Raw genomic sequence first — 57,671 nt, forward strand, 5'->3', positions numbered from 1 at the left:
TTGTCTCCGAGGCATTTCGTGGCAAAACCCGCGTGATCCAGCATCAAATGGTGTATTCGGCCCTGAAGGGTAAAATGGGCGACGAATTGCACGCTCTGGCGCTGCAAACCTCGGTTCCTGAATAAAATCCGTTTCGTTTTCGGAAATCCTGCCCGATGCGCCGCCTTTAACCGGGCGGACGCACCCGGTTTCCGGGGCCAGATTACGCCCCAATAACTGACCCTGGTTCACCTGATATGTCGAACGCGAACAAACCAGCCCTGATCGGGGCAGGTCCACTGGCCGGCCTGTTTGCCTTTATTACCTGGGGGGTCGCGGGTGCCTATTTTCATGCGGTCGGCTTTGCCGATGCGATGGAAATCCTCAGCCACCGTATCCTGTGGTCCGCCATTTTAACCCTGATCCTGATTTTTGCGCTGGGCCGCAAACCGGCATTGATGACCCTGTTGCGTTCGGCCCGCACGATGGGGTTGTTATTTATTACAAGCTTGCTGATTGCCGGTAACTGGCTGATTTATATCTGGTCGGTCAATCATGGACATGCGCTAGAAGCCAGCCTTGGCTATTACATCATGCCGTTGATCATGCTGGTATTAGGGCGGATTTTTCTCAATGAAAAACTTAACCGCATCCAGATTTTATCGGTCGTTATTGTTTCTGCCGGGGTTTTGAACCTGCTGATCTTTTTTGGCACCCTGCCCTGGATCGCCCTTAGCCTGGCGTTCCTGTTTGGCTTTTATGGCCTGCTGCGTAAAATGATTCCCGCCGACCCGATTGCCGGGCTGTTTGTTGAATGCCTGACGCTGCTACCCGCTGCCCTGATTTATCTGGGCTGGTTGCAAAGCAACGGCGAAATGGCGTTTCTTCATACCGGGCCAGGCCATGACGCCCTGCTGATCGGTTTGGGGGTTATGACAACCGTGCCGCTGGTGATGTTTGCCTTTGCCGCGCGCAACATGAAATTCGGGGCGCTGGGATTAATGCAATATATAAACCCGACCCTGCAGCTGGTTGTCGCCGTTTTGCTGTTTGGCGAAAACTTTACCCATGCACATCTGATTACATATATTTTTGTCTGGTGTGGTCTGGCGCTGTTTACATGGGACAATTTGCGAACTGCTCGCCGGTTGCGCGCCAACAGTTGACATAAACGCCACAGAGCGCCATATCTTCGACCAGAAACATTTATATCGGCGGTCGTGCGCAGTACCGCAATTATCACAGTCAAGGATACCCGCAATGTCCGAAAATCCGGTTTTTGACCGCATCCAGAAGGATATCGACGAAAACGACGTCGTTCTGTTCATGAAAGGGACATCCATGTTCCCGCAATGCGGCTTTTCTGCCGCCGTTGTGCAGGTTCTGGCCGAACTTGGCGTTCCGTTCAAGGACGTGAACGTTCTGGTCGATCCGGCCATCCGTCAGGGAATCAAGGATTTCTCGAACTGGCCGACCATTCCCCAGCTTTACGTCAAAGGCGAATTTGTTGGCGGCTGCGATATCATTCGCGAAATGTTTGCCAATGGTGAACTGGGCCAGCATATGCGTGAAAAAGGCGTTGCTGCAGCAGCCTGATTTTCGCGTTACGAATCTGATTTATAAAACACGCCCGGCGTTACATCGCGGGCGTGTTTTTTATTGGGTCCTTACGGGTTTTACCAGTTGGTACTATCTGCGTTGCCCGCCTGCTTTCCGTTCTTGCAAGGGGCTTGTGGCACCGGGAACAAAACATCGTAGGCCCAGTTAAAAACAAACGCATACACCAGATAAAACGCCGAAAATGATACATCCATCATAAAAGCCTGCAACAGGCTGACATGCAGATACCAGGCGATCAGCGGCATTAAAACAACCAGCAAGCCCGCCTCGAACAAAACCGCATGTGCCACGCGCAACGGTACTGTTTTGTGAACATTGCCCCATAGCGCAATCATGCTGCGGTCAAACAGCACATTGAAAACATAGTTCCACGCCGCTGCCAGAACGGCACTAAACAGGGCCACCACACCAATATCATGGATTGGCATGTCAAACGCCCACGTGCCCAGCGGGGCAACAATGGCAAGGCCGATAATTTCAAAGCTGAGAGTATGACGGATACGGTCAAGTGTCGTGCGCATGGCGACCTCTTATCTTATCGGGTCGTCCCGAACATATAAAACCCGAACCGGGCGAGGTCGTCCTCGTTTTGATATGTCATTTTGCCCGAACATATCTGATGGATCAAACACCATCAAATAACCGGCACAAAAAAACGCCCGCTGAAAACAGCGAGCGTTTCTTTTTGTATTCGGCGAAACCTGTAAAACAGATTAACGCGAATAGAATTCGACAACCAGACTCGGCTGCATCTGAACCGGGTACGGGACTTCGGCGAATTTCGGGACGCGAACGAAAGTACCTTTGAAGGCTTTCGGGTCAACTTCGAGATATTCGGGAATGTCACGTTCTGCCAGGGTTGCAGCTTCCATAACCATCGGGATTTCGCGTGAAGCCGATTTGACTTCAACAACGTCGCCTTCCTTGACCAGGTAAGAAGGAATGGTGACCTTCTTGCCATTGACCAGGACGTGGCCATGGTTCACGAACTGACGTGAAGCAAACACGGTCGGAACGAATTTCATACGATAGACAACAGCGTCCAGACGGGTTTCGAGAATCCCGATCAGGGTTTCCGAGGTATCACCCGGGCGACGCGATGCTTCTTTGAAATAACGCAGGAACTGTTTTTCCGAGATCGAACCATAGTAGCCTTTAAGCTGCTGTTTGGCGAACAGCTGGATACCATAATCGGTCGGTTTTTTACGGCGGGTTGCGCCGTGCATGCCCGGAGCATATTCGCGCTTGTTCAGCGGCGATTTGGAACGGCCCCAAAGGTTTACACCAAGGCGGCGGTCAATTTTATGCTTGGCAGCAATACGTTTCGACATTGTAAACTCGCTTTTTTAAAAGTGCTTTGTTGTCCCGATAGTTTCTGCAAACAGGCTGTTTGCAGAACGGGGACGCAGAACCTTGCCGCGACCCGCTTTCTCGGAAGTGAGGCGCAATATAGAGATGAATCCGCACGAGTCAAACGGAAACCGCAGAAAACCAGCCTGTCTGGTCGATTGAGTGCATCTTTTTTCCGGTCGTTTTCCGGCATCGCAGAAGCACCCTGCACTTTTTTGTCAAAAGTTCCAATCCAGTTCGCCCGTCGCCGCGTAACAATTTTTACCATGCGTGTTCAAACCGGATCAGCTCTTGGGACCCGTTTTGACAATAATGAAGTTACGCGGCGAAACACGCAGGATAAAAAAAGACAAGCCGCGAACGAACGAGCTTAGGACATCGAGACCATGAAATTTCGTTCCATGATGGTAATTGCATCCGCGACAATGGCACTTGCGCTGGGTGCGTGTTCATCTGACATGCACGCGAACAAAGACGACATGATGAAGTCCAACACCGCCATGACCCCCGAAAAACATGTGGTGATGGTGGGCGGTGCGCCGATGTATCCGTCAAAAAACATCATTGAAAACGCGGTCAATTCCAAAGACCACACAACCCTGGTTGCTGCTGTCAAAGCGGCGGGCCTGGTTGATACCCTGTCTGGCCCCGGCCCGTTCACGGTATTTGCCCCCACCAACGACGCCTTTGACAAACTTCCCGCTGGCACCGTCGACACCCTGTTAAAGCCGGAAAACAAACCGACCCTGACCAAAATCCTGACCTATCACGTGGTGCCGGGCACACTGACCGCCAAGGACCTGATGGAAAAAGCCATGATGATGGGTGGCATGTATAAAATGACCACCGTTGAAGGCGGCACCATTACCGCCGAAATGAAAGACGGTGCGCTTTATATCGTCGATGAAAAAGGCAACTGGTCAAAAGTTACCACGGCCAATGTCATGCAGTCGAACGGCGTGATCCATGTGGTCGATACCGTGTTAATGCCAAACTAGGCTGGCATTCCTCGCACAACACGGCCTTTTCAGGCACTATATGACAAGCCCCCGGAACATTTTCCGGGGGCTTGGTCTTTGGTTATGTCCTGTCCTCAGCCCACAAACAGCCGCAGGTCAAACGGCCAATCAGGATTTTGGTTTGGGTTTATGCTTTGCCCCGCGCATGGCCGATACCATCCCGCGAATGGTTTGCACTTCCTGGTGGGTCAAACCGATACGGGTAAAGATATTGCGAATATTGCGTTCCATTGCCGGTCGCTTTTCCTCGACACGGAAAAAACCGGATTCATCAAGTTCATGCTCCAGATGCACAAACATCCGTTCAACCTCGTCATGGGTGGCGGGGAACGAATCGTTCATCATCATCTGGTAATCGGGCACATCGACCCCGGCCTGCCACCACTCGTACCCAATCAAAAGCACGGCCTGGGCCAGGTTAAGCGAGGTAAAACCGGGATTAAGCGGCACGGTAACAACGGCATCCGCCATGGCAATATGTTCGTTGCGCACACCGGTGCGTTCCGGCCCGAACATCACACCAATTTTTTCGCCCTTGCCAATATTGGCACGCATTTCCGGGGCAAGCCCCCGCGGGGTAAAAACCGGTTTAACAGCATCACGGGTGCGTGCAGTTGTCACATAAATACGGTTCAAATCGGCCAGCGCGTCTTCTTCGCGTTCAAACACCCTGGTATTGTCGATCACGATATCCGCGCCGGACGCATTGGCCGTTGCCCGTTCATTGGGCCAGCCATCGCGCGGGCGCACCAGCCGCAAATCCACCAGCCCGCAATTCAACATTGCCCGCGCCGCCTTGCCAATATTATCGCCAAGCTGCGGTTCAATTAAAATGATAACGGGTGGGTTAACCACACCTGCCGTTTCGGGGCGGGCCGCAGTTGGGGTATCGCTCATCCCCTGAAGTCTCCTATAGTGTTCATCGGCACCGTTACACACCAGCCAATAACCGGCACCAATCCATAAAAGGCGGTAAACCCGCCCGTGATTGCGCGCTGCTTTAGCATTTCCTGCCGCGCAGCACCAGCATCAGCACACACATAACCCTATAGGGCCGACGCCGGGCACGCACGACACCACCCGATACAGCAAACAAACGCATTCATCACGAATGCTGGCTGCGAATCCCGGCTTTAAACAGCTTGTAACTTATGGAATCGCGCAGTGCGTTATAGGACGCCTCGATAATGTTGCTTGAAACACCGACGGTTGCCCAGCTGTTGCCTTCGGCATCGCGGCTTTCGATCATCACGCGGGTAACCGCACGGGTGCCATCGCCGCGGGTTATGATCCGCACCTTGTAATCGATCAGTTCGATCGGCGCGATGACCTCGCGGTATTCCGGCACAGTTAACAGCACCTTGCGCAGGGCAGCATCAAGGGCGTTGACCGGGCCGTTACCCTCGGCCACCGACATGAACTGTTCCTCGCCTACCACCACTTTTACCGTGGCTTCCGACATGGTGATAACCTGTTCGTCCTGTTCATCCACCCAGCGGCGTTCGTCGATCACGCGGAAAGATGTGACACGGAAATAGCGTTCAAGTTCGCCCATCGCCTTGCGGGCCAACAGTTCAAAGCTGGCTTCGGCCCCGTCATAGGCATAACCGTCAAATTCGCGCTGTTTGACCAGTTCCACCAGCCTGCCAACCGCCTCGGATTTCGGGTCAACCTCGACACCAATTTCGCGAAACCGTGCCAGAATATTGGAACGCCCCGCCTGGTCTGACACCAGAATCTGGCGCTGATTGCCAACTTTTTCGGGTTCGACATGTTCATAGCAGGCCGGGTTTTTCTCGACCGCCGACACATGCAAACCGCCCTTATGGGCAAAGGCCGATTCACCAACATAGGCCGCCTGGCGGGTTGGTTCGCGGTTGAGCCGGTCATCGAGAATATGCGAAATACGGCGCAACTGGGTTAGTTGCTGTGCGCTAATGCCCACGTCATAGCCCATTTTCAGCATCAGGGTCGGGATGATGGAAATCAGGTTGGCATTACCGCACCGTTCCCCAAGACCATTGAGCGTGCCCTGAATTTGCCGTGCCCCGGCCCGGACCGCCGCCAGCGAATTGGCAACCGCATTTTCGGTATCGTTATGGCAATGAATGCCAACATGGCTTCCGGGGATGCGGGTGCAGACATCGGTCACAATGTCAAAAATCTCGTCTGGCAGGGTGCCGCCATTAGTATCACACAGCACAACCCAGCGCGCACCGGCATCATAAGCCGCCTGAATGGCCGACAGGGCATAGTCGCGATTGGCTTTATACCCATCAAAGAAATGCTCGGAATCAAACAGCACTTCCTCGCTATGCTGTTTCACATGTGCGACCGATTCCGAAATCATCGCGATGTTTTCATCAAGTTCGATGCCTAACGCCTCGGTCACCTGAAAATCCCAGCTTTTGCCCACCATGCACACCACCGGCGCATTCTGGATCAGGGTGGCCAACCCCGGATCGTTAGAAGCGGAGCGACCGGCACGCCGTGTCATGCCAAAGGCGGTCAGACGAGAATTTTTCAGTTTGGGCGGGCTGGCAAAAAACGCATCATCGGTCGGGTTTGCGCCGGGCCAACCGCCTTCAATATAGTCAATCGACAGCTCGTCCAGTGCCTTGGCAATCGCGGTTTTATCCGCGGCTGAAAAATCGACGCCCTGGGTCTGTTGCCCATCGCGCAAGGTACTGTCATAGAGATAGACGCGCTTGTCAGACATATTGGTTCCAAATCTGCATTGATGCGGCGCCACACGGGCAACCATCGAAAAAAGAGGTGTGTCCCCGATATCCTGTACCGGGACGGTCTGGCAAATTGCCGCAAAACCTCGTCTGGCGCAACCTCGTTACCACACCAGAGAGAAAAACGGCAAAATCCGCCGTTTCACCGCCTTTAGAGTAGCAAACCTGTCCCCCTGCATGATTGTGCAGGCGATAGCGGTGGCACTATATTGATATATACACTTATAGATGCAGTGCCTCAGTCACCTCAACATAGCGTTGCTATACATGCGATTAAGGACTTATCTCTTGGTTCTAAGGAAATAGTCATATGGCTCGTATTGCCGCCATATCGGAATCGGACGATCTGATTTTTCTGGGCGGGCTGACATGGCATCGCGACGGAAAGCATTGCTGGCGCGCGGCTGACCGTTTTGCAGAATACACCATTTGCCGCGACACGGACGACAGATGGCATGGATACTGGATGCGTAACGGCATTAAAACCCGCGCCGAATGGTCCTGCCCGACGATAGAAACATTTGCCGAATACCTGATTGATCAGGTTCGTCATGCCAGGCTCGATATCAACTGATCAGACCTGCTTGGGTGACGGGCACCCTTCCTGTGAATTTCAAATAATCGGCAATGGCAAAAGCAACCGGTGGCAAGCCATTGCCCCGTGCCCCTTTGGTCACAATCCCTGATCCCCTGCATTAGCAGGAACTGTTTTATCAAACGAATGATCAACCGGCACTGCAAGAATGGTTGCGTTCCTGCGACAAGGGCTTATGTCTGGGGCAAGTTCATTCATAACAAAAGGTCCCGGCATGACCCAACCGACCAAAATGCAGATCGACATTGTTTCCGATGTTGTCTGCCCGTGGTGCATTATCGGCTATAAACATCTTGAGCAGGCCCTGCAAAATCTGGAGGGCCAGATCGATGCCAAATTGCGCTGGCACCCGTTCGAGTTAAACCCCGACATGGGGCCGGAAGGCCAGGAGCTGGGCGAACATATTCATGAAAAATATGCCCTGACCCCGGACCAGAGTGCCGAAAACCGCGACCGCATCCAGATGATGGGCGAAAATGCCGGTTTTGACATTCACTTCAGTTCAGACAGCCGCATCTACAACACCTTTGATTGTCACCGTATGCTGTATTGGGCAGGCAAAAAAGGCAAACAGACCGAACTGAAAATGGCGCTGTTCCGGTCCTATTTTCAGGAGGGCGAAAACCCCGGCGACCATGGCGTTTTAAAACGCTGCTGCGAGGAAGTTGGCCTGTCCCCCGAAGAAGCCGGTAACATTCTAGACAGCGACACCTATGCCAGCGAAGTTCGCGCCGAGGAAGAAGAATTTAAAAGTGCCGGTATTACGTCGGTTCCGACCTATGTGGTAAATGGCAAATACGCCATTAGCGGCGGCCACCCGCCCGAAGTTTTTGAACAGGCCCTTTCCGAAATTGCCCGCGGGGCAACTGGCGAATAGGCGGCACATTTCCCAAACACGTTTTGACAAAGCCCGGCAACCCCTGCCGGGCTTTGTTTGTATCGGGCTTTTATAACGGGCGCTGATTTTTATATGCCTGCCTCTCGTTGTCGGGCAAAACCAAACTGCTGCCATTTACCGCATGTTTCAGGTCAGTTCGCCCTTTGCCGGTGCAGTCCCCATTCTGCAAGCCTATCCTGACAATCCCGGCAGCATGGAACAAAACCGGTCCTTTCTCTCATCGACGCTGCCTTTGTTTGGGTTTAGATTTTAAAACACGCAAACAATGGGGATTCCGATGACAGAACTTCATTTATATCTGCCCGGTATTTTGCTGGCTTATGCCGCCTTGCTGGTCGGCCTGATCAGCCCTGGCCCTGCCTTTATGGCGTTAATGGGCGTATCGCTTGGCGAAGGCCGCCGGGCCGGGCGTTACTTTGCCTTGGGCATTGGCAGCGGATCATTTTGCATCGGTGCCATAACACTTTCGGGCCTTTCTGCCCTGCTGGTCGCCTATGCCGATGCCATGTTTGCCATTCGCATTGCCGGGGGGTGCTATTTATTATGGATGGCATTCAAGGCCTTAAGATCTGCCTTTCGCCCGGCACCTGCCGATGCCAGGGCCGAAAATAGCCCGTTACGTGCCCCAGGCCACTATTTCAGTCGTGGGCTGGCCCTTCATTTAACCAATCCCAAAGCCATCCTGACCTGGATCGCGATTATTTCCATTGGTTTGCAACCCGGTGCCCCGTTATGGGTGGGCCTGATCATTGTGGCAGGATGCGGGGCAATATCGACAGTGATCCACCTGTTTTATGCCACCGCTTTTTCAACCCGGCCTGTCATTGCCGTTTATCGCCGTATGGCCCGCTGGATCAACGGGTTTCTGGGCGTCTTTTTTGCAGCCATCGGGGTGAAACTGTTATTTAGCCGCTAACCCGAACATCCCTACCGCATCGCCAATCTGTGATGTTGCTATTCTACCAAACCGGCCGGGTCTGCGGCCCCGCGTTGTGCACGATTTAAATGCGCGGGCGAGGTTGCTTCCGGCTTGCGTGTCACGCCACTTTTGGCATCCATCCAGCCGCCCAAAATCGCCAGCCATGCCGCAACCAGCGGCAACCACGCGATATCCTGGTCCATCGCCCATAATGTCAGGCTGGTAAGAATGCACCACAAAACCGGAGCAGGCAGCAACAGCCAGCGCCAGGTACCACGCATTAACAACACAAAGCCCAGGGTGCCGATAATTGTCGGGTCCGGGGCGCTGCCAAAAAGTTCGGCGGCCAAAACATCACGACCGGCCAGCAGGCTAAAAAACGGATAAACCGGAATTGCCAAAATCAGCAAAGCCACCCCGGCCATACTGGAAAAGTCACCACGCCAGCAAAACACAAGCGGCGTTTTACGCAAGGAAAACAGCACCATTATCACAGCCTGGAAAGCAAATATCGGCAGTATATATGGCACGGCCCAATTGATTGGCCGGTAATAATGCCCCATGAAAACAGCACCGGCCCATGCCCACATCACGGCCAAAACAACCAGAATACCCCGTTGAAACAGCCGCCCCCCGCGCAAGCCCCTGTAAACCAGCACCGCGCCCGCAAGATACAACACCAGGTTAACCGGCCAAAAAGCCAGATTAAAGCTGACAAACAACCGGTAATAAACCCGGGTTGAAAACAGCAAAAAATCAATCAAATGATAATCCCACCAGTCTGTCACAGGGCATCTCCTATGGCAGCGACGATGGCATGTCGCATATCCGGGGTGGGCAAAACGGCATCTTTTTCACCCTTGCCCGGCATGGCCGCCGCAAGGTTTTCACGCACATGGTCCACCCGCGTTGTTGCGGGAATGGCGCAAGTAACAGCCGGATGGGAAACGATATATTTCAAAATCAGTTGCGCCCAGCTTTGCGCGCCAAGTTCGCTGGAAAATTCAGGAACAGGCACCCCACGCAGTGCCTTGGTCAAATGCCCGCCGCGAAAAGGGCGGTTAATGATAACGGCCATGCCGCGTTCCTGCGCGATTGGTAAAATGCGGTTTTCAACTTCACGATCCAGCGGGTTATAGGTCACTTGCACAAAATCAAGCGGTTCACGCTGCATAATCACCGACAACAATTCATGACGTCGTCCATGCGATGTGGTGACACCGACATACCCCAGTTCACCGGCAGCCTTTTTAGCCTGTAACACCGGCAACTGGTCCTCCCAGTCGCGCATATTGTGGACTTGCAACAAATCAAACTTTGAAATGCCCCAGCGCCGGGCGGTTTCCGCAATTTGATCAGCGCCCCCGTTTTCGTCACTGGTCCAAACCTTGTCGGTCGCAAAAACCTGATCGCGATGAATGCCCAGTGTTTTCAAACCATGGCCGATGGTCGCCTGCGATGATCCATACATCGGTGAAGAATCAATCATTTCGCCGCCTCCGGCAAAAAAGGCAGCCATTACATCAGTGCAGTTTTTCAACAAAACCGGATCAACACCGACATTAAAAGTAATCCAGCTGCCAAGGCCTATGGCGGGAATTGAGACATCGCTACCAGGTATTTTGCGGCGTAACACACCGGCCGCCACCTGCCCCTGTGCCGTTCCAGCATGGATAAGAGGCATACCGGCAAGGCTTGCGGCAACCGTGCTGCCTGCACCTGCCAAAAAACTGCGCCGACTGATATCAGCAAAGGCCATGTTACCATTTCCCTTGATTATCCGGGGTCCGATCACCCCTCAAGGGTGCCGCAAAATGCCCGTCCGCGCAAGGGAGGCCCATTTGCAACAGCATACGATCCGGCGCAGTGGCGCGACAGAACGCATAATAAGACAGTCATCCTCAGCCTGTCCAAAGCGGCGTGGTCTTTGTTAATGCAAAGAAAAAGGCGCCACCCGTTTCCCGGCAGCGCCCTTTTGCAAATCATCGAACCGAACAGATCAACCACGTTTCCAGGTTGTTCCGTCCTTGAAGTCTTCCAGAATAATGCCGCGGGCCAGCAAATCATTGCGGATCTGGTCTGCAACGGCAAAGTCGCGGTTTTTCTTGGCTTCAGCACGCTCTTTAATCAGGGCATCGATTTCTGCGGCTTCATCCGCATCGCCACCACCGGTAAACCAGCTGTCAACATCGATTTCCAGAATACCCAGCAATTCGGCTGCCGCCAGAACACGGCCTTTGGCTTCGGCCTTTTTACGGTCGTTCTTGGCCTTGTTCAGCTGGGTTATCAGCTCGTGGAACTCGGCAATGGCCAATGGCGTATTCAAATCATCACACAGCGCGTTCAACACCCCGTCAGGCACATCGGCATCTTCATGAATGATGTATGATGTCTGGCGCAGGGCCGTATAAAAACGGTCCAGTGCTTCCTTGGCCTGGCGCAGGTTTTCTTCTGTCCAGTTGATCGGCTGGTGATAATGGGTGCCCATCATGGCAAGACGAATGGCTTCGCCCGGCCAGCTTTCCAGCAATTCATGCACGGTGACAAAATTGCCCAATGACTTGGACATTTTTTCACCTTCAACCATTAGGTGGCCGTTATGCATCCAGTATTTGGCATAGCTGGACCCATGATTGGCGCAGCAGCTTTGGGCAATTTCATTTTCATGATGCGGAAACACCAGATCAATGCCGCCGCCATGAATGTCAAAATTTTCACCCAGATAGCGCGTTGACATGGCCGAGCATTCAATATGCCAGCCCGGGCGACCCCGGCCCCACGGGCTGTCCCAGCCCGGCGTGTCATCGTCAGACGGTTTCCACAACACAAAGTCCGCCGGGTCCTTTTTATAAGGCGCAACTTCAACCCGGGCACCGGCAATCATTTCATCGCGATTGCGCCGCGACAATTTGCCATATTGCTCGTATTTCGAAACCGCAAACAAAACATGCCCTTCGGCAGCATAGGCAAATCCCTGTTCGATCAGGTTTTCGCACATCGCGATCATATCGGGAATATGGTCGGTCGCACGCGGTTCAATATCGGGCTTGTCCGCATTCAGCGCATCCATATCGTCAAGATAGGCCTGGTGGGTACGTGCGGTAATAACCGAAATGCTTTCGCCGCTGTCACGGGCACGCTGATTGATTTTATCATCAATGTCGGTGACGTTGCGAACATAGGTGACGTTCGGATACAGGTAACGCAACAAACGTACCAGCGTATCAAACACCACCACCGGGCGGGCATTGCCAACATGGGCATAGTCATAAACCGTTGGTCCGCAGACATACAAACGCACGTCTTCGTCGTCAATCGGGACAAAAACCTGCTTTTCGCGGGTCATGCTGTCGTAAATACGCAGTTCTGGATATGTATCAGTCATTTTTCTGGTCCGTTCAAATGGCGTGAAAGCATCTGTCATTTTCGGGCGATCCGACCGAAATCAGACCGCCGTGCCACACAGCCGCGCACGGGCCTTTTCACTGCCAATCAACGGCAACATTGCCGACATTTCCGGGCCATGTTCGCGCCCGGTCAGGGCCTTGCGTAACGGCATGAACAATTGTTTTCCCTTGCGGCCGGTTGCTTCCTTAAGCGCACCGGTCCAGCTTTTCCAGCTTGTTGCGTCAAGCGCCCCCTGGGGCAGAATATCGGCCGCCTGGCGCAAAAATTCACCATCTTCTTCGTCAATTTCGGGCGCGGTAACAGCGTGGATTACATCCCACCATTCGCGCGCTTCGGCCACACGCCAGCAATTGCCGCGCACCGCCAGCCAGAAATCTTCGTCAATGCCTTCCATACCGGCGGCAACCAGCTTTTCCTGTGCCTGATCAAACGGCATTTCATGAACGATTTTTTCGTTCAGGGATGCCAGATCAGCCGGGTCAAATTTCGGCGTAGACCGGCCATAGGCCGAAATATCAAACGTTTCGATGGCACCACGCATCGTTACCGGTTCAATCCGGTCAGACGCACCAAGCCCGGTCAAAAGCCCGACCAGCGCGGGCACTTCAAAGCCGTCATTGCGCAATTCGCGCAACGAAAGGCTGCCCAGCCGTTTGGAAAGCTGCGATCCGCCCGGCCCGGCCAACAGCGGCGTATGGCCAAAATCAAGCCCGCCTGCCTTGCCGCCCAGCGCCATATAAACCAGAATTTGCGCCACGGTATTGGTCACATGGTCTTCACCGCGAATGATATGGGTAACCCCCATTTCAAGATCATCCACAACCGACCCCAGCATATATAGCAAGGATCCGTCTTCACGGATCAGAACCGGGTCCGACACATGTTCGGTGTCAAAATGGCACAGGCCACGGCACATATCATCCCATTCCACCACGCCATCGGGCAGCAGGAAACGCCAATAGGGCGTGCGCCCTTCGGCTTCCAGCGCGCGAACTTCGGCAGGATCAAGGATCAGGGCCTTGCGATCATAGATGAAAGGCTGGTGACGCTGGCGGGCGGCCTTGCGTTTCCAGTTCAGCTCGCCTTCCGTTTCATAGCACGGATAAAGCAGCTTTTCGGCTTTCAGCTTTTCAATCGCAACGTCGTATTTGTCCTGACGCAGCGACTGGCGTTCCTCGCGGTCCCAGTCAATGCCCAGCCAGCGCAAGTCCTCGCGAATGGCATCAACATATTCATCCTTGGAGCGCTCGGGATCGGTATCGTCAAACCGCAGGATAAATTCACCACCATGCTTGCGGGCATATAGCCAGTTCATCATGGCAACGCGGGCATTGCCTACATGAAGCAAGCCGGTCGGGCTGGGTGCAAAACGTAAAACAGGTTTTTTCATATCAATATTTTTCAAACAAAATCCATGTCATACCAGACCATGCCGAGGGTTACCTCGTCAAAATCCGGTTAGGCGCGACTGCGCCGCGCGGCCAATACCGCGAGAGGCAAGGGCTTTATTAAAGCCCGCCCGCCAAGTGAGGGGCGCGTTGATCGATGTCGCTCAACGCGTTTTAACATCAGGTTACCAGATTGGTAAAACCATTGGTAATCGGGTATCGCCGGTCGCGGCCAAAGGCACGCGGCGTAATTTTCACCCCCGGCGGGGCTTGTCGGCGTTTATATTCGGCACGGTCCAGCAAACGCCACACCCGGCGCACCGTTTCTTCATCATGGCCACAGGCAACAATTTCAGCAACGCTACGCTCCCCTTCAATCATCTGGTGCAGGATATCATCCAAAACATCATAGGGCGGCAGGCTGTCTTCGTCTTTCTGGTCCGGGCGTAATTCCGCCGAAGGCGGTTTGGTAATGATCCGTTCGGGAATTACCATGCCCTCTGGCCCCAAAACACCTTGCGGGCAATGGGCGTTGCGCCAGTGACACAGGGCAAACACCGTGGTTTTATAAAGGTCTTTTAAAACCGAATACCCGCCGCACATATCACCATACAAGGTAGCATACCCAACCGACATTTCCGATTTATTGCCTGTGGTCAAAACCATATGGCCAAATTTGTTGGAAATCCCCATCAGGATAATGCCACGGGACCGCGCCTGAATGTTTTCTTCGGCAATATCGGGGTCGCGCCCGGCAAAGGCCGGGGCCAGCATGGTACCAAAGGCCTCCATCGCCGGGCCGATATTAATGCTTTCGATACCGGTTTTTAGCATATCGGCGCAAATTTGTGCATCTTCCAGGCTATCAGCCGAGGTATAGGGCGATGGCATCATCACCAGACGCACCCGGTCTGCCCCCAGGGCATCCACCGCGATGGCGGCGGACAGGGCCGAATCAATTCCGCCAGACATGCCAATAACAACACCGGGAAACCGGTTTTTATTCACATAATCACGCAGACCCAACACCAGCGTCTGGTATATCGCATCCAGGCCGGATGGATAACGCGCGTCGGGGGTGGCATCCTCGCAATACCATTTGCCATCGCCATCGCGTGACCAATTGGAAATCTGGACCGATTCGGCAAAGGCAGGCAGGGCAACGGCAAGGTTTCCCTCGCCATTCAAGCCAAACGAGCCGCCATCAAAAACCAGTTCGTCCTGCCCGCCGACTTCGTTGCAATAAATCATCGGCAAGCCGCATTCCAGCACCCGGTCACGAATCAGCTGGCGACGCAACCCATCCTTGTCGGCCTCAAACGGCGAGCCATTGGGCACCAGCATAAATTCGGCACCGCGCCCGGCCAGATGGGCCACCACATGGGGCGTCCACACATCTTCGCAAATCGGAACCCCCAGTTTGATCCCGCGAAAATCAACGACATCGGGCATCGGCCCGGCGGCGAAAACGCGTTTTTCATCAAACACGCCGTAATTGGGCAAATCATTTTTGGCACGCACAGTTTCAATGGTGCCGCCATCAATCAGCAACACGGCATTGTAACGGCTACCATCAAATTCCCACGGGGTGGTCAGCAACAGGGCCGGTCCGTTTTTGCGCGAAGCCGTGCGTTTGCAAATATCTTCAACCGCGTTTTTCAAATGGCGCATGAAAGACGGTTTCATCACCAGGTCCTCGGGCGGATAGCCCGATAACACCAGTTCAGAATAAAGGACAATATCCGCGCCCCTGGCGGCCGCAGATTCCCAGGCAGCCACAATTTTTTCCGCATTCCCGGCAATATCGCCGACAACGGGGTTTAACTGGGCAATGGCAATGGCGAGTTTGTTTTTCATGTTGTTTGGAATAGGAGGGGTCCGCCCGCAAGTCAATTGCGGAAATTGCAATAGCCCCCGATGCTTTTACAACCCATCCCCGGATAGATCGTTGCTTGCGGCTTAAAGTGCCATAGCGGCGTCGATTTCATCCTGGCTCATGGTTTTGGCCGAACCATGAATGATCGAGCTGGCAACATCCATAAAACGCTGCAAAGCTGCCGTTGTGCTATTGGCTGTCATGCGGATGATATCGGGGTTGCCTTCGGCAATCACGACTTCAAGCTGTTCATTGGCACGCAAGACCACCGCATTCATATGTTCGATGGTTTCCTCGAACGGGCATCGAAATTTATCGGGCACATGATCATAGGCTTCAATCGCCAGTTCACGATCGGAAAAAGCACTGTCCTGAAAATGCTGTTGATAGCTTTTAGGTGCCCATTCCTGACAATCTTCAAGCATGTCGGGCATATCGGGTACCATTTCCAACAACATGACAATTTCGTTGAAATGATTCAGATAATCCGTTGCAAGCAGCGTGGCCGAGGAAATGTTGGTTCCCTCAACTTTCTTTTGCCAAAGTGCAAAATCATTATCGGCTGACATGTTCGCGATTATCCTTCTCTCGCAGGCAAGTGCGCCCTGTTTCTTTTATATGCTAAAGGACAAGCATCGCATCAATATCAATCTGCAACAAATTCCCAAATAGGGATGTTTTGACAGTTTTTTGAGCCAAAAAAAGTTAAAAACATTGTCCAAATGGTCAGTATTGCGATGAAAAAAGGGCGCCCGGAAAATCGGGCACCCTTTTTCAATATCATTCGCCGTAACGAACGGATCATTCAAACTGTTCAGGCACTGGCCAGCAGTTCGTCACGCACATTGTCGCGTTCCTGCTTGATCATTTCCGCCATCAAAAACGCCAGTTCAAGGGCCTGTGCCCCGTTCAGGCGCGGGTCGCAATGGGTGTGGTAACGATCCGACAGGCTTTCTTCGGTAATGGCCTGTGCGCCACCAATGCATTCGGTCACATCGGTGCCGGTCATTTCAAAATGAACGCCACCGGCATGGGTGCCTTCGGCCTTGTGAATGTCAAAGAACGTTTTGACTTCGCCCAAAATCGCATCAAAGGCACGGGTTTTGTAACCATTGCTGGCCTTGACCGTATTGCCATGCATAGGATCACACGACCACACAACCTTGCGGCCTTCGGCCTGGACACGACGGACCAGACGCGAAAGATGCTCGGCCACCTTGCCCGACCCCATACGGCAAATCAGGGTCAAACGACCTGCTTCGTCCGCCGGGTTCAAAATGTCGATCAGGCGAATCAGTTCGTCTTCATCCAGCGTCGGACCACATTTCAGGCCAATCGGGTTTTTAACCCCGCGCATGAATTCAACATGTGCGCCGTCCGGCTGACGGGTACGGTCACCAATCCACAACATATGTGCCGAACAGTCGTAATACTGGCCTGTCAGGCTGTCCTGACGGGTCAAAGCCTGCTCGTAGCCCAGCAACAATGCCTCGTGCGAGGTGTAAAAGTCGGTTTCGCGCATTTGCGGCGCGGTTTCCGGGGTAATGCCGCAGGCGCGCATGAAGGCAACGGCTTCATCGATCTGGGTGCTCATCTGGCGATATCGTTCCCCCGCGGGGCTGTTATCAACAAATGACAGGTTCCAGCGATGGATCTGGGTCAAATCGGCAAAACCACCCTGGGCAAAGGCCCGCAAAAGGTTCAGCGTCGATGCCGACTGGTTATAAGCCTTGATCTGGCGCTGCGGGTCCGGGGTGCGTGTTTCTTCGGTAAATTCGATCCCGTTAACATTATCACCGCGATAGCTGGGCAGTTCCACACCGTCGATCGTTTCCATATCGGCCGAACGCGGCTTGGCAAACTGGCCGGCCATACGGCCCACCTTGACCACCGGGCACGAAGCGCCATAGGTCAGAACCACAGCCATCTGCAACATGACCTTAAAGGTGTCACGGATGTTGTTGGGATGAAATTCCTTAAAACTTTCGGCGCAATCCCCACCTTGCAACAGGAAGGCCTTGCCTTCTGCCACTGCACCAAGTTTTTCCTTAAGCGCACGCGCCTCGCCAGCAAATACCAAAGGAGGATAGCTGCCGAGCTCCTGTTCTACGGCCTTGAGGGCCTGTGCATCCGGATATGTCGGAATCTGCTTTACAGGCAGGTTCCGCCAACTATCAGTGCTCCAGCTCTTGCTCATTTGCTTCCTCTCCATCGGATGTCTCTTTCAACACCCCTAGCATATCATCAAATATATCATACGGCCCGATTTATCCGGGCCAAAACCCGCCATTTGCCGGGTCCAACTAGATAAGGGTTTTGTGCCGCCGTTTCCAGTCTTTCCCGCACCGCGACAACAGAAAAATGGCAAATTTTTGCCAATACTGCGCAATTGCACGCAAAATTCCACCCACTTTAGCCACTTGCAGATGAAACAGGCGAAAAACATTACGCGCAATACGCACATCATAAATGCGAATCCATCAGGGTTTCAGCCCGTTTCGCCACCCTGTTCGTCATCCGGCTCGCCAAAATATGTTCGCACACCGGCAGGAATCGCAATACCACCTGCCTTTCGCACAACCCAGATATGATCCACCCCCGAAAGGTCGGGCATCACATCGAGCGACCCGCCCTTGATGCTGACCGGGCCCTGCCCGGCAAGGTCCCCATGAAACAGGCGCGATCCGCATTCAGGGCAGAAATGGCAATCAAGGACATTGCCGCTATCGGTGGGTCGCTGCCATGTTTTTACCTGCCCCTGCGTCACAATGATATCCGCACCATGCACCAGAACCGAAATTCCAAACGCCGATGCCGACTGTTTCTGACATTCCCGGCAATGGCAGATATAGGTATTCAGGGGCGCGCCATTTACCTGATAGCGCACAGCCCCACACTGGCACCCGCCGGTCAGACGGGCTGGCGATGATCTTTCCGGTGATGTTGCCATTGTCATGATCTGCTTCCTTGCCATCCTTTTTGGTCCTGCCTGCGCATCATTATGCACAACGGCCATAAAGGTGCAGTCTAGCCCGGGCGCGAAACAGTTGCACCCCGGGGCGTTTCCCCGCATGCTGCGCCTCCCGCCAGATATGGCAGCAGAGCCAGCCACATACCGCCACCGATTTTCGCTTTCAGGACGCCCCATGACCATCGAAACAGCAGTGATCATTGCCTGCGCCTATTTCATTGCTGCCTTTGTCAAAGGGGCAACCGGCCTTGGTTTTTCAACATCCGCCCTGCCCGTCATGACGCTGGGGCTGGGTCTTAAATCGGCGATGCCGCTGGTGATTATTCCCTCCGTGGTCAGCAATGTTATCGTCATGTTTCAGGCCGGGCATTTTCGCGAAACGGTGCGGCGTTTCTGGCCAATGTTTCTTTCAACCATTCCCGGACTGATTGTTGGCCTGCTGATTTTGGACCGGGTCAACGGGCTTGTCGCCGGTGCGGTTTTGGGGACGGTTCTGATTTTATATGGCGTTATCACCATCAGCCGCCCCGCCATTCACATTTCCGACCGGCTGGCAAAACGTATTGCGCCGATATCGGGTTTTCTCACAGGTCTGATCAATGGTGTAACCGGCTCGCAGGTGATGCCGATCCTGCCGTTTTTCCTATCCCTGCGCCTGGACCCCAAACGCTTTGTCCAGGGGGTGAATATATCCTTTACGCTTTCCAGCCTGGTCATGGCAGCCGGGCTTAGCCGCATCGGACTGATGACATGGCACAGCGTCTGGATTTCGCTGGCCGGTTTGATCCCGGTTTTCATTGGCGTAAAGGCGGGCAGTTACGTGCGCGCCCGGCTGGAAGCAGAAACCTTTCGCAAGCTGGTGCTGATCATGCTGATTTTGTTTGGCATTATCCTGATTGGCAAAGCCCTGCTGGCCTGATCATTAAAACTGTTGTCCCGCTTCGCGGTCTGATAAGACACTGCCATGCACACCATCGAAAAGCCCGCCTTTTGCGAAACCGAAGAAAAGAAATCGCGATTTCTGGCGACGCTGGTGCCCTATGACCAGTTTGCCGATACGCTGGCGACCTTGCGCAAGGCACACCCCAAGGCCAATCATCACGTTACGGCATATCGTTATCTTAATGATGAAGACCAGCTTATTGAGCATGGCAAGGATGACGGTGAACCATCGGGCACGTCGGGTATGCCTTGCCTGAAGGTGTTACAGGGACGCGACCTGATCAATGTGGCCGTAATTGTCACCCGCTATTTTGGCGGCACCAAGCTGGGTACGGGCGGGTTGGTGCGGGCCTATAGTGGCGCGGCACAGGCCGTTTGTGATGATGCGGCTATCATTCCCTATGTGCCACAGGGCACAGCCCGGCTATTTGCCAGCTTTGCCGACGCCGGGGCGATGGAACGGGCCTGCGCCCAACCGGACATTACCGTGCTGGATCGCCAGTTTGATACAGTGGGCACCCTTATGCACATAAGTGGGCCGCGCGACAGCGTTCGTACCCTGGCAGAACGTTTCCCGGCACCCGAAGGGCATACACCCGAATAATTCGGACATCCCGTCAGGTGGCGCGATAAGTACGGTCCGTGCTTTGGCGCACCTGCAATTCAAACCCCAGATCGACCACTTTTTGCAACGGCGGCGTTCCATCCAGTGCGGCATGGATCATATTCACCGCATGGCGACCAATCCCGTATCGATCCGTGCGAATGCTGGTCAGGGTCGGGCAGGCAGCTTCCATCATTTCAAGGTCGTTAAACCCGGCAATGCCCAACTGCCCCGGCACCGAAATACCCGCCTTTTGCGCGCCAAACAATGCCCCAAGGGCAAGGTCATCATTGTTGCAAAAAACAGCATCCAGATCGGGGCGATGACGGGCCAGTTCCTGCACCAGAACCCCACCCAGGGTGACACTTGACGATGTGGTGGTGGTTTTCACCAGATCAGGATCAAACATACCGGCATCTTCGAGCGCACTGCGAAACCCGGCCAGGCGGCGGGTGGTGCGCGGGTCCATCCGGGCGCCTAAAAATCCGATATGGCGGTATCCCTGATCAATTAAATGCCGGGCAGCGGCCCGCCCGCCCTGATAATGCGAAAAGCCCACCATCATATCAATCGGGTCCGGCCCGGTTTCCATGATTTGCACAATCGGGCAATTTGCATCTTCCAGCATTTTGCGTGCTGTCGGCGTCTGATCAATCCCCGAAACAATCATGGCGGTGGGCCGCTGGCTTAAAAATATGCCCACCAGCCGTTCCTGTTCGGCCGCCGAATAACGCGAATTACCCAACTGCACCTGAAGCGGGCTGCCATCAAGCGCATCGTAAATGGCACGAAGGGTATCTGCGAACACGTTATTGGTTAGCGATGGTACCAGCACGCCAACCACGTTGGAGCGCGACGATGCCAGTGCGCTGGCGTGAGTATCGGGAATGTAATTAAGGGCACGCACCGCTTTATCGATGCGCCCTCGCAACCGTTCCGATACCTTTTGCGGATCGCGCAGCGCACGCGAAACAGTAATCGAGCTGACCCCGGCCTGGGTGGCGACATCGGCGATTGTCGGTCGGCCGGCCCCTTTACGTTTTCTCATTCGTGCCTGACTGCAATTTGCATTAATAGTGTGGGCCACCGCGCAAAATTTCTTCGACCAGTGGTATCAAGGCCGTACCAATCGCCCTGGTATTGGCTGCATCAAGATGCACCCCGTCCACAGGTGATGCCACAGCAACCGTTGCCGCATCAAAGAAATAACATTTCTTTTCGGTGGCAACCGCCTGATAGGCAGCCGCAAATTTTTGCGATTCGGCAATACTGCGCACCGATGGCAATGTCCCCCCTGTTTTGGTGGTTTCACAACAATGCGGGGGCGACATGATCAGAACAGCAGGTGCCGGCCCCGATTTATAGGAATATCCGCGCACAATATCAACCAGTCGCCCAAGGCCGGCACTGGCCCCCATAACATCACCACAAATAAACGACTTCAAATCATTGGTACCCAGCATGATAATCACCAGGTCCAGCGGGTCGTGACTGCCCAGCAAGGTTGGCAGGATTTTAGCGCCGTTGCGTTCTGTCGGGGCGGTATAATCGTCAAAGGCCGTCGTGCGCCCGCCAAGCCCTTCGCCAATGACGCGCCCCTGTCTGCCCAATCCGGCATCAAGCACAGTTGGCCACAAATCATCGTGGGCATGGCGGCGGCCATGTTCCGGGTGATGGCCCCAGGTCAGACTATCGCCAAAGGCGAGAATGGTTTTGGTATACATTGCATTCTTCCCGATGAAGTTATCTACACATGGTTGGCATCACGAAAACCGCCAGAACATACGATATCGGCACTATCGGCGTCACGGACCATCATTCTATCACAAAGCGTGGCTTGCGCGTCATCATCGCCGACGGCCTTTTATTATAATAATTCTAACATGCTGTATTCGAAGGTGATTACAAGAAGGAAAATTTTCCCCAATTTCGCAGTTGACTTAATGTTAGCGCTATCATTAAGTTAGCGCTAACAAAACAGGGGGCACAAAATCCAGCCCTTCAGCGTCCGGGAAACAGTCTTTATCAATGCAGCACGTCGCAAATTTCGTCATCGTTATGGGTGTGAGCGGATCGGGCAAAACCGAAGTCGCCCGCCGTCTTGCCGCGGCCACCAACGGGGCCTGGCTTGACGCGGATGACCACCACCCCGTCGAAAATGTCGAACATATGCGCCGTGGTTTGCCGCTGAATGACGAAATGCGCTGGCCGTGGCTTGATGCCCTGTGCAAGGTCGCAATCCAGACCCGCAAGGACCTGGCAACAACGCACGGCATTGCACCCGCCCCCGGGGGAAATGTCCCCCCCATTTTTATTGCCTGTTCCGCCCTTAAACGCCGATATCGCGATTTTCTGCGCGATCACCTGGGGCCAAAACCGGCTTTTGTTTTTCTGGAAGGCCCACGTGACCTGATTTTGGACCGGATGAACAACCGGTCAGGTCATTTCATGCCTTCTGCCCTGCTTGACAGCCAGCTTGGCGATCTTGAACCGCTGGGGCCGGATGAAGATCCGCTGACTGTTTCCATAATTGCCCCACTTAACGATATCGTCTGGCAAGTGCTGGATGGTCTCGAAAAACGAAACGGCGACCAGAACCAGGCGGAAAACTCCGCACCATATCCAAGCGAAAAATCCACATCCAAGGGAGGATGACTATGAAAACGTCCATCAAAACACTTTTTGGCGCGGCCTTTGCCGTGGCCCTGGCTGCCAGCACGTCGCTGACCGCACATGCTGCCGATTATAACTGGAAATTCCAGTCCAGCGACACGTCGGGCACACCTACCTTTGAAATCGACAAGGAATGGACCGACCGTGTTGCCGAAATGACCAATGGCCGCATCAAAATCGAACTGCTGCCGGTTGGTTCCATTGTGGAACATGCCGAAACCCAGGACGCCATTGCCGCAGGCATCCTTGACGGGCACATTACCGACGTCAGCTATTTTTCCGGTAAAGACCCGGCATTCAGCCTGATCGCCAACCCGATTGGCGCCTGGGCCGACCCGCAACAAATGTTCCGCTTCATCAATTATGGTGGCGGCAAGGAACTGATGAACAAACTTGAAGAGCCCTATGGCCTGCACTTTATTGGCGCAGTAACCCCGGGCCTGGAAGCCTTTGTTTCAACGGTTCCGCTTAATGGTGTGGCTGACCTCAAGGGTCTTAAGGTGCGTGCGCCCGAAGGCATGGTGCAGGAAGTGTTTGCCGCTGCCGGTGCGGCCCCTGTGAACATTCCGCAGTCCGAAGTTTATACATCGCTTGACAAAAAAGTCATCGATGCGGCGGATGCCACGGTTTATGCCACCAACTCGGCAATGGGCCTGAACGACATTGCCAAACATCCGGTTTATCCGGGCTTCCACTCCATGCCGCTGGTCGAAGTCTCGATGAACAAGGAAAAATGGGATGCCCTGCCCAAAGACCTTCAGGAAATCCTGACGGTATCGGTGCGTGATCTGTCCCAGGACCTGGTCGCACGCCTGCAAATGAAAGACCGCGAAGCCGTTGCCAAGGATCAGGCCAAGGGTGACATCGAAATCACCAACTGGTCTGATGAAGAACGCGCCAAATTCCGCGCCATTGCCATGAAACAGTGGAAAAAAGTGGCCGAGCGTTCGGACAACGCCCAGGAAGTTTACGACACCCTGACGAAATACCTGAAATCACAGGGCCTGTTGAAATAATACGACTAAAATGTCCCCCGGCCTGACATATCGGGCCGGGGGTATCGCATTCTGGTGCTGTTGCACGTGATTTTCCAACAGTCAACGGCCCAAACCAGATGCAGCCTGCCCCGCGAGATTCCCTCGTTTAAGGAATGGTTCCATGACCAATACGCCCCACAGCGACCCCCATACCCCACTTGGCACCTCCGAAGGGGACGTGGCCGAGCTGATCGACGATAACCGCGCTGTCATGCCTGCGGAATCAGGCCTTTTTGGCCGCTGCGTCAATTATCTCGGGTCCATATTTGCCATTGGTTTTCTGTGTTCGATGGCCGCGCTTATTTTTGAAATCTGCATGCGCCATATTTTCAATGCCCCCACGATCTGGGCGCACGAAACCACCACATTTTTATGTGCCATGGGTTTTGTGTTTGCCGGACTGTTTTGCGCATCACGCAATCAGCATATCCGGGTTGTCATCATTTACGACATGGTCAGCCCCAAAGCACGGCGTATCCTTAACATCGTCATTTCCCTGATCTGTGCGGTTTCGTCGGGATTTTTTGCGTTTGCGGCCTGGCTGATGGTGAAACGTGCAGCATTTTCGCCAAATGGCGGTATTCGCCTCGAAACCAGTGGCAGTGCATGGAACCCGCCTTTTCCGGCCATTTTAAAAATTTTCATGCTGGTCATCATGGTGGCGCTGACCATTCAGTTTCTGATTTTGGCATATAATTATGCCCGGCAAAAACTGGACGTCTCCGCAAACGATGCCACGGTGCCGCGTTAATCGCGCCCTTCATCGTCCCATGTCCCATTTCCTGCGCATCTGGCGCACCAGGATAATTCTCCATGTTACATTTGCAATCACTGGGCATTGAATACGGCACGCTGGCAATGTTTGTCATGCTGATCGGCTTTTTGCTGACCGGCATGCCGCTGGCGTTTGTTACCCTGCTGGTCGCCCTGTTATTTACCATTGGCTGGTTTGGCCCCATGGCGGTGCCGCTTATTACCAGCCGGGTATATTCCTTTGTTTCGTCTTTCGTTTTTGTATCAGTACCAATGTTTGTGCTGATGGCCGCCCTTCTCGACCGATCCGGCATTGCAAAGGATCTGTTCGAGGCCATGCGCCTGTTTGGCGGCCGGTTAAAAGGCGGGGTTGCCGTACAAACCATTTTCGTCGCCGTTATTCTGGCCGCCATGAGCGGCATTATCGGCGGTGAAATTGTGTTGCTGGGCATGATCGCCCTGCCCCAGATGCTGCGGCAGGGATATGACAAAAACCTGGCGATTGGCGTGGTTTGTGCCGGTGGTTCGCTCGGCACAATGGTCCCGCCCTCGATCGTGTTGATCATTTATGGCCTGACCGCCAATGTCTCGATTGGCGACCTGTTTACATCGGCATTTATTCCCGGCTTTATGCTGGCGGGCTTTTATGTCGCCTATGTTCTGTTTCGCTGTTATTTCGGCAAGGATATTGCCCCCCCACCCCGGACAGAAACCATTCCCACCGAAGAAAAACTGCGCCTGCTTAAAGGGCTGTTTTTGCCCATGGTTGTTGTTTTCTGCGTGCTGGGGTCAATCTATGGCGGGATTGCGTCGGTTACCGAAGCCTCGGCCGTCGGCGTTGCCGGTGTGATTGCATCAACCATGCTGCGCGGTGAATTTTCCCTGTCCATGCTAAAGGGTGCAGCGATGCAAACCCTGACAACCTGCGGCATGATTGTCTGGATCGGCATTGGCGCATCGGCTCTGGTTGGCGTGTTCAACCTGATGGGCGGTATTGATTTCGTATCCGGTCTGATCACGGGCATTTCCGATGAACCGATGGTTGTCATCCTGTTTATGATGCTGATTCTGTTCATCCTTGGCATGTTCCTGGACTGGGTTGGCATTGCCTTGCTGACCATGCCGATTTTTGTACCCATCGTAAAAGACCTGGGTTTTGACCCGATCTGGTTCGGCGTGGTTTTTGCCATGAATATGCAGGTCAGCTTTCTGTCGCCGCCTTTTGGCCCGGCTGCGTTTTATCTTAAATCGGTGGCACCGCCCGACATCTCGCTTGGCACAATTTTCAAGTCTCTTGTGCCTTTCATTTGCCTGCAGGTTTTAGCTGTCGCCATTCTGATCATCTTCCCCGGCATTACCGGGCGATAAGCACACACAGCCAGGCGATATTATTTTAAGACCAACCAAAACCAAACGGGCGGGATTGCACAGCATCCCGCCCGTTTGTCATGAAGCCGCATCTGTCAATATCACCAGGATGGCCAGCAAAAAGCCCGTCCACCAGGTAAGAACGACGGACTGCTTTTAATCAGTCAGGCGGGGTATTGCCTGAATGTCGAACGGCGCAAGCCTTGCTGGCCAAGTCAATAAACTGCCCCAGTTGCGCTGAATAATCGCGTTTGCGCCACGCGATATAAAGCGGCAATTCCAAAACCGGGTCGCCATAAGGGCAAAACATCACCCCGGCAGGGGCAATGGTTTGCGCCCATTCAGGCACCAGTGCGACGCCCACCTCCTGGCGCACCAATTGCAGCATAGTAGATTTATCAATAACTTCGCAGGTAACTTCGGGCGGGGTTTCGATGTCGGCCAGGCTGCTCATTACCAGATCATGCAGCAAGGGCCGGGCATGGCGGGGAAAGCCGATCAACGGGCAGCGCGCCAACTGTGCCGGTGTTATTTTATCATATTGGCCAATGTCATGTTGCCATCCACCGCGTTTATCAGGCCGGGGCACGGGCAAGGCCACCATAATGCGCTGGCGATAAAGCAATCGGCTTTCAACAAAATCGTTTTTTACATTTTCGCGAATAAACACCACGTCGGCGCGATGGGCCTCCAATGCCTGCACATTGCGGCCCGATGATGAAACTTCCTGAATTTGCAAATGGATATCGGGGTAAAGCGCACGAAACTGCGCCATCAAGGCAGGCAACAGGGTTACAATCGCTTCATCGACCCCGCCCACCCGAATGGACGGCACAGCAGCATGGGCAACTTCGCGGGCATGGCGTTTAGCGGCATCAATGTTGCGCAAAATCTGGCGCACATCTTTTAAAAACACCGCCCCGGCCTGCGTCAGGTTGACCTGCCGGGTGGTGCGAAAAAAAAGCGCAAAGCCCAAATCGGCTTCCAGTGTGGCCAAACTGGCCGACAAGGCAGGCTGGCTGAGACCAAGGCGGACAGCCGCACGGCGAAAATGCAGTTCTTCGGCCACGGCCACAAAACACTGTAGCTGTCTAAATTCCATTTGCATCCCGCGTTATAGCCAGCCCGCATATTGCAGGGGGGTTAATGTTGATCAAAAAATTCGCGAAAATGCGCCGCCACCTGATCGGGGATTTCCTCGGCCAGGTAATGCCCGGCGGGCAAGGCAAAACCGGTAACGTTGTCGGCCCGTTCGCGCCACAAAGCCAGGGCATCAAAACACCGCTCGATCACCCCGCGCCCGCCCCAGATTGCCAATAACGGCATCGCCAGCTTACGGTCGCCATCGGCGTCATCATGGGCAATATCAATGCTGGCTGCGGCGCGGTAATCCTCGCAACTGGCATGGATCACATCGGGATTGCGAAACAGGGTCAAATATTCTTCCAGGGCTTCGGGGGCAAAGGGCGATGCCCCCGCACTTTGTGCCTTGCATTTAAATTTCCAATAGGCATCCGGGTCGCCGCCAATCATGGTTTCAGGAAACGGGGCGGGCTGAATTAAATAAAACCAGTGCCAATAGGCGCGCGCAAAGGCGTCGTCGGTTTCGCGGTACATTTCACGAGTTGGCGCAATGTCCAGCATCGCAATCGCCTGAACCACCCCGGCATGGTCCATGCCCATGCGATGGGCAACCCGCGCGCCCCGGTCATGCGCACCAACATAAAACCGGCTGTGGCCCAGTTGCGCCATTACCTGCACCATATCGGCCGCCATCGACCGCTTGGAATAGGGGCTGTGTTGCGCATCGGTTTGCGGCTTTGATGACCGGCCATAACCACGCAAATCGGCACAAACCACATGGTATTTATCGGCCAGTTGCGGCGCGACCTTATGCCACATTGCCGATGTTTGCGGGTAACCATGCAACAGCAACAATCCCGGCCCATCCGCCTTGCCCCCATGGCGCACAAAAATATCGGCACCCTCGCCAGAAATTATTTCTTCCCGAAAACCCTCAAACATGGCGTTCCTCCTGACATGCAGGCCACCTTGGTGGCGGCCGGTTCAGCCAAGCATAGCCGATTTCAACTATTCCATTATGCGGCAATATTAATCAATAATTTCTATCAATATTACTTATCAATCAGCTTGGCGCCAACCGCTATCCAACGGTTCACGGCCTGTTTTTAACTGATGATATTGAAACCTGACTGATCGTGCTGCGCTGGGGTGCATTTGCCCGGATTGTAACCTGGCGATGGCTGGCATCGGCGTTTTTATCGAGCACGGTAATATCGTAAAAGCCGGGTTCCGATGGTTTCCAGCGCGCCGTCCTTTTCCATGGATCCGATGGCAGCGGAACGCCATTTACCATCCAGATTAAAGGCCGCACCCCGTTTCGGGCACGTAAAACCACACCCCGCCGGGCAATATCGCCCAGCAAGAACAGGGCATCGTCGGCAGGAAATTCAATATCAAGGGCATTTGCGGCAAGCTGGTTTTGCTGCGCGCGGTTAGGGGCAAAATATTTCAAGCCGTCCGGTGCCGGTTTTTTCCAGCTTTCATCTAAATCCACATTATGAATACGCGACAAACGCGGCAGTTTTTCAAACACGGAAAATAACAACGGTGCCGCACTGCTTAGCCCGGTTTGGCCGGGGCTTGGCTGCCCGGACGCCTTGCCGACCCACACCCCCACAGTGTAATCGGCGTTATAACCAAACGCCCACGCATCGCGAAACCCATAGGATGTCCCGGTTTTAAAGGCAATTGGTGCCGGGTTTAAGGTTGCTTGCGCACGGTATCCATCGGGCCTGGGGGTATTTTGCAAAATACCGGTAATCCATTTTTGGGTTTGAGGCGAAAACATCTCGTGCGGGGACAGGCACGCTGCCGGTTTTTCATCGCGTAAATATTGCAGCGGGCAGTTTTTGCGGTCTGTCGCAAGGCCACGGTAAAGCCCTGTTAAATCATCAAGTTTCACCCCGACACCGCCAAGGGCAATGGCAAGGTTTGGCACCGCCGCATCCCCCGGAAGACTTAATTCCAGCCCGTTTTTACGCATTGATTCGCTAAACCGGATCGGCCCGTACCGCCCCAGAACCTTAACTGCCGGAATATTCAGGCTAAAGCGCAACGCATCGGCAATGCTGATTTCACCCGCTTCGTTATGATCAAAATTGGAAGGCCGATAACCGCCATCGGCAATCGCCCGATCCCAGATCAGGGTTTGCGGATGGGTTTGATGATCGTCAAATGACAGCGCATAAATAAACGGTTTCAGGGTTGAACCGGGCGACCGGATGGCGCGGGTCATATCAACAAAGCCATGACTGGGCCGATCCAGATAATCGCGCGACCCCAAATGGGCGCGAACCTTGCCGGTTTTGTTTTCAACCACAACCACCGCAAGCGACCGGTCACGCGCAACACTAACCCCATAATATTCCACCAGCTTTTGCATGTCGGCCTGCAACCACGGTTCAATGGTGGTTACGATCCGGTTCTGATCCGGGTATTGCGCCGCCAGCCTTTCTGCCAGATGCGGTGCCAGCAGGGGCATGGCATATTGTTGCCGGGGTATCGGCTCGCCCAGCGCCTGTTGATATTCGGCTGCGGTAATTTCATTATCGTTTCGCAAACGCTGCAATACCTTGGCGCGCGCCTGCCGCGCCTGCCCGGCAAAACGGTCTGGCCGCAACAACGATGGCGATTGCGGCAAAACCGTTAACAACGCAGCTTCGGCAATGGTTAAATGGCCGGGGTCTTTTTGAAAATAAACATTCGCCGCACTGCGCACCCCTTCAACGCGCCCGCCAAACGGGGCCAGCGTTGCATACATGTTTAAAATACCGGTTTTGGAAAAATGCCATTCCAGTTGCATCGCCCGCAAAATCTCGATGCTTTTGGCCCAAATTGTGCGGTCGCGCGGCTCCAGCAACCGGGCAACCTGCATTGTCAGGGTGGACCCACCCGAAACAATATGCCCCGCCCGCACCCATTGCCATGCCGCGCGCGCCAAAGCCAGCGGGTCCACGCCAATATGGCTGTCAAACCGGCGATCTTCGTAACTTTTTAAAAACCGCACATATTTCGGGTCAATATCGGCCAGGGTGGTTTTCAGCCGCAACAACCCGCCCGCGGTGGAAAACACCCGCAAAGGGCGCCCGTTTTCACCTTCAACCACAGTTGAAACATGCGACAGGCGCGCCAGATTGGGCGGAAAAACCTGGTCCAGCACCACCAATGTCACAGCCAGCACCGCAACCCCGCCCAGACCCGCCATAATGATGCGTCCGGGCATGATTTTGCGAAACGGCCGCCAACCGGGCATGGAAAGCCTCCTAACGCGCGGCTGAGACGACAAGTTGCGACACATCCCCACGGGCGAAATAACCCGGTTTATACATGTCCTCAATAAACGGCGCCGGATGCGCATATGTGCCCGGCGTTACCGCCCGCACCACATAAAACAGTTTAAAACCGGCACCGTTTTCGTTGCCATACTCGTCCTGCCCCAGGTTAACGGCGGCAACAAACCGGTCATCCCGTTCGGCCCGAAAATCGGTGGGGGATAACGTATCAGGTTCTATTTTCAGTTTCTTTTCCAGCTCCGGAAAACGGGCATTGGCTTCAATCTCGAACCCGGCAGGCAAAAAGTCGGCAATCAGGGCACGATGGGATAAACGATTGGTCGATTGCCCGGTTAACACAACGATAAACCGGTCCCCCGTTTGCACATTCTCAAGCAGGGCTGGCTTGCCGCTAACATCAAAATACTGCCGTTTGATCGACAGGCCATGTGCCTCGGCCGGTAAAGGTTTTGCCGGAATACCGGTTGCCGACCATTTGGCAAAAACAATGCTATTGCCTGCATTTTTAACTGTGTAATGGTCTTGCAACACAGCGGGCGTCACCCCGGTGTGATAACTTTGAACCTGCTCTGGCGGCTGATCGTTAACTTGCAACGATACCGACTTACCCGCCCCGGCGGTAATGCTGGTGGCCGCCTGCAACAACCAGGCCTTTTCCTGGGTGCTGGTATAGCTTTCAGTTTCGGCCATTTCCGTTACCGATGACAGCAATGTCAGACGTTCCTGATCGTTGACAAAAACCTGTTTGGGCAAGGTCAATATCGCGGCCAAATCGCGCAGGGGCGACCCGAAACTGCGATAGTAACGCCGGTCATTTCCCAAGTTATTTGTTATATTGTCGATGGTAGAACCATCCACCGTACCGCCATTTAAAACCTGTGCCGCAGCAAGCTGTGCGCGGGCAAGCGAACCGGTTTTTCCCTTTAAAAGACGGGTGGTTTCATAATCCAGCGCCGATTTTGAATAGCGGTCATTGCGGGCCAGCACCAGCACCATATAGGACCGTGCCTCGGGCGAATATTGTTCGGCACGCACCGCATTTTGCATCCAGTCAAGGGCACTGACGAACCGGTTATCAAGCACGTCATACCCTTTGGCCCGGGCGGCGGTTAAAAAATCGGTCGCATAGGCGGTCAACCACGGTTCCGGGTCGCTATGGCGATCCCACAGGCCAAAGCTGCCATCGGTGCGCTGCTTGGCCAAAACCCGTTCAATGCCATCGCGAATTTTCTCATCCAGATGGTCTTCATCAAACGTTACGCCTTGCCAGCGGTCCTGTGCATCGCGAAACGACAATAACGGAAAGGCCCGGCTGGTTGTCTGTTCCAGGCAACCATATGGATAACGATCCAGCCCCGAAATCAGTTTTTGCACATCAATTTCAGGAACACTCGACAGGCTTAAATTAAGCGATGCCGTCTCAGCCCGGAACATATCAAGATAGGACGCATCAAGATCAAGGCTTTCGCCAGCAGCCAGTTGCCGTTGCCCACTGCGGGTTTCCCATGGCTGGGCCGGGCGCACTTCAACATCCCACACCCGTTGCTGATGATACCCGTTTGGCCCGTCGATATTCAGGGTCAGGCGGGCCTGCCCAACATGGGCGGCGGTTACATCAAACCGGGTTTCAACCTGTTGTCCCGGTGCGATATCACCTTGCCAGTCAGGTTTGGTAACGCTTAATTCCTTACTGGTGGCAAGCGTGGCCTTATAGGCCCCTTCGGCCCCGCTTAAATTACGCAACCGCAGGGCAAACGCAGCCTTGTCGCCCGGTGCCATAAAGCGGGGTGGCAATAATTCGGCCACCACCGGCGCACGCACCAGCATGTTTTTAACCCCGCTGCCCGTCGCGCTATTGCTATAGGCAACGGCAAAAACGCGCAGCTTGCCATTAAAATCGGGGATATCAAAATGCGCGGTTCCGGCACCGGTATTGTCAAGCTGCACTGTTGTGCTGGCAAGGGCCACGGTTTTAAACACGCGCGAATTTAACGATGCCTGGTTGCCCTCGGCCATTTCATCACCGCCCGATCGCAAAACACCGACATCGCCTTTTTGCGGCGCAATCAAATGCCCATACAGGTCATGATAGGATAATTGCAAATATTGCTGTCCCAACAAATCCTGTTCCGGTTTCGGGGCCTTAAAACCGGTTAAACGTAAAATGCCTTCATCCACAGCAAAAACGTTAACCCGAACCTTTTCTGTACCAACCACCGGGCCAGAGGCCTGAACTGGCACCGACAGGCTGGTGCCGGGGCGCACTTCGTCGGGCAGGTCAAAATCAACCGTCATCGTTCGGCTTTCCTTGCCAAACGAAACCCACTGCGCCCCGACCGAGCGCACTGGTCCGCGCTGGTCCTGATCCAGGCCGGGGCGATAGGCCGTTGCCAAAACATAGGCCCCGTTGCCCCATTTTGCATCGACCGGAATGTGAAATTCAACACCATCACCCGACAGGTCATATTCCTTGCGCCACATAACGTTTTTCTGCGCCACAGTCACCACCAGACGCCCGTCAAACGGTGCTTTTACAAACCCGTCAATCTGATCACCCGGTTTAACATCGGTGGATTTCACACTCATTGACAGTTGGTCCGGGCGGTCGGGCGACTGGCCATTGGCCCACCAGCCAACACTAAAGGTCTGGTCGGCGGCACTGCCGGTCAGCGGGTCGCGCACGACGGCGCGATAATATCCCCACCGGTCAAAGGCACGATCAAAGGTAATTTTTCCATCAGCATCGGTGGTTACAACATCATGCCCCACCGGCATGTCATATTTTTCATAGGTCGATTGCCACTGCCCGCCCTGATAAAACCAGTTATAGTCCCGGTCCTCGCGGATCCAGTCGACCATTAATTCGCGGCCCTTGATGGCTTTGCCATCGGCGTCAACTGCAATGGCGTCAAACTTTGCCGCCTGCCCATACGACAACGAATCCCCTGTAAAACCGGGCCGAAGACCAACAAAACTATCGCTATTGCGCAATGGCAGACTGACCTTCGCGCGCGACGGGCGGCCATCAATGTCGGCAACCTCGACATTCAGGGTCACTTTCAGGGGCGATGATAAATCCACCGCCTCAAAGGCCGGCACCCTGATATCGGCATAACCGCTGGTATTGCTTTTGATTTCGTCAAAGTTTTTGCGGATCTGGGCAACGTCATCCTGAAGGCCGAAATAATAATCGGGCCGGTTTTCAAACGGATGATGATCAACCTGTAAAAACGCACTGCCACTGGCACGCAGGCCACTTCCCGGTGCGCCAAACAGATAATCGGTTTGCACATCAAGCGGCATTGCCGCACCAAACACCATATAAGGGGCCGTTGTGGTGGCTTTTACCTCCAGCCGTTCGGGAACAAATTCCTCCACCTGGATCGACAAATCGCCAATCGGGTCGGCCTTGGGGTCGCTATAGGCGGCAATGCGCCATTTACCGGTTGCCGCAGCGGACGATATGGCAATATCAACTCGGCCACCCCCGGTATCATCAGGGGTTTGGACCGTTTTAAAGGCTTCCTTGCCATCGGGGCGATACAACACAATGGTTAAAGGTACCCCGGTTTGCGCATCGGCTTTGTCATCGCGCAGCAAATAGCCCAGATGTACCTTTTCGCCAGGGCGGTAAATTCCCCGGTCCGAATACAAAAACGATTGCAACGGCTTGGGCGGCACATGGCCTGAAACACCCCGGTCCGATAATTCCAGTGCCGATTCCTGCAATGAAATAAACGAAAAATCGCCGGTCTCTGTTTCTGCCGTCAGATACAGGGCTTCCTTACCGCCCTTGCCATTTAACAATGGCCCCGAAAAATCGGCCCAGCCATCCTTGTTCGCGGTGGTTTCGCCCAATATGGCGTTGTTGCGGGCAATCAGCCGCACTTTGGCACCCGCAACCGGCTGTGCCGTGCGCAATGACCGCACCTGAAGCGACAGGCCCTTTTCCCCGTCATAGGCCGACAGGCCCAGATCCGTTACAACCACCCACTGGGTCGGTTTATTGCCCCAGGTGTCATCATCATCTGGTGCGGTTGCCACCAGCGCATACAGACCCGGTTTAAAATCTGCCACCATTTCGGAAAGCGGAATTTGGGTAACAATATCGGTATCTGGAATATTGCGAATATCCAGCTTTCCGGCCCAGACTTCCTCGCCAGCCTCGTCGCGGATGCGGCGCATATCCCAGTTATCCATTTCGCGGCCCAAAAGGCTCGCTGTCAGCGTCGATACCAGGTTGCGTTCCACAACCTGGTAGAATTTCAAATTCACGCTATCAAGGTTAACCGTCGTCACCGGAATGACCGGCGCATCGCTTTTGGGTAAAACATAACTGTTGGTCCCCAAAACGATATCGGGCTTGCGCGCCCCCATCATAACATCGCGCGTCACGTCATCGGCCAGGGCAAACCCGTAAACACCCTTTAACCCCTTGCGCAGGGTAACCTTTGTGGTTTGCGAATGCGGCAGACCGAACAGGCATAATTTTCCGTCCGCTATCCGGGCCGAATAATCACGCTTTGGCGACAGCTCGATATAGGATCTAAGGTCAAGCGGCTGATCGTCACTTAAATCATGGTCAAAGGCAAAGCAGGCCTCGCTTACAGCCTTTTCCGCCTGCATCGTTACCTTTTCAAGGTCCAGGTTCCCCGTTAAAGATGCCTGTAAATCCGAAATACGGGTGCGATAGTTTTCCACAATGCAGGTTCGTGTCGCGTCCGACAGGGCATCGGGCTTTTCACTCGGCATCAAAACACAGCTTTTACGCAAATTACGCAACCAGGCCCGCTGGTCCGTTTGTAAAACAACCTGTTCAACGTCGCCCTGTTCCCCTAACGCCTGCTTGTAAACAGTCGCCATTTCCCGATCCAGTTTCGCAATATCCTGATTATGGCAAATGGATTTTTCCAACCCGGTTGACGCCTTTTCGCAAGGGAAACTGGCGCGATAGGTTTCGCTGGCCTGGGACATAACGGGTGAAACGAGGAAAAACAAAAAAAGAAACAGGGCGGAAAGCCATTTTTCGCCGGGCATTGGAACCTCAATTTCACTTGGATCATTCAGGGGGAGGCAAAGCCTTAATCCAGACCAGAAAAAAGGTTTTTTTACGATAACGCAACACGCAAAAATTGCACATCAACACGGATCCCCCATGACGCTGATAATTCAGGGGGTTGCGCCAATAAAAAACAGCAAGGAAAGCGGACACTTTCCTTGCTGTCATACATATACAATTTTAAAGGGTATCAGCCGTTGCGATACAAATAGCTATAGGCATTAATCGCCGGAACCCCACCCAAATGGGCATAAAGAACTTTCGATCCTTTGGGGAAATAGCCTTTTTTGACCAGATCAATCATGCCCTGCATCGATTTACCTTCGTAAACCGGGTCGGTCATCATGCCTTCGGTGCGGCCAGCCAGACGAATGGCCTCGTTGGTTTCATCAGACGGCACACCGTATGCCGGATAAGCGTAATCATTGATCAGGGTAATGTCTGCATCCGAAATGCCACCTTCCAGTTCCACCAGATCGGCGGTTTTTTCGGCAATCGCCAAAACCTGCGCCCGGGTTTGTTCCGGTGTGGCCGACGCATCAATACCAATCACCTTGTTGGCCCGGCCATCGGCGGCAAAACCAACCGCCATCCCGGCATGGGTGGACCCGGTAACAGTACACACCACAACATAATCAAATTTAAACCCCAGTTCGGCTTCCTGCGCGCGGACTTCTTCGGCAAAGCCAACAAAACCCAGCCCGCCATATTTATGCACCGATGCCCCGGCCGGGATCGCATAGGGGGTGCCGCCTTTGGCTTTCACATCCTTCAGGGCAGCTTCCCAGCTTTCACGAATGCCAATGTCAAAGCCTTCATCGACCAGTTCGATCTCGGCGCCCATGACACGGCTCATCAAAATATTGCCAACCCGGTCATAAACGGCATCGTTAAACGGCACCCAGCTTTCCTGAACCAACCGGCATTTCATGCCAATCTTGGCGGCAATCGCGGCGACCTGGCGGGTGTGGTTGGACTGCACACCGCCAATCGTCACCAATGTATCGGCACCCGATTTAATCGCATCGGGAATGATATATTCCATCTTGCGAACCTTGTTACCGCCAAAGGCCAGCCCGGAATTGCAATCTTCGCGCTTGGCATAAAGTTCAACATCGCCGCCCAGATGTTCTGACAGGCGCGGCAAGGCTTCAATCGGGGTCGGCCCAAAGGTCAGCGTGTATTTTTCAAACTTACCCAAATTCATTTTTTTCACTTTTCGCACTCCCTGTTTTGCGATTATTCATCGGGAAATGCTACTCCGCCTTAAATGAAAGGTGCTCTCGAATTTATGCTTATTTTTGCTCATGAGACTTCCTAAAATCGACAAACCATGCCTACACTTCCATAAATTTACCAATATATGGAATATAATTTCATGACCCAGCCGCTAGACCGCTCCGATCAAAAGATTTTGCGCCTGTTACAAAGTGATGGCCGCATGGGTAATGCCGATATCGCCAAACGGGTCAATGTCAGCCCCGCCACCTGCCACCGCCGCATCCAGCGCCTGTTTGACGAAGGCTATGTCAGCACAGTGCGCGCCATGATCGACCCGCAAAAGGTGGAACGCGGTGCCCTTGTCATGGTCGGCGTGGTGCTGGACCGTTCAACCCGCGAAAGTTTCGCCGAATTTGAAACCGCGTGCCGCAAATTACCGTTTATTCTCGATTGCCACCTGGTCGCGGGCGATTTCGACTATTTCCTCAAAATCCGCGTGCGCGACATGGCCGATTTCAACCATTTACACGGCGACCAACTCATCGCCCTGCCCGGCGTGCGCCAAACCCGCACATTCTTTGTGATGAAAGAGGTTGTCGATAATGCGCCGCTGGCGTTTTAAGCTGTATATCCCGGTACATCCAAACAACAATTAATGTCATGGCAATAATTTTTACCAATCCTGAATTAACGGGTACACATTAAATATAGAAACAAGGGCTGGAATGGTCAATTTCGAATGAGATAACGCGAAGGCAGCCCGCAATGACGAACGTCACGGCGTACCCTTCACAGCCGTTTCAAATTTCGATTTTAGCACCACCCTTGTGTTCAAAGATGACCGGCAGGAATACGGCGAAGAGCGTATGATCGCGGCAGGTTTTATAAAAGATCGGCTGCATGTTCTGATTTATTCCCTGCGTGCCAGCACCATCCGCGTCATATCGCTGCGCAAAGCCAACCGGCGGAAGATCGAAACCTATGTTAACCAAATTTGAAAATGCGCGCTGCATGGCCCAAAAGGCCCTTACGGACATGACAGACGCAAAAGATACCGCCATCACCAAAGCCGCCAGGGATGCCCCGGATACGCAACTGGTGGACAGCCTGATGCGCAAAAAACGCGGGCGTCCCTTTGCCGAAGCAACGACAACCAAGGTATCGATCCGATTATCGCCCGAAGTCCTCGACGCCTCGCGGGCGACGGGCAACGGCTGGCAGACCCGTGTTGATGAGCTTTTGCGCAAGGAAATGGGCCTTTAAGAACGTCCGTGTCGCTGCAAAAATGAAAAGGCGGCACCACTTGGGATGCCGCCTTATTCATATCCGCCGTTTCACTACCGACCGACATTGATGGCCGATATGTAGTCTAGCCCCCAACCGGAAACCGCATCGTCACAAATTCCTCTGCCGCCGAGGGATGCACGGCCACTGTCTGGTCAAACTGGGCTTTGGTCGCGCCAAGGCGCACAGCAATGCCTATCCCCTGAATGATTTCGGCCGCATCGGGGCCAACCATATGTGCGCCCAAAACCACATCGGTGGTTTTATCGACAATCAGCTTCATCAGCGTTTTTTCATCACGGCCCGAAAGCGTGTGTCGCATCGGTTTGAAGGTTGATTTGTAAATTTCAATTTCGCCGCCTTTGGCCCGGGCTTCTTCCTCGCTAAGGCCCACGGTGCCAACCGGTGGCTGCGAGAAGACTGCGGTTGGAATGGCCTGATAGGACATATGCCACGGCTTGCCACCATAAACGGTATCGGCAAAGGCCATGCCTTCCTTGATCGCGACCGGGGTAAGCTGGACATGGTCCGTCACATCGCCCACGGCATACACATTTTCAACGCTGGTTTGCAGGCCCTTGTTGATTTTAACCGCGCCGTTATCGTCGGTTTCAATACCGACTTCTTCAAGACCCAAACCCTTGGTATTGGGCGCACGACCCGTAGCAAACATGATGGCATCGACTTCCATGTCACCGCCGCCGGTTAATGTCAGCTTCAGGCTGCCATCACCCTGTTTTTCAATCGCGGTCACATTGGTTTCAACCCTGAGGTCGATACCCTTTTTAATAATTTCCGCCGCCAGATGGTCGCGAATATCGCCATCAAAACCGCGCAAAATTTGCGTACCGCGATAAAGCTGGGTTACCTCGGCACCAAGACCGGCAAAAATACCGGCAAATTCCACCGCAATATAGCCGCCGCCAACGACGACAATACGCTTGGGCAGGTCTTCGAGATGGAAGGCTTCGTTTGACGAAATCGCATGTTCGATGCCGGGAATATCTGGCAGGGTCGGATGCCCCCCCACCGCGATTAAAATGCGTTCGGCCGTCACTTCCTCACCGCCGACAATAACAGTATGGGCATCCTTAAAGGTCGCGCGGTGTTCGAACAGTTTCACGTTCGATCCGGCCAGCAGTTTGTGATAAATGCCGTTGAGCCGGTCAATCTCGGCATCCTTGTTGGCAATCAGCGTTTTCCAGCTAAAGGTCGGTTCGCCCGGAAGGGTCCAGCCATAGGCGCTGGCGTCTTCAAAATCCTCGGCAAAATGCGCCCCATAGACCAGCAGTTTTTTGGGCACACAGCCGCGAATAACACAGGTGCCGCCCACCCGGCTTTCTTCGGCAATGGCAACCTTTGCGCCATAGCCCGAAGCAACACGGGCCGCGCGCACACCGCCGGACCCGGCACCAATTACAAACAGATCAAAATCGTAACTTGTCGACATTTACATAAATCCTTGGGTTGGATAATCCCCGCTACATGGCGCCAAATGTAGGGATCAATTCGCCAGAGTCTAGGATAGAGTTTGCAATGCCAACCACGTGTTCGTGAAGTACAACCGGGAATGGCGTTTTGTGCTGTTTATCCTATATACTTAAAATCGAAACCGCCCGTCGTGGCAACGCCCCACAAAACAGGACGACACCAAAATGACTGACGCCCGCTTTTCCGAGGACCCGGCCTATCAAACAGCACAGCCGGTATATGCCGAAGAACGCAGCGGCAATACCGCCATTGTCTGTTACGGGTTGATGATTGCCACCCTGTTTACAGCTTATGCCACCGGGCTGATTGCCCTGATTGTCGCCTATGTTGCACGCGAGGATGACAATCACTGGAGCAACAGCCACTATACCTTCATCATCCGCACTTTCTGGATCAGCATTTTATATGCAGTGATGACCGGGATTGTGACGTTTTTCGTCTGGTGGATCCCGTTGATCGGCTGGGCCATTATTGGCCTGATGGGGCTTTATACCGCGGCGTGGTTTATTGGCCGCAACGTGATTGGCCTGTTACGGGCCATGGAAGGCAAGCCGATTAACAATCCGCGAAGCTGGTTTTTTGGCTGATCCCACCTGCTAAATACCGAACAAAATGGCAGGATGATTGCACCAGCGGTGCGGCATCGCTAAAGTCGCGGCTGCGGGTTTTAATCAACAGGGAATGGCAGCTTTATGACGACGGCAGAAACGGCGAAAACGGCAAAAATGCGCTGGGAAGATTTGCTTTCGGCCCATCGTCTTGATGTGGTGGATGGCAAAATTACCCGGCCCGATGGCCCCGCCCGCCCTGCTGCCGATGGCCGAAGCCCGTTTCAGATAGACGTTGATCGGGTGATTTTTTCATCCTCCTTTCGTCGCCTGCAAAACAAAACCCAGGTTCATCCCCTGTCCGATAATGACCATGTCCATACCCGCCTGACCCACACCATCGAGGTGGGGTCGGTCGGGCAATCATTGGGGTTGATGGCCGGGGCGCATATCGTCAAACAGCTTGGCAATGATTGCACCATCACCATTGCCGATATCGGCTATATGGTGCAGGCCGCCTGCCTGGCGCACGATATTGGCAACCCGCCCTTTGGCCATTCGGGCGAAGATGCCATCAATGAATGGTTTACCACATCCCAACTGGCAAAAGACGAACTGACATCGCGCCTGTCCGGCCCGGAACTGGAAGATTTGCGCAATTTTGAAGGCAACGCCCAGGGCCTGCGCATTATCAGCCAGTTGGAAATGAAGCGCTTTGAAGGCGGGCTAAACCTGACCTATGGCACGCTGGGCAGTTTCATCAAATATCCGCGTTCCACCTCTATGAGTGCGGCACGGCGCAAGGAATATACCGGCCTTAAAAAGCCGGGCTATTATCAATCCGAACGGGCCATTGCCACCGCGATTGCGCAAAATTGCGGTTTGATCGCCCATGACGGGCTGGACGGGGCCTGGCGGCGGCACCCGCTGGTGTATCTGGTCGAGGCGGCAGACGATATTTGTTATTCGGTGGTCGATCTGGAAGATGGCTGGGAACTGGGCTGTGTCAGCTTCGAGGAAGTTGAACGCGCCCTGGCCCCGATTGCCCGCCACCCCGACAAATACGAAGGCGATGCCGACCAGCGCTGGACCGATTTGAAGGCCGAAAAATGGTATGCCGAAAAATCGCAAAACGACCGCATTGGCTTTTTGCGGGGCAAGGCGATTGGCAACCTGGTCAAGGCATCGGTGGATGCCTTTATTGCCAACGAGGACGCGTTGCTGTGTGGCACATTAAATGGCGATTTGCTGGCAAACACGGCACTGGGGATGGATGCCAAATATTGCAAAACGCTGGCAGTTGATAAAATTTACAATGCCCCGCATGTCCTGCCAATTGAAATGGCCGGGTTCGAGGTGATCAACGGCTTGCTCAACAGTTTTGTCCGTGCTGCCATCGATATTGAAGAACATCAAAAACACGACAAACGCCTGCCGCCGCAGGCCGACCGGATCGACAAATTGCTTTCTGGCAAACTTTCAGCCAGCAACACACTTTATGATCGTATCATGCGGGTGATGGATTATATTTCCGGCATGACAGACCGTTACGCCGTTACCCTGTTTCGCAAGCTACAGGGCATAACCATTTGAACCAACCGACCGTGCGACACCGTATAGACATGCAGTGTTTAAAGCGACAAGCGGCAGGTGGTTATGGGACGTTTGCGGGTTATTTTAGGCGATCAGTTATCGCAATCTATTTCCTGCCTTACGGGTTGCGATAAAACCCGCGATACCATTTTGATGTGCGAAGTGTGGGATGAAGCCACCTATGTTGCCCATCACAAAAAGAAAATCGCTTTTCTGTTTTCTGCCATGCGCCATTTTGCCCGTGATTTGCGCAAGGCGGGGTACAATATTGATTACATCCAACTAGATGACGCCGAAAATAGTGGTTCCTTTCGCGGTGAAGTAAACCGCGCCATCGCCCGTCATGCGCCAGAACAAATCATTGTCACCCACCCCGGCGAATATCGCGTGTTGCAGGATATGAAAACCTGGCAGGAAACATTCGGCCTGCCAGTTGAAATTCGTGACGATGACCGGTTTCTGTGCGGCCTTGATGAATTTCGCGACTGGGCCAAAGACCGCACGCAATTGCGAATGGAATTTTTCTATCGCGAGATGCGCAAAAAACACGGCATTTTGCTGGAAAATGGCAAACCGGTTGGCGGGCAATGGAACTTTGACACACAAAACCGCAAACCACCCAAAAACGACATGGATATTCCCGCCCCGTACCAGTCTCGGCCCGATGACATTACAAGTGATGTTCTTGATCTGGTTGCGGCGCGATTTGGCAGCCATTTTGGCGACCTTCAGCCTTTTCATTTTGCTGTTACGCGCCAGCAGGCGCTTAATGCACTTGACCAGTTTATCAATCAGCGACTGGCACAGTTTGGCGATTATCAGGATGCAATGGTGCAAAACCAGCCCTGGATGTTTCATGCCCATCTGGCTTTTTATCTCAATTGCGGTCTGCTTTTACCGCTTGAATGCATCAAGGCGGCGGAAAACGCCTATTATCGCGGCGATGTGCCGTTAAATGCGGCCGAAGGTTTCATTCGCCAGATTTTGGGATGGCGGGAATTTGTCCGGGGAATTTACTGGCTTAGGATACCGGGCTATGGCGATGAAAACTATTTTGAAGCAACCGCCGCCCTGCCGGAATTTTACTGGACCGCGCAAACCAAAATGAACTGCCTGCGCCAATGCGTGCTTGAAACCCGCAAAAATGCCTATGCCCACCATATTCAACGCCTGATGGTACTGGGCAATTTTGCCCTGCTGGCGGGCATTTCCCCGGCTGAAGTCAATGAATGGTTTTTAATCGTTTATGCCGATGCCTTTGAATGGGTGGAAATGCCCAATGTCAGCGGCATGATCCTTTTTGCCGATGGGGGTTATCTTGCCAGCAAACCCTATGCTGCAGGTGGTGGCTATATCAGCAAAATGTCGAATTACTGCGACAACTGTTCATACAAAGTCAGCAAAAAGAACGGGCCTGATGCCTGCCCGTTTAATTACCTGTACTGGGATTTTCTGGCGCGCAATCGCACCAAGCTGGCCGATAACCATCGTGTGGGCATGATGTATAAAACCTATGACCGCATGGGGAATGATAAAAAACAGGCCATCGCCGATGACGCCAACCGGTTTCTAAAAAGCCTGTCATGAAAAAAAAATCCGACCTGCCCGCCAAAACCTGCCTGGTATGCCAGCGCCCCTTTAGCTGGCGCAAAAAATGGAAGGATTGCTGGCAAGACGTTAAATACTGCTCCGAACGGTGCCGACGCGAAAAAAGCAATATTGGCAAAAGCGCAACAATATCAGCGCCTGAAGATGCGCAGATGTAGCCCTTAATTCCGATCGAGGCCTGAGATGCGGTTTTCGTAACCCCACGGCGAATACCATGCAACAGGGGCAAACAACCAAAACCACCCGCGCATAATCAAAAAAATGGCCTTGCCCGGATAACACGGGCAAGGCCAACTGGCATGATAACGGAACACCCCGCCACATGATCAAATGATATAGTGAATGCCGCATTCGGTTTTGTCCTGCCCGGCCCAGCGGCCTGCGCGAACATCGGAAACACTGGCATCCACCCGGTCGGTACACGGCATGCAGCCGATTGACATATAGCCTTCGGCTTCCAGCGGGTGGCGCGGCAAGGCCCGGTTATCAAAGATATCTTCGATATCCTGACGGTTATAACCAGCCAGCGGGTTTACCTTGATCCGGGTTCCTGCCGTTTCGATCACCGGCAAGGTACCCCGTTCACCACCGTGAAAGCGTTTGCGCCCGGTCAGCCACGCATCATAGCCCTGAAGGGCGCGTTGCAGTGGCTCGACCTTGCGAATAAAGCAGCAGCGATTGCCATCTTTGGCAAACAACATGCCGTTGGGGTCTTCGGCTTTCAGTTTTTCTTCATCGGGGCGCATGATGCGAATATTGGTCAGGCCCAGTTGGTCCACCAATTGTTCGCGGTAGCGATGGGTTTCACCAAACAATTTACGGGTATCAAGAAAAATCACCGGCAGGTTCGGGTCAACTTCGGCCACCAGCGCCAACAGCGCGGCGGCCTCTGTCCCGAACGATGACGTCATGGTGATCTTGCCGGCAAATTCTTCGTGGACCATCGGTTCAATCAGGGAAATTCCCTGCAGGTGGCCATAACGATCAAGCAATGTGCGGGCACGCTCGGTCGTTTCGTCAACTGTCATGCTGCCACCGGTGACGACTTCTTCCTCTCTCAAAGCAGCCATTATAACCACCCCCGGCGATCTATATAATCATCTGTCAGGCGCACAAGCTGCTTCATATCAGCACCGGATTTGCGCCATTTGGCACGCTGGCTTGCCAGTTCGCCCAAACGGTCGCCCCAATGCGGAGACAGCCAGTTTTCAATCGCCCGCCGAATGCGTCCTGCCAGACGGGGACTGGCACCATTGGTCGAAACCGTGATGACCAGATCGCCGCGCTGAACACGGGCCGGGTTAAAAAAATCGCAGTAATCCTTTACGTCCTCGACATTGACGATGGTGCCAACGGCGCGGGCGGTTGTGGCAAGTTCGGCTGCCCGGGCCTCGGGCAGGTCCACCACAAACATGATGGCTACGGCGTTAATATCGGCCGAATTGGGCAGATAACGGTGCAGGCGGTCGCCCGCCTGTTCGGCCAGTTCGGCACTCGGGTCTTCGCTATAAACGGTGACATATTTGGCCCCATCACCGTCAAGCTGGCGCAAACGGTTCAGCGTAGCCTCGCCGTTGCCAACCAGAGCCACCGACAGGCGGCCAAGGTCCAGATTGATGGGAAACATCGTCGATCCTCTAAATACGGTTTTCTGTTTGTTGATTGCACTATGAAGGTGTGTTTTATTCAATTCAATACATTTTTTATGTGTTTTATTAACATTCAACAATAATTAAGTGTTTATTGTACCCGACCACAGAAAAACGGCAATCTTGCCCCTTAACGCCCGATAACAGCTTCGTGATTGGGCAATCAGGGCGGATACATGCGGCTTTTCGTACAAAACAGAATTGTTTCGTCCTATAGTGCCGACGAAATTTGCATTGGCTGAGCCAGAGGATTCAATGTCGCGCAGTGTTTCCCCCACCCTCCATTCCGCCAGCGGCATAGACATTGCCGCCCCGCAACCGCACCGTGCCGTTGCAATGTGGCTGTTTTTTTGTGCCTTCATGGTGTTTGTCATGGTGGTGATTGGCGGGCTGACCCGGTTAACCGAGTCCGGTCTTTCGATTGTTGAATGGCATCCATTTACCGGCATCATCCCGCCCCTTAATGAAGGCGACTGGCAACGCCTGTATCAGGAATACAGCCAGTATCCCGAGTTTCAAAAAGTGAATGGCTGGATGTCGGTGAGTGATTTCAAATCGATTTTCTGGCTGGAATTTATCCACCGCCTGTGGGGCCGGTTAATTGGCGTGGTGTTTTTCATCCCCTTTGTATGGTTTCTGGTTAAACGCAGCATTGATGGCACCACCAAATGGAAACTGGCCGGTCTGTTTGTGCTGGGCGGCCTGCAAGGTGTGATGGGCTGGTACATGGTGATGAGCGGTCTTGTCGATCGCCCCGATGTCAGCCAATACCGGCTAACCGCACATTTTGGCCTGGCGCTGATTATTTTTATCGCCCTGTTATGGGTCGGCTTGCAGCAATATGCCCCGCGTTCCGGTGCCACCGCCAAATCGCGCCGCATTCTGGGTGTGCTGGCGTTAATTGTGTTTACCGCATTGTCGGGCGGCTTTGTTGCCGGGACCAATGCCGGGTTTATCTATAATACCTTCCCGCTGATGGACGGGCATTTGATCCCCGACGGGTTATTTGCCTTTGACCCGGCCTGGATGGCCCCGTTCGAGGATGTCAAAACCATCCAGTTTGATCATCGCTGGCTGGCAAAACTGACCTTTTTTGTCGTCCTGTTTTTCTGGTGGCGCACCATCCGGCTGGATCTTTCTGCCGATCAAAAACGGGCCTGCCACCTGATGCTGGCAGCCGTGTGTTTACAGGTCGCCCTTGGCATTTCAACATTGCTAAGTGTTGTGTGGTTGCCGCTCGGTGTGGCGCATCAAGCAGGTGCCGTTCTTCTGATCGCCGCCACCACCTTTTGCGCCTACAAACTGCGGGATCCTGCCTAGGGATTGGGTTTTAACGGACGGAGCCCGGTCAACATTTGATACGGCACACGGCAGAAAACTGAGTTCCGATAACTGCCCACATATTTTCACGCCATTTCTGGACAGCGGCGACCCCGGGCAGCAGTATCCCCGCCAATGACCAGCAACTGGCTGGCGATGCGGGGCGCATTGTCGCGCAGGGCACCTGGATGGTGCTTGAAATTGCCGATGAAAGAAATTTGGGACCAGTCGCCTCTGAAAAGATGAAGGGGCGGATGACCCCGGTGCTTTCGACACTCAAGGGCCGCCCTGTGGCAACGATGTCGATGGACGAAAAATTCGAGCTGACATTCGAGAAAGTCCCCGACTATCTGGGAGACAGCCTTGCTGATATTTATCGTGCCCGGGTGTCACCTGCTGCGATTGGAACAGCCATCGCCACGCTGACTGTCTTGTCAATCGTGAGTGATGGTGTCATCGCAGCGGCTTTAGTCGCTATTAGTTACGCGATGGTCGGCGCGGATATTTTTAGCATCATCGGTGACTTGGTGATGGCAGTTTCGCTGGTTGCCAATGCAAGCGATGAGCGCGAGATAGACCGCGCTGCTCAAGTATTTGCCAAGGTTGCTGTTGAAATCACCCTCAATGTGCTGGTTACTATACTGACCTTGGGTGCCGGACGTGTTGGTGCTAAATTTGGAAAGACAACTCATTCCAGCCCGGGTAACAACCCTCAAACTCTAGAGCATAACTCATCTTCTCTCTCAGGATTAGAAAATAACAAAATTGATCGCGATCAATATTCTGATAGCCGACAGGATATCCACCAGAAGGAAGGTTTTCAAAACGGCCACCTCCTACAAAAAACAGAAAAAAAAATTGAAAAACCGCACAACAGCAAACATTTAAATTCAAAATTCATTCAAAAAACAACACCCTTAAAAAAACAAAAACAAGCAGGTCATATAAAAGGAACAGCACAAAACTTAAACAGACAAAAATCCAATAAATCAACCTCCACGTTCTTTGGAAAAAAAAGCGGAAACCGGCTGACACAAGAAGCATTTAAGAAAGGGAAAACGATACCCAGCAGACCAGGGATTAAAGAGCATGATTTTGGAATATCGGTAGGAACTGGACCGAATGGTGGAATGCAAAGCAAAGTTCGAGTACATCAAGATCGTCAGGGACGAATTCATGGTCATCCCGCTGGGCCTGAAAAGTTTTAAGGTGCATTAATGAAAAACATTCTCACGGAAATCAAGAACGATTGCCTGAATGCTTACGGTTCGTTTAAAAATCCAGATTTTTCGTTCGTCGAAAAAACTTACAAAAAAAAACTTTATTCGGAAATCATTAAAGAATTAAATCAACACTTCAAAATGGAGGAAAACACCGATATAAACGACGACGTCTGCTTCTCCTATTCTATCACCAAGGGAGACTTGACATGGTTAATGCAGATATCGATGATAGGAAAATATGCCCTACTAATAAATTCAAAAGAAAAAACAACAGAAGAATATTCTCCTGAAACAGAAAAAGAATATGAAAAAATCATCAAAAATTTACTAAACAAAAATGGCATAAAAATATTAGAAAAAAAAATACTAGAACAAGACCTGGGATATACCGGAGATTTTTGGGAGATGGGAAATGTATACAATTTTTTATTTAGCGATACTGATTTTCTCCCTTGGGGAGATCAATCACTTCAAAATTCCATTTAAAATTTAAAGCCCGACAATTACAGCAAGAGACTGCACTGAACAAAAAAGAACAGCGTTTCCGGATACATCCCAATTTTGCCCGATAAAGTTTTTCCCCTACCCGTCATCACGGTGCAGGGCTTTTTTGATGCGGTGCATGGAAAACCAGATGATTGCCAGTACCACCGGCACCGATGCGCCGCTGGCAACGGTATCATTTACCGGCATCCCCGCCCCTTTCAGGGCTTTGAACAGATATCCCAGCAGACCGACCGCATAATAGGTAATGGCGGCAACCGATAACCCCTCGACCGTTTGCTGCAGGCGTAATTGCAATTTTACCCGCCGGTCCATACTGGCAAGCAAATCGCGGTTTTGCGCTTCCAGCAATATATCCACCCGGGTCCGCAAAAGGTTATTGGCCCGCGCGACACGTTTGGACAAAACTTCCAGCCGGTCGCCGATATTCTGGCAGGTGCGCATCGCCGGGGCCAACCTGCGTTCCATAAATTCGCTTAGGGTTTGCATGCCTTCGATGCGTTCTTCGCGCAATTCACCAAGGCGCGCCTGCAAAATACGATAATAGGCCCGTGCCGCCCCAAACCGATAATTCAGCGACGCGGCCATTTCTTCGGTCTGGGCGGCAAGGTCCGTCAGCTTATGCAGGGTTTCTTCGTCATTGGTGTGGGTTTTGCTGGCCATTTCAGCCGTAATGGATGACAGACGGGTATCAATTTCCGACACCTTGGGCGTGGCACAATGGGCCAGCGGAAATGCCAGCAGGGCCATCATGCGGTAAACTTCAATTTCCTGAAGCCGTTGAATCAGCCGCCCGGCCTGTAGCGGTTCCAACCCGTTATCACGCACCAGTATGCGGCCAAAACCATCACCATGCAGGCGAAAGTCCGTCCATATCAATGCGCCACGCCCCAGAACGCGGCTGCCTGTTAAACCGTTATAATCAAACAGGCGGGCAATATCATCGCTGCTGCGGTCCTTGCGATCCATCGCTATATGCAAACCGACCAGCAACTGGCCCGGAACAGTTTCCAGCCAGTCGCGCGGCACCAGGTTCAATACCGGGTCGTCAAACGGCTGATCAAACTGGGCCTGCCGTTTAAAAACATAAACCGTAAATTCGGCGTGCCGTTCCCAGATCACGGTAAAGCCGTCGCATGCGGCTTCGTAATATTTCTGGTCATCGGCAGGTGGGGTCAGGGTATAGCGTTCGCAAAAAATGCGAAAATGCTGGCGCACCTCGCCATCAAGGTCCTCCCCCGCGTGAAAGGCCAAACAGCTGCACCGAACCGGGCTTTCGACCCCGCCAAATGGCCTGGCATGAATTTCGTTATGAAGTGCGACACGCTGGGGATGTTCAACAAACATTGCCACGGGCTTTCATCTTCGCCTTCGCCAGTCTATATAGAGAGATCACATAACCCTGTATAAACGAAAAGCCACGATAGCAGAAAGCCCCAAAACCTAAGGGAAATTACTGTTACATGTCTTTTGCCATGCAGGGGAAAATCACCCGTCATCCGCGCAGTGCGAATTTGATGGACAAGGAGGTTTCATGACCGATCTGAGCAAAACCGATAACCTCTTTTTCGACAAGGGCGAACTTGATCGCGACCGGCTGGAAAGCCAGGTTAATGATGCCCTTGCCACTGCCGAAGACGGCGAACTGTTTTTGGAATATCGCCAGTCCGAAAGCCTGACCTGGGATGATGGACGCCTGCGCAGTGCCAATTTTGATACCGCCCAGGGCTTTGGCCTGCGCGCCGTCGCCGATGAAGCCACTGCCTTTTCCCATTCCAACGAATTGTCCAACGCCGCCGTTGGCCGCGCGGCAGAAACCGTCAAGGCGGTTGGGTCAGGCCGATCAGGCAAAGTTGATCTGGGATCAATTGGCACCAATGTCTCGCTTTACACCGACATTAACCCGCTGGGCGAAGCCAGCTTTGAAGCCAAGGTCGATTTGCTGGGCAAGATTGATGCCTATGCACGCACCAAAGACCCGCGTGTTTCGCAGGTGTCGGCATCGATTTCGGGCAACTGGCAGGCTGTGCAAATCTGGCGGTCGGGCGGGCAGCGCATTGGCGACATTCGCCCGCTGGTGCGCTTTAACGTATCCGTTGTCGTCAAGGACGGCGACCGGATGGAAAGTGGTTCGCACGGGCAAGGCGGGCGCATTGGTTTTGATGGTTTCTTTGACGAAAAAACCTGGAAATCCGCCGTTGACGAAGCCATGCGCCAGGCCATAGTCAACCTGGATTCCGTTGCCGCGCCTGCCGGTGAAATGACCGTTGTGCTTGGGCCGGGCTGGCCCGGTATTTTGCTGCATGAAGCAATTGGGCACGGCCTTGAGGGTGACTTTAACCGCAAGGGCACCTCGGCCTTTGCCGGGCTTTTGGGCCAGCGCATTGCATCGCCCGGTGTCACCGTGGTCGATGACGGCACCATCCACGACCGTCGCGGGTCGCTATCGATTGACGATGAAGGCACACCAACCCAGCGCACCGTGTTAATCGAGGATGGCATCCTCAAAGGCTTTATGCAGGACCGGCTGAATGCGCGTTTGACCGGCGTTAAATCAACGGGGAATGGGCGGCGTCAATCGTATGCTCACGCGCCGATGCCCCGTATGACCAACACCTATATGCTGGGGGGTGATCATAGCCCTGAAGAAATTCTCTCGTCGGTGAAAAAGGGCATTTATGCTGTTAACTTTGCCGGTGGCCAGGTTGATATTACATCGGGCAAGTTTGTTTTTTCGGCGTCAGAAGCCTATCTGATCGAAAATGGCAAGCTGGGCGCGCCGGTCAAAGGCGCCACCCTGATTGGTAACGGCCCGGACAGCCTGACCAAGGTTTCCATGATCGGTAACGACATGAAACTCGATGACGGCATTGGCACCTGCGGCAAGGATGGCCAGGGTGTGCCGGTGGGCGTGGGCCAGCCCACCCTGCGCATTGACGGGCTGACGGTTGGCGGGACAGCAATGTAACCCGAACACCCCACGAAACGAGCCATAATAGAAGGGCGCTGCCGATCATCGGTGGCGCCCTGTCTGTTTTTGCATCAAATTTATGCAAATCCGGCATTATACCTGCCTTAATCGGCCCCGTTGTGATCTAGAACTTTTCAACCGCGTTGGTTCCGTTTACGCTGTTATAGAAATATGGGGTTGGCATGCCCTAACACTAAACCAGCCATGGCGGTTTGGGCCTGCCTGCGAATTGGGGACTTAAATTGTTAGTGATGAATATTCGGTGCGGCAGGTACGCCGCAGCTGCCGTGTGCACCATTGTGTCGGTATTGGCCGTTAACAATGGGGCATGGGCGCAGGAACCGCCTGCTGTTGATGCAGCACAACGTTCAGTTCAAATGCAGGAAGAGTTTCAGGAACTTTCCGGTGCGGCTGAAAAATCACAATTTCTGTTAAGCACAGATGACGGCAAAGGCATTACCTTTGCCGATATTTTACGTGATCCTGACAATATTGTGCTGAATTTCCGCTGGGCCAAGGCACAAATGGCACAGGGCAATATTCGCGGCGCATCGGCGACACTCGAACGCATTCTGATCCTTGACCCGGATCTGGCGCCAGTCCGGCTTTATTATGCAATTGTCCTGTATCGCCTCGACAGTCTTGATATTGCCAAAGCACAGTTTGAAAAACTGCGTGCCCTGCCGATCAGCCCCGATGTCGCAGCCCAGATTGACCAATATCTCGATGCCATCGAAAAACGCCGCCAGCGGATAAAACAAACCCTGTCTGTCAGCTTTGGCGTTCATTACGATACCAACCGCAATTCGGCCCCAAGCAATGACGAACGTATGGTTTTGGGGTCGCTTCTGCCCATTACAAATACCGAAGATCGCCATCAGTCCGATATCGGTTATATGGGGGCAGCCCATTACGACATCACCTATGATCTGGGCTATCAGGCCGGACATGATATTTTTGCCGGCGTAACGGGATATTACGATGATCAGGTTCGCCTCGATAACCTTGATGTCGGGACTGCCAGCTTCGAGGTTGGCGGCCATTGGCGCAGCCCGTATCTGACCATCACCCCCACCCTGATCCAGACCGCGGCAGAACTTAACAATGAAAAATTCCTGACCTCGCGCGGAGTGCGGCTCCGGGCAGACTGGAAGGTCCAGCCCGATACCACGCTTTGGGGGCAGACCAGCTATTTTGACGAACGTTATGGCGCCACGCCGGATTCAAGCGCGTTGCCCCTGCGATCCGGGCAGCGTTATCAGGGTAAAACCGGCGTCACCTATGCCTGGGACAACCAGAACCGTACCACATTTGGCGTGACACTGGCCCGCAAGGAAGCTGCGCGCAGCTATTACACCTATCGCAGCGTCGGCGCCGAGTTAAGCCATACCTTGCTTCTGGCAGGGGGGAAATATGTTTTGGGCAGTGTTTCCTATGGTGTTGACCAATATCAGCAACCCGACCCCCTGGTCACGGGCAGCACACCGCTAACACGCAAGGATTACCCTTTGCGCGCCCGGCTTTCCTATGGTTCCAACCTGGCAAACCTGCTTGAAGCATCGTGGTTTGGCAGTGATATCGGCCAGGATATCTATCAGTTCATCGCACCGATTTCCTGGTCGATCACCGAAGAATATCAGGCCACATCTTCCAACATTGCCAACTACGACTATGACAACTGGCGCACGCAATTTTTGCTGTCGCGCCGTTGGGCATTTTAACCGGAGACGGAATATGACCGTATCTGTCGCTTCAAACCTTAAGGCGTTGTATGTACCCGCTTGCAGCCTAACCGGACGGGTCGGGTTTGGCTTGGCCGGGCTTGCTGTTTGTGCATTGCTGGTCAGCCCGCCCGCCTTTGCGCGCGGTGAACAGGCGGGTGTAAGTGCTGCCGTACGCGGCGACGTTGAACTGGCCGAGGCCAAGGGCATTGTTGGAACGCAAGTTGAAAGCGGCCAGCCGATTTATCTGGGCGACTATATAACCTCGTCGCCGGGATCGGGGATGCAGATCTTGCTGATGGATGAAACCGTTTTCACCATTGGCCCCAACAGCGAAATCGCCATTGACGATTTTGTCTACGACCCGGCCAATAACCAGGGCCATATGAGTGCCAGCATCACCCGTGGTGTGGTGCGTGTCCTGACCGGGAAACTGGCCCACAACGACCCGAAAACCATGAAAATCAACCTGCCGGTTGGTTCTATCGGTATTCGCGGCACACAGTTTCTGGTCTCGGTTCAGGATGGCCCGGGGGAGGGTAACGGCACTGGCGCGTCCAACAGCTGGTCACCCTCAACACAGCAATTTGCCCGGCAACAATTGGGTTCCACCACCACAACCGGGCCAATTGTCGGCGTGGTTAACCTTGGTCCGGGGGCGGGCCGAAACGATTCAGGATCTCGCCCCGGGGCGGTTGAACTGACGTCGCTAAACGGTGTTACCCAACCGCTGTCAAGCGAGGGGTTTGGTGCCTTTATCACCGGTGATACCGTGACACCCCCCACCCGTTTCCCTGCCGACCTGGCCGGGCTGGATATGAGCACCCTGGTAACCCGCCCCAGCCCACGCGATGCAAAACAAAATGGCCGTGGCAACAGTAATGGTAATGGCAACGCAAGCAGCAATAGTAATGCTTCCGGCCAGCCATCATCAACAAACACCGGTTCAGGAACATCGGGTACGGCGCAACCTGCCGCCCTAAGCAGCAATACAATGGCCGCAGCCAACAATGATAGCGGTCAGGCGGTTGCCAGTGTTCTGGATGTTGCCATGACACAAACCAGTGTGACCACGCAAACCAGCGAAACCAGCAACCAGACTGCCGAACAAAACAGCGATGTACATAGCAACCCCGACATTGTCGATACCACGCCAGACACGTCCGTCACGGCAGCAACATTTGATGCCATGCGCGACATCACCAATGGTTTTTATTACGGTTATAATACCGTTGATAACGGTGCATTGACGTACGACGTTGGGATTTCCGTTGATTTTGGCAGCCGATATATTGGTGCATTCATTTCATATATTCACGAAAATGCACAATCCGGGATACAGCCATTTAATATCGAAAATAACGGGTTGGCCCTAAACACCTATTTTAACGACAGAACCGGCAAAGCTATTTTCACGACGGACGATTTTGATTTTATCGGCAACTGCGAAAGCATGGGCTGCAAGGCACAAATGGTTTTCGAAACCCCCACCCATGTGGAAGTGGATGTTTCAACCAATGCCGTCCCCGAAGGGGCCAGTACATCGGTAGATATCGAGAAAGAAATTGACTAATCAGCCAGCGATACCAACACCGAAAAAGACATGATCAATCTCGCAAAGAGACAAAGTTATTGTCGTTGCTCGCAGACCCAGTACCAAGGCCACTTTTTTACTGTGGTTCGCCTGAAAAGGATCAAGACCATGATGTTTCGCATGTCGACCCCCGCTAAAAGCATGTCATTGTTTCTTGCACCGTTTCGCCCGGCCCCGTTGACATTGGCAGCGCTGGCCATGGGTACGATTATTGCTTCCTCCCCGGCCTATGCGCGCGGCGAACAGGCGGGTGTAAGTGCTGCCGTGCGCGGCGACGTTGAACTGGCCGAGGCCAAGGGCATTGTTGGAACGCAAGTTGAAAGCGGCCAGCCGATTTATCTGGGCGACTATATAACCTCGTCGCCGGGATCGGGGATGCAGATCTTGCTGATGGATGAAACCGTTTTCACCATTGGCCCCAACAGCGAAATCGCCATCGACGATTTTGTCTATGACCCGGCCAATAACCAGGGCCATATGAGTGCCAGCATCACCCGTGGTGTGGTGCGTGTCCTGACCGGGAAGCTGGCCCATAACGACCCGAAAACCATGAAAATCAACCTGCCGGTTGGTTCTATCGGTATTCGCGGCACACAGTTTCTGGTCTCGGTTCAGGATGGCCCGGGGGATGGTAACGGCACTGGCGGGTCCAACAGCTGGTCGCCCTCAACCCAACAATTTGCCCGGCAACAATTGGGTTCCACCACCACAACCGGGCCAATTGTTGGCGTGGTTAACCTTGGTCCGGGGGCGGGCCGCAACGATTCAGGATCTCGCCCCGGGGCGGTTGAACTGACGTCGCTAAACGGTGTTACCCAGCCGCTGTCAAGCGAGGGGTTTGGCGCCTTTATCACCGGTGATACCGTAACACCACCCACCCGTTTCCCTGCCGACCTGGCCGGGCTGGATATGAGCACGCTGGTAACCCGCCCCAGCCCGCGCGATGCAAAACAAAATGGCCGTGGCAACACCAACAGTAATGGGAACGGCAACGGAAACAGCAATAGCAGCACTTCCGGTCAGCAATCCTCGACAACGGCAAGTACATCGGGTTCATCAGGTACGTCCGGGTCCGGCGGAACCACACCGTCATCTGCAGGTAATTCGCAAACATCAACCCTGAGCGGCAACACAATGGCGGCGGCCAACAACCAGACAGGGCAAACTGTTGCCAGTGTTCTTGATGTGGCCATGACACAAACCAGTGTGACCACGCAAACCAGCGAAACCAGCAACCAGACCGCCGAACAAAACAGCGATGTGCATAGCGACCCGGATATTACAACAGACATCCCTGGGGAAACGGTTGATGCAACAACGTTTAAGATAATGAGCGAAATTTCGAATGGCATTTACAACGGCTATCTGGATGTCAGCACGTCAAATTTATCTTATCGTTCATTTACCGAAGTTGATTTCGGATCTCGTCATATCTTCACCGAAATATTTAACATTGTGGATTCCACAGGGTCTGAAGGCTACATAAGCGCCAGCAAATACTACACTGACCGTTCAGACTACGCGATTATTACAAGTGACGATTTTCAGTTTGATCCCGGATCTGCCTGCGATGACATGGGATGCAAGGGGAAAGTTACGTTTACAACGCCAACCGCTGTAAATGTGGAGTTAACAACAAATGCCGTTCCCGAAGGGGCCAGTGGTAGTTATGGCCTTAACGAGTATGACAAAGACCCGGGAAATGCACCTGATCTGGACCCTCCCGTATCGCAAGACCCTTAACGGATAAATCGGTATCACACACATGCGCAAAAAACTGTCGGGCATTCTGCACTATCTGATCCCGTTACTGGTTCTGATCACCTGTGTTGTTTTGCGCTGGCAGGATGTGCCACTGGTGGGGCAATTGCGGATGAATGTGTTTGATACCTATCAACGCATTGAACCGCGCCAGTACCAGGATGTCGGGGTTCGCATTGTTGATATCGACGATAAAAGCCTGGCCGAACTGGGCCAATGGCCGTGGCCGCGCACCCGTTTGGCCGAACTGGTTTACCGGCTGCGCATGGCCGGGGCAACCGTGGTGGGGTTTGACGTTATTTTTGCCGAACCTGACCGCACATCGCCCTCACGCGTGATTGGCGACTGGCCCCAGGATGACAACACGGCCAAAATCCGTGAACTTGCAACCGGCCTGCCCGACCATGATGCCCTGTTTGCCCAGTTTATCGGGGGTGTCGGACAAATCGTTACAGCAACCCAGTTAACCAATAATCCGCTTGTGACAATACCGCGTCAGGTTGGCAATTTTTCGGTTGCAGGGTCGCAAGGGCGCAATATTGCCGAATATATCCCGACACTTGCGGGGGCAACAACCAACCTGCCTGCGATTGAAGATGCGGCAGCGGGCAATGCCCTGATCAACGTCACCCCCGGTGCCGACGGTGTTGTACGCCGTGTGCCCTTATTGCTGGCCCTTGATGCCGAACAACCCCTGATCGGCAAGCCAGTCTACCCGACGCTCAGCATGGAAATGCTGCGTGTGATGCAGGATGCCCCCAAAACAATGAATGTGCGCCTGTCAGGTGCCAGCGGTGCCGCCAGCTGGACCACATCGGACGGGGTTGATGCCATTCGTGTCGGACAGCTTACCATTCCATCCGATGCAACGGGCAATATGTGGGTTTATTTTACCGGCCATCAGCAGGACCGCTATGTTTCGGCATCCGATGTAATGAATGATAAATTGCCCAAAGGTGCGCTTCAGGATACGGCCGTTCTGATTGGCACCAGTGCTGCGGGCCTGCTTGATTTGCGGTCATCGCCGCTAAACCCGGTTTTGCCAGGGGTCGAGGTCCATGCCGAGATGCTCGAACAAATGCTGTTGCAGCAATTTTTGTCGCGCCCCTATTGGGCGTCGCAGGCAGAAACGTTGGCACTGGTGATTGTCGGCCTGTTTTTCGTCATCGCGATCCCCCGGTTGGGCCCCCTTTGGCCCGCCATCATTGGTGTGGCCGTTATAGCCGGGGCCATCGGGTTTTCCTGGTGGGCCTTTCGCCAGCATCACATGCTGATCGACCCGTTATATGCCAGCCTTTCCACCATACTGGTTTATCTATCGGGCAGCTTGATCGGCTTTATGCGCACCGAAGGCGAAAAACGCCAGGTTCGTGGCGCATTTTCCACCTATCTGTCGCCCGCCCTGGTTGAACAACTGGCCCAGCACCCCGAACGGTTAAAACTGGGTGGTGAAATGCGCGACATGACATTGCTGTTTTGCGATGTGCGCGGCTTTACCACCATTTCCGAAAGTTATAAATCCGACCCGCAAGGTCTGACCCAGTTGATCAACCGGCTGCTAACCCCGCTGACCGGCTGTATTTTACAGCGCGACGGCACGATCGACA

Annotated in this window: 50 protein-coding genes and 1 pseudogene (2 of these 51 cut by a window edge); 28 read left to right on the plus strand and 23 right to left on the minus strand. The window is 53.6% G+C overall.

Annotation, left to right across the window (positions count from 1 at the left end):
• The 3 genes from J4E05_RS06830 to grxD form a co-directional block, all read left to right on the plus strand.
• A protein-coding gene (locus J4E05_RS06830; protein ID WP_085589616.1) for a BolA family protein crosses the window boundary here: on the plus strand, positions 1-125 show its 3' portion. It extends 109 nt beyond the left edge of the window; only the last 125 of its 234 coding nucleotides appear in the window; the start codon falls outside the window, past its left edge; it ends in the stop codon at positions 123-125.
• A gap of 111 nt (positions 126-236) precedes the next feature.
• The gene (rarD, locus tag J4E05_RS06835) at positions 237-1,145 is read left to right on the plus strand and encodes an EamA family transporter RarD (RefSeq protein WP_085589614.1); all 909 of its coding nucleotides are present in this window, start codon (positions 237-239) and stop codon (positions 1,143-1,145) included.
• A gap of 94 nt (positions 1,146-1,239) precedes the next feature.
• Positions 1,240-1,575 (plus strand): Grx4 family monothiol glutaredoxin, encoded by a 336-nt coding sequence (gene grxD, locus J4E05_RS06840; RefSeq protein ID WP_085589612.1) that lies wholly within the window; start codon positions 1,240-1,242, stop codon positions 1,573-1,575.
• An 80-nt stretch (positions 1,576-1,655) separates the two neighbouring features.
• Here grxD and J4E05_RS06845 read toward each other — a convergent pair whose 3' ends face one another.
• Both J4E05_RS06845 and rpsD read right to left on the minus strand, forming a co-directional pair.
• Positions 1,656-2,120, minus strand: coding sequence for a PACE efflux transporter (locus J4E05_RS06845; RefSeq protein WP_349593662.1), 465 nt, complete (start codon positions 2,118-2,120; stop codon positions 1,656-1,658).
• A gap of 192 nt (positions 2,121-2,312) precedes the next feature.
• Entirely contained in the window at positions 2,313-2,930 is a 618-nt protein-coding gene (gene rpsD, locus J4E05_RS06850) for a 30S ribosomal protein S4 (RefSeq protein ID WP_085589608.1), read from the minus strand.
• 405 nt (positions 2,931-3,335) lie between these two features.
• Between rpsD and J4E05_RS06855 the strand changes: the two genes are divergently transcribed.
• Positions 3,336-3,947 carry a fasciclin domain-containing protein gene (locus J4E05_RS06855; protein ID WP_246832888.1) on the plus strand — a complete coding sequence of 204 codons (612 nt, stop codon included), beginning with the start codon at positions 3,336-3,338 and terminating at the stop codon, positions 3,945-3,947.
• Between the two features lie 129 nt (positions 3,948-4,076).
• On the opposite strand, the gene J4E05_RS06860 is transcribed toward J4E05_RS06855, so the two are convergent.
• Both J4E05_RS06860 and cimA read right to left on the minus strand, forming a co-directional pair.
• A complete protein-coding gene (locus J4E05_RS06860) occupies positions 4,077-4,865 on the minus strand; it encodes an RNA methyltransferase (protein WP_085589606.1) in 789 nt (262 codons plus the stop codon).
• A gap of 208 nt (positions 4,866-5,073) precedes the next feature.
• Positions 5,074-6,687, minus strand: a complete 1,614-nt coding sequence (gene cimA, locus J4E05_RS06865; RefSeq protein ID WP_349593666.1) for a citramalate synthase — start codon at positions 6,685-6,687, stop codon at positions 5,074-5,076.
• Positions 6,688-7,019: 332 nt separating this feature from the next.
• Between cimA and J4E05_RS06870 the strand changes: the two genes are divergently transcribed.
• The 3 genes from J4E05_RS06870 to J4E05_RS06880 all read left to right on the plus strand — a co-directional run bounded on the left by J4E05_RS06870 (position 7,020) and on the right by J4E05_RS06880 (position 9,118).
• The gene (locus J4E05_RS06870) at positions 7,020-7,283 is read left to right on the plus strand and encodes a hypothetical protein (protein ID WP_085589604.1); all 264 of its coding nucleotides are present in this window, start codon (positions 7,020-7,022) and stop codon (positions 7,281-7,283) included.
• Between the two features lie 235 nt (positions 7,284-7,518).
• Positions 7,519-8,181, plus strand: coding sequence for a DsbA family oxidoreductase (locus tag J4E05_RS06875; protein WP_085589862.1), 663 nt, complete (start codon positions 7,519-7,521; stop codon positions 8,179-8,181).
• 298 nt (positions 8,182-8,479) lie between these two features.
• Positions 8,480-9,118, plus strand: a complete 639-nt coding sequence (locus J4E05_RS06880; protein WP_349593670.1) for a LysE family translocator — start codon at positions 8,480-8,482, stop codon at positions 9,116-9,118.
• A 38-nt stretch (positions 9,119-9,156) separates the two neighbouring features.
• On the opposite strand, the gene J4E05_RS06885 is transcribed toward J4E05_RS06880, so the two are convergent.
• The 8 genes from J4E05_RS06885 to J4E05_RS06920 all read right to left on the minus strand — a co-directional run bounded on the left by J4E05_RS06885 (position 9,157) and on the right by J4E05_RS06920 (position 18,749).
• Positions 9,157-9,909: a DUF6064 family protein gene (locus J4E05_RS06885; RefSeq protein ID WP_349593672.1), complete on the minus strand. Its 753-nt coding sequence runs from the start codon at positions 9,907-9,909 to the stop codon at positions 9,157-9,159.
• The gene (locus J4E05_RS06890; RefSeq protein WP_349593674.1) at positions 9,906-10,880 is read right to left on the minus strand and encodes an aldo/keto reductase; all 975 of its coding nucleotides are present in this window, start codon (positions 10,878-10,880) and stop codon (positions 9,906-9,908) included. Before J4E05_RS06890 ends, J4E05_RS06885 begins: the two co-directional genes overlap by 4 nt.
• 240 nt (positions 10,881-11,120) lie before the next feature.
• Positions 11,121-12,506 (minus strand): cysteine--tRNA ligase, encoded by a 1,386-nt coding sequence (gene cysS, locus J4E05_RS06895; RefSeq protein ID WP_349593677.1) that lies wholly within the window; start codon positions 12,504-12,506, stop codon positions 11,121-11,123.
• A 60-nt stretch (positions 12,507-12,566) separates the two neighbouring features.
• Positions 12,567-13,919, minus strand: a complete 1,353-nt coding sequence (locus J4E05_RS06900) for a glutamate--tRNA ligase (RefSeq protein ID WP_085589859.1) — start codon at positions 13,917-13,919, stop codon at positions 12,567-12,569.
• Positions 13,920-14,097: 178 nt separating this feature from the next.
• Positions 14,098-15,774 carry an NAD+ synthase gene (locus J4E05_RS06905; protein ID WP_349593680.1) on the minus strand — a complete coding sequence of 559 codons (1,677 nt, stop codon included), beginning with the start codon at positions 15,772-15,774 and terminating at the stop codon, positions 14,098-14,100.
• A gap of 102 nt (positions 15,775-15,876) precedes the next feature.
• The gene (locus J4E05_RS06910) at positions 15,877-16,362 is read right to left on the minus strand and encodes a hypothetical protein (RefSeq protein WP_085589595.1); all 486 of its coding nucleotides are present in this window, start codon (positions 16,360-16,362) and stop codon (positions 15,877-15,879) included.
• Between the two features lie 245 nt (positions 16,363-16,607).
• Positions 16,608-17,990, minus strand: coding sequence for a class II 3-deoxy-7-phosphoheptulonate synthase (locus J4E05_RS06915; protein ID WP_085589593.1), 1,383 nt, complete (start codon positions 17,988-17,990; stop codon positions 16,608-16,610).
• Positions 17,991-18,281: 291 nt separating this feature from the next.
• On the minus strand, positions 18,282-18,749 hold the full coding sequence (locus J4E05_RS06920) for a GFA family protein (RefSeq protein WP_349593683.1): 468 nt from the start codon (positions 18,747-18,749) through the stop codon (positions 18,282-18,284).
• A gap of 190 nt (positions 18,750-18,939) precedes the next feature.
• Between J4E05_RS06920 and J4E05_RS06925 the strand changes: the two genes are divergently transcribed.
• A complete protein-coding gene (locus J4E05_RS06925; RefSeq protein ID WP_349593685.1) occupies positions 18,940-19,683 on the plus strand; it encodes a sulfite exporter TauE/SafE family protein in 744 nt (247 codons plus the stop codon).
• Positions 19,684-19,728: 45 nt separating this feature from the next.
• Positions 19,729-20,310 carry an IMPACT family protein gene (locus J4E05_RS06930; RefSeq protein WP_349593688.1) on the plus strand — a complete coding sequence of 194 codons (582 nt, stop codon included), beginning with the start codon at positions 19,729-19,731 and terminating at the stop codon, positions 20,308-20,310.
• A 13-nt stretch (positions 20,311-20,323) separates the two neighbouring features.
• On the opposite strand, the gene gntR is transcribed toward J4E05_RS06930, so the two are convergent.
• Positions 20,324-21,358, minus strand: a complete 1,035-nt coding sequence (gene gntR, locus J4E05_RS06935; protein WP_349593691.1) for an HTH-type transcriptional regulator GntR — start codon at positions 21,356-21,358, stop codon at positions 20,324-20,326.
• Between the two features lie 22 nt (positions 21,359-21,380).
• Entirely contained in the window at positions 21,381-22,034 is a 654-nt protein-coding gene (locus J4E05_RS06940) for an SGNH/GDSL hydrolase family protein (protein ID WP_085589584.1), read from the minus strand.
• Positions 22,035-22,338: 304 nt separating this feature from the next.
• Between J4E05_RS06940 and J4E05_RS06945 the strand changes: the two genes are divergently transcribed.
• The 4 genes from J4E05_RS06945 (at position 22,339) to J4E05_RS06960 (ending at position 26,141) form a co-directional block, all read left to right on the plus strand.
• A complete protein-coding gene (locus tag J4E05_RS06945) occupies positions 22,339-22,965 on the plus strand; it encodes a gluconokinase (RefSeq protein ID WP_085589582.1) in 627 nt (208 codons plus the stop codon).
• A gap of 2 nt (positions 22,966-22,967) precedes the next feature.
• Positions 22,968-23,999: a TRAP transporter substrate-binding protein gene (locus J4E05_RS06950; RefSeq protein WP_210402854.1), complete on the plus strand. Its 1,032-nt coding sequence runs from the start codon at positions 22,968-22,970 to the stop codon at positions 23,997-23,999.
• A gap of 142 nt (positions 24,000-24,141) precedes the next feature.
• Positions 24,142-24,771, plus strand: coding sequence for a TRAP transporter small permease subunit (locus J4E05_RS06955; RefSeq protein ID WP_246832887.1), 630 nt, complete (start codon positions 24,142-24,144; stop codon positions 24,769-24,771).
• A gap of 62 nt (positions 24,772-24,833) precedes the next feature.
• Positions 24,834-26,141 (plus strand): TRAP transporter large permease, encoded by a 1,308-nt coding sequence (locus J4E05_RS06960; protein ID WP_085589580.1) that lies wholly within the window; start codon positions 24,834-24,836, stop codon positions 26,139-26,141.
• A gap of 160 nt (positions 26,142-26,301) precedes the next feature.
• Here J4E05_RS06960 and J4E05_RS06965 read toward each other — a convergent pair whose 3' ends face one another.
• The 5 genes from J4E05_RS06965 to J4E05_RS06985 all read right to left on the minus strand — a co-directional run bounded on the left by J4E05_RS06965 (position 26,302) and on the right by J4E05_RS06985 (position 36,783).
• Entirely contained in the window at positions 26,302-27,243 is a 942-nt protein-coding gene (locus J4E05_RS06965) for a LysR family transcriptional regulator (protein ID WP_349593697.1), read from the minus strand.
• A 41-nt stretch (positions 27,244-27,284) separates the two neighbouring features.
• Positions 27,285-28,166, minus strand: a complete 882-nt coding sequence (locus J4E05_RS06970; RefSeq protein WP_349593700.1) for an alpha/beta fold hydrolase — start codon at positions 28,164-28,166, stop codon at positions 27,285-27,287.
• Positions 28,167-28,317: 151 nt separating this feature from the next.
• A complete protein-coding gene (gene pbpC, locus J4E05_RS06975) occupies positions 28,318-30,477 on the minus strand; it encodes a penicillin-binding protein 1C (protein WP_349593703.1) in 2,160 nt (719 codons plus the stop codon).
• Between the two features lie 10 nt (positions 30,478-30,487).
• Positions 30,488-35,554: an MG2 domain-containing protein gene (locus J4E05_RS06980; protein WP_349593705.1), complete on the minus strand. Its 5,067-nt coding sequence runs from the start codon at positions 35,552-35,554 to the stop codon at positions 30,488-30,490.
• 212 nt (positions 35,555-35,766) lie between these two features.
• The gene (locus J4E05_RS06985) at positions 35,767-36,783 is read right to left on the minus strand and encodes a 1-aminocyclopropane-1-carboxylate deaminase (protein WP_349594660.1); all 1,017 of its coding nucleotides are present in this window, start codon (positions 36,781-36,783) and stop codon (positions 35,767-35,769) included.
• A 171-nt stretch (positions 36,784-36,954) separates the two neighbouring features.
• On the opposite strand from J4E05_RS06985, the gene J4E05_RS06990 reads away from it, so the two are divergent.
• The 3 genes and pseudogenes from J4E05_RS06990 (at position 36,955) to J4E05_RS07000 (ending at position 38,060) form a co-directional block, all read left to right on the plus strand.
• Positions 36,955-37,419, plus strand: a complete 465-nt coding sequence (locus J4E05_RS06990; RefSeq protein ID WP_349593708.1) for an Lrp/AsnC family transcriptional regulator — start codon at positions 36,955-36,957, stop codon at positions 37,417-37,419.
• A 181-nt stretch (positions 37,420-37,600) separates the two neighbouring features.
• Positions 37,601-37,795 (plus strand): annotated as a pseudogene (locus J4E05_RS24060) (BrnT family toxin); the annotation flags it as partial.
• 37 nt (positions 37,796-37,832) lie between these two features.
• The gene (locus tag J4E05_RS07000; protein WP_349593713.1) at positions 37,833-38,060 is read left to right on the plus strand and encodes a BrnA antitoxin family protein; all 228 of its coding nucleotides are present in this window, start codon (positions 37,833-37,835) and stop codon (positions 38,058-38,060) included.
• Positions 38,061-38,166: 106 nt separating this feature from the next.
• Here the strand turns inward: J4E05_RS07000 and gor are convergent, their stop codons facing one another.
• Positions 38,167-39,531 carry a glutathione-disulfide reductase gene (gene gor / locus J4E05_RS07005; RefSeq protein WP_349593716.1) on the minus strand — a complete coding sequence of 455 codons (1,365 nt, stop codon included), beginning with the start codon at positions 39,529-39,531 and terminating at the stop codon, positions 38,167-38,169.
• A gap of 205 nt (positions 39,532-39,736) precedes the next feature.
• On the opposite strand from gor, the gene J4E05_RS07010 reads away from it, so the two are divergent.
• From J4E05_RS07010 to J4E05_RS07025, 4 genes are all read left to right on the plus strand, one after another.
• Positions 39,737-40,159 (plus strand): DUF4870 family protein, encoded by a 423-nt coding sequence (locus tag J4E05_RS07010; protein ID WP_349593718.1) that lies wholly within the window; start codon positions 39,737-39,739, stop codon positions 40,157-40,159.
• A 105-nt stretch (positions 40,160-40,264) separates the two neighbouring features.
• Complete coding sequence (locus J4E05_RS07015; RefSeq protein WP_349593721.1) at positions 40,265-41,713, plus strand: deoxyguanosinetriphosphate triphosphohydrolase; 1,449 nt, start codon at positions 40,265-40,267, stop codon at positions 41,711-41,713.
• Positions 41,714-41,776: 63 nt separating this feature from the next.
• Positions 41,777-43,300 (plus strand): cryptochrome/photolyase family protein, encoded by a 1,524-nt coding sequence (locus J4E05_RS07020; protein ID WP_349593724.1) that lies wholly within the window; start codon positions 41,777-41,779, stop codon positions 43,298-43,300.
• Entirely contained in the window at positions 43,297-43,479 is a 183-nt protein-coding gene (locus J4E05_RS07025; RefSeq protein WP_349593727.1) for a DUF2256 domain-containing protein, read from the plus strand. The genes J4E05_RS07020 and J4E05_RS07025 overlap by 4 nt, the downstream gene beginning before the upstream one ends.
• 168 nt (positions 43,480-43,647) lie before the next feature.
• Here the strand turns inward: J4E05_RS07025 and J4E05_RS07030 are convergent, their stop codons facing one another.
• A complete protein-coding gene (locus J4E05_RS07030; RefSeq protein WP_349593730.1) occupies positions 43,648-44,391 on the minus strand; it encodes a phosphoadenylyl-sulfate reductase in 744 nt (247 codons plus the stop codon).
• Positions 44,391-44,948: a precorrin-2 dehydrogenase/sirohydrochlorin ferrochelatase family protein gene (locus J4E05_RS07035; RefSeq protein ID WP_085595598.1), complete on the minus strand. Its 558-nt coding sequence runs from the start codon at positions 44,946-44,948 to the stop codon at positions 44,391-44,393. Before J4E05_RS07035 ends, J4E05_RS07030 begins: the two co-directional genes overlap by 1 nt.
• A 277-nt stretch (positions 44,949-45,225) precedes the next feature.
• On the opposite strand from J4E05_RS07035, the gene J4E05_RS07040 reads away from it, so the two are divergent.
• The 3 genes from J4E05_RS07040 (at position 45,226) to J4E05_RS07050 (ending at position 47,999) form a co-directional block, all read left to right on the plus strand.
• Positions 45,226-46,290 (plus strand): COX15/CtaA family protein, encoded by a 1,065-nt coding sequence (locus J4E05_RS07040; protein WP_349593733.1) that lies wholly within the window; start codon positions 45,226-45,228, stop codon positions 46,288-46,290.
• Between the two features lie 188 nt (positions 46,291-46,478).
• Positions 46,479-47,498 carry a hypothetical protein gene (locus tag J4E05_RS07045; RefSeq protein WP_349593735.1) on the plus strand — a complete coding sequence of 340 codons (1,020 nt, stop codon included), beginning with the start codon at positions 46,479-46,481 and terminating at the stop codon, positions 47,496-47,498.
• A gap of 9 nt (positions 47,499-47,507) precedes the next feature.
• Positions 47,508-47,999: a hypothetical protein gene (locus J4E05_RS07050; protein WP_349593738.1), complete on the plus strand. Its 492-nt coding sequence runs from the start codon at positions 47,508-47,510 to the stop codon at positions 47,997-47,999.
• Between the two features lie 96 nt (positions 48,000-48,095).
• Here the strand turns inward: J4E05_RS07050 and J4E05_RS07055 are convergent, their stop codons facing one another.
• On the minus strand, positions 48,096-49,364 hold the full coding sequence (locus J4E05_RS07055) for a DUF3422 family protein (protein WP_349594663.1): 1,269 nt from the start codon (positions 49,362-49,364) through the stop codon (positions 48,096-48,098).
• Between the two features lie 187 nt (positions 49,365-49,551).
• Here J4E05_RS07055 and tldD point away from each other — a divergent pair, with 187 nt between their 5' ends.
• The 5 genes from tldD to J4E05_RS07080 form a co-directional block, all read left to right on the plus strand.
• The gene (gene tldD / locus J4E05_RS07060; RefSeq protein WP_349593741.1) at positions 49,552-50,985 is read left to right on the plus strand and encodes a metalloprotease TldD; all 1,434 of its coding nucleotides are present in this window, start codon (positions 49,552-49,554) and stop codon (positions 50,983-50,985) included.
• A gap of 290 nt (positions 50,986-51,275) precedes the next feature.
• Entirely contained in the window at positions 51,276-52,709 is a 1,434-nt protein-coding gene (locus tag J4E05_RS07065; protein ID WP_349593744.1) for a tetratricopeptide repeat protein, read from the plus strand.
• Positions 52,710-52,722: 13 nt separating this feature from the next.
• Positions 52,723-54,282 (plus strand): FecR family protein, encoded by a 1,560-nt coding sequence (locus J4E05_RS07070; RefSeq protein ID WP_349593746.1) that lies wholly within the window; start codon positions 52,723-52,725, stop codon positions 54,280-54,282.
• 129 nt (positions 54,283-54,411) lie between these two features.
• Positions 54,412-56,046, plus strand: coding sequence for a FecR family protein (locus J4E05_RS07075; protein WP_349593749.1), 1,635 nt, complete (start codon positions 54,412-54,414; stop codon positions 56,044-56,046).
• 22 nt (positions 56,047-56,068) lie between these two features.
• Positions 56,069-57,671, plus strand: partial view of a CHASE2 domain-containing protein gene (locus J4E05_RS07080; protein WP_349593752.1) — the 5' portion only. The gene runs 665 nt beyond the window's last position; 1,603 of the gene's 2,268 nt are visible here — the first part of the coding sequence; it begins with the start codon at positions 56,069-56,071; the stop codon falls past the right edge of the window.

It is taken from the genome of Thalassospira sp. NFXS8, from assembly GCF_040148805.1.
In the GTDB taxonomy this organism is placed as follows: domain Bacteria; phylum Pseudomonadota; class Alphaproteobacteria; order Rhodospirillales; family Thalassospiraceae; genus Thalassospira.

Coding starts and splice junctions, on each gene's coding strand:
- rarD (WP_085589614.1), top strand. CDS start 237: ATGTCGAACGCGAACAAACCAGCCCTGATCGGGGCAGGTCCACTGGCC.
- grxD (WP_085589612.1), top strand. CDS start 1,240: ATGTCCGAAAATCCGGTTTTTGACCGCATCCAGAAGGATATCGACGAA.
- J4E05_RS06845 (WP_349593662.1), bottom strand. CDS start 2,120: ATGCGCACGACACTTGACCGTATCCGTCATACTCTCAGCTTTGAAATT.
- rpsD (WP_085589608.1), bottom strand. CDS start 2,930: ATGTCGAAACGTATTGCTGCCAAGCATAAAATTGACCGCCGCCTTGGT.
- J4E05_RS06855 (WP_246832888.1), top strand. CDS start 3,336: ATGAAATTTCGTTCCATGATGGTAATTGCATCCGCGACAATGGCACTT.
- J4E05_RS06860 (WP_085589606.1), bottom strand. CDS start 4,865: ATGAGCGATACCCCAACTGCGGCCCGCCCCGAAACGGCAGGTGTGGTT.
- cimA (WP_349593666.1), bottom strand. CDS start 6,687: ATGTCTGACAAGCGCGTCTATCTCTATGACAGTACCTTGCGCGATGGG.
- J4E05_RS06870 (WP_085589604.1), top strand. CDS start 7,020: ATGGCTCGTATTGCCGCCATATCGGAATCGGACGATCTGATTTTTCTG.
- J4E05_RS06875 (WP_085589862.1), top strand. CDS start 7,519: ATGACCCAACCGACCAAAATGCAGATCGACATTGTTTCCGATGTTGTC.
- J4E05_RS06880 (WP_349593670.1), top strand. CDS start 8,480: ATGACAGAACTTCATTTATATCTGCCCGGTATTTTGCTGGCTTATGCC.
- J4E05_RS06890 (WP_349593674.1), bottom strand. CDS start 10,880: ATGGCCTTTGCTGATATCAGTCGGCGCAGTTTTTTGGCAGGTGCAGGC.
- cysS (WP_349593677.1), bottom strand. CDS start 12,506: ATGACTGATACATATCCAGAACTGCGTATTTACGACAGCATGACCCGC.
- J4E05_RS06900 (WP_085589859.1), bottom strand. CDS start 13,919: ATGAAAAAACCTGTTTTACGTTTTGCACCCAGCCCGACCGGCTTGCTT.
- J4E05_RS06905 (WP_349593680.1), bottom strand. CDS start 15,774: ATGAAAAACAAACTCGCCATTGCCATTGCCCAGTTAAACCCCGTTGTC.
- J4E05_RS06910 (WP_085589595.1), bottom strand. CDS start 16,362: ATGTCAGCCGATAATGATTTTGCACTTTGGCAAAAGAAAGTTGAGGGA.
- J4E05_RS06915 (WP_085589593.1), bottom strand. CDS start 17,990: ATGAGCAAGAGCTGGAGCACTGATAGTTGGCGGAACCTGCCTGTAAAG.
- J4E05_RS06920 (WP_349593683.1), bottom strand. CDS start 18,749: ATGACAATGGCAACATCACCGGAAAGATCATCGCCAGCCCGTCTGACC.
- J4E05_RS06925 (WP_349593685.1), top strand. CDS start 18,940: ATGACCATCGAAACAGCAGTGATCATTGCCTGCGCCTATTTCATTGCT.
- J4E05_RS06930 (WP_349593688.1), top strand. CDS start 19,729: ATGCACACCATCGAAAAGCCCGCCTTTTGCGAAACCGAAGAAAAGAAA.
- gntR (WP_349593691.1), bottom strand. CDS start 21,358: ATGAGAAAACGTAAAGGGGCCGGCCGACCGACAATCGCCGATGTCGCC.
- J4E05_RS06940 (WP_085589584.1), bottom strand. CDS start 22,034: ATGTATACCAAAACCATTCTCGCCTTTGGCGATAGTCTGACCTGGGGC.
- J4E05_RS06945 (WP_085589582.1), top strand. CDS start 22,339: ATGCAGCACGTCGCAAATTTCGTCATCGTTATGGGTGTGAGCGGATCG.
- J4E05_RS06950 (WP_210402854.1), top strand. CDS start 22,968: ATGAAAACGTCCATCAAAACACTTTTTGGCGCGGCCTTTGCCGTGGCC.
- J4E05_RS06955 (WP_246832887.1), top strand. CDS start 24,142: ATGACCAATACGCCCCACAGCGACCCCCATACCCCACTTGGCACCTCC.
- J4E05_RS06960 (WP_085589580.1), top strand. CDS start 24,834: ATGTTACATTTGCAATCACTGGGCATTGAATACGGCACGCTGGCAATG.
- J4E05_RS06965 (WP_349593697.1), bottom strand. CDS start 27,243: ATGGAATTTAGACAGCTACAGTGTTTTGTGGCCGTGGCCGAAGAACTG.
- J4E05_RS06970 (WP_349593700.1), bottom strand. CDS start 28,166: ATGTTTGAGGGTTTTCGGGAAGAAATAATTTCTGGCGAGGGTGCCGAT.
- pbpC (WP_349593703.1), bottom strand. CDS start 30,477: ATGCCCGGTTGGCGGCCGTTTCGCAAAATCATGCCCGGACGCATCATT.
- J4E05_RS06980 (WP_349593705.1), bottom strand. CDS start 35,554: ATGCCCGGCGAAAAATGGCTTTCCGCCCTGTTTCTTTTTTTGTTTTTC.
- J4E05_RS06985 (WP_349594660.1), bottom strand. CDS start 36,783: ATGAATTTGGGTAAGTTTGAAAAATACACGCTGACCTTTGGGCCGACC.
- J4E05_RS06990 (WP_349593708.1), top strand. CDS start 36,955: ATGACCCAGCCGCTAGACCGCTCCGATCAAAAGATTTTGCGCCTGTTA.
- J4E05_RS07000 (WP_349593713.1), top strand. CDS start 37,833: ATGACAGACGCAAAAGATACCGCCATCACCAAAGCCGCCAGGGATGCC.
- gor (WP_349593716.1), bottom strand. CDS start 39,531: ATGTCGACAAGTTACGATTTTGATCTGTTTGTAATTGGTGCCGGGTCC.
- J4E05_RS07010 (WP_349593718.1), top strand. CDS start 39,737: ATGACTGACGCCCGCTTTTCCGAGGACCCGGCCTATCAAACAGCACAG.
- J4E05_RS07015 (WP_349593721.1), top strand. CDS start 40,265: ATGACGACGGCAGAAACGGCGAAAACGGCAAAAATGCGCTGGGAAGAT.
- J4E05_RS07020 (WP_349593724.1), top strand. CDS start 41,777: ATGGGACGTTTGCGGGTTATTTTAGGCGATCAGTTATCGCAATCTATT.
- J4E05_RS07025 (WP_349593727.1), top strand. CDS start 43,297: ATGAAAAAAAAATCCGACCTGCCCGCCAAAACCTGCCTGGTATGCCAG.
- J4E05_RS07030 (WP_349593730.1), bottom strand. CDS start 44,391: ATGGCTGCTTTGAGAGAGGAAGAAGTCGTCACCGGTGGCAGCATGACA.
- J4E05_RS07035 (WP_085595598.1), bottom strand. CDS start 44,948: ATGTTTCCCATCAATCTGGACCTTGGCCGCCTGTCGGTGGCTCTGGTT.
- J4E05_RS07040 (WP_349593733.1), top strand. CDS start 45,226: ATGTCGCGCAGTGTTTCCCCCACCCTCCATTCCGCCAGCGGCATAGAC.
- J4E05_RS07045 (WP_349593735.1), top strand. CDS start 46,479: ATGGTGCTTGAAATTGCCGATGAAAGAAATTTGGGACCAGTCGCCTCT.
- J4E05_RS07050 (WP_349593738.1), top strand. CDS start 47,508: ATGAAAAACATTCTCACGGAAATCAAGAACGATTGCCTGAATGCTTAC.
- J4E05_RS07055 (WP_349594663.1), bottom strand. CDS start 49,364: ATGTTTGTTGAACATCCCCAGCGTGTCGCACTTCATAACGAAATTCAT.
- tldD (WP_349593741.1), top strand. CDS start 49,552: ATGACCGATCTGAGCAAAACCGATAACCTCTTTTTCGACAAGGGCGAA.
- J4E05_RS07070 (WP_349593746.1), top strand. CDS start 52,723: ATGACCGTATCTGTCGCTTCAAACCTTAAGGCGTTGTATGTACCCGCT.
- J4E05_RS07075 (WP_349593749.1), top strand. CDS start 54,412: ATGATGTTTCGCATGTCGACCCCCGCTAAAAGCATGTCATTGTTTCTT.